The sequence below is a fragment of the Haloarcula sp. K1 genome (assembly GCF_001647155.1).
In the GTDB taxonomy this organism is placed as follows: Archaea; Halobacteriota; Halobacteria; order Halobacteriales; family Haloarculaceae; genus Haloarcula; species Haloarcula hispanica.
Map to the genome: position 1 here is coordinate 327,582 of NZ_LRHL01000023.1, position 55,816 is coordinate 383,397.

Genomic DNA, 55,816 nt, shown 5'->3' on the forward strand with positions numbered 1-55,816 from the left:
AGTTGGCCGAGGAGCTCGATCTTGACGAAGCGGACATCCTCGCTGTCGAGCAGGGGCGCGCGACGCAGGCGAACGTCGGTGGGTCGACGATCAAGGCGCTCGAACAGTACCTCGACATCGACCTCGTCGAGTCCAACTGACCCCGAATATTTTCGTGACTCCGCTGTAACGGTCGGTATGGATCTCTCCGCTGCACAGCGAGCCATCCGAGACACCGTTCGAGAGTTCGCGGTCGAGGACATCCGTCCGAAAGCCGCCGATGCCGACCGCGAGCAGTCCTTTCCCGAAGAGTGCTGGGACGGGCTCGCGGATATCGACATCACTGGGCTGACGACACCGGCCGAATACGGCGGCTTCGACGCCGACAAGCCGACGTACGCGCTGGTCAACGAGGAACTCGCGTACGGGTCGCTCGCGGTCGCGACGGCGCTGTCGGTCCACTGTCTCGCGACCTCGTGTATCGCACAGTTCGGCTCCAAAGCAGTGCAGGACGACTGGCTCCCCGACATGGCCGACGGCCGCCCGGTCGGCGCGTTCGCGCTCTCGGAGCCACAGGCCGGGTCGAACCCGCGGGAGATGTCGACCACCGCCCGGCGCGACGGCGACGAGTACGTCATCGACGGCGAGAAGCAGTGGATTACCAACGGCAAGCGGTCGGGCGTCGTCATCGTCTTCGCGAAGACCGACCCCGACGACCCGGACTCGATAACGCAGTTTCTGGTGCCGAAAGACACAGAGGGGCTCACTGTCGGCGAGAAAGAGGACAAACTCGGCCTCCGCGCGAGCGACACGACTCCGCTCCAGTTCGACGGCGTCCGCGTGCCCGAGCGCTACCAACTGACCGAGGAGGGCAAGGGACTGGCCGCGGCGCTGTCGATTCTGACGACCGGTCGGGTCGCCATCGCCGCGCAGGCCGTCGGACTCGCACAGTCCGCGCTCGACGAGGCCCTCGACTACGCGCAGGAGCGCGAGCAGTTCGACCAGCCGATCAGCGAGTTCCAGACGATTCAGCACAAGCTCGCGGACATGGCGACGAACGTGCAGGCGGCGCGGCTGTTGACGTGGGACGCCGCAAAGCAACTGGAACGCGGCGAGCGAGCGAGAGCGGCGGCGAGCATGGCGAAGTACTTCGCGAGCGAGACGGCGGTGGACGTAGCCAACGAGGCGATTCAGATCCACGGCGGCTACGGCTACACGACGGACTACCCCGTCGAGCGCTTCTACCGCGATGCGAAGGTGACGACCATCTATGAGGGGACCAGCGAAATCCAGCAGAACATTATCGCACAGGACTTGCTGGAGTAGGCTCGACGGGGCGAAGCGGTTTTGCGGGCGTCGGCCCTATCGCTTGGTGTGACACACGACGCCGTCATCTACGACCTCGACGGGACGCTCGTCAGGCTGGCCGTCGACTGGGCTACGGTGACCAGCGACGTCGCGACGGTCCTGCGGGAACGAAACGTCGACCCCGAGAACCGCGACCTCTGGGAGATGCTGACGCTGTCATCCGAGACCGACCACCGTGACGCCGTCGAGGCGGCGATCACCGACCACGAGCGGACCGGGGCGCACGAGTCGGAGCGACTGACCCTCGCCGACGGCCTCCCACACAGCGTCCCCGTCGGCGTGTGCTCGCTCAACGCCGAGGAGGCGTGTCGGGCCGCGCTGGATGTCCATGGCCTCGACAGTCACGTTGGGCCGGTCGTCGGCCGTGACACCGTCGAGTCACCGAAACCTGACCCGGAGGGTCTGCTGGCGATTGCCGAAGAAATCGGGGTCGACCCCGGCGCGGCCGTGTTCGTCGGCGATTCAGAGAGCGACGCGACGGCCGCCCGGCGGGCCGGGATGGCATTCGAGTGGGCGAGCGAGTTCGATCAAGCCCGGTATCGCGCGTAGAGGTAGACGCAGACGGCCGTCAGGAACCAGATGAGCGCGCCGACGCGGACCGCGAACATCGCCCGCGCGGTCCAGGTCTGGAGCGTGACCGCGGTCGACGCGAGCACAACGAGCGGCGAGCCGACCAATATCGTCGTCACGAACGTGACCTGCATCACCCACCCGAAGTCCACGCCGTCCGGGTCCGTCTTCTCGACTGTTGGCACGACCTGTGGTACAGCTAGGTGCGGCAAGCACCTTGCGGTTTCCTGCGCGAACTGCGCAACCCGAACAGGTAAGGCGCAGGCGCGCCCCCGCTCGGATATGCCAACTGTCCGGGATCTGCAGGCGATGGCTGGTGAGGAGCCGATCACGATGCTGACAGCGTACGACGCCGTGACCGCGAGCATCGTTGACGACACCGGCGTGGACGTCATTCTCGTCGGCGACAGCATGGGGAACGCCGTCCTCGGCCACGACGACACGCTCCCGGTCACGCTCGACGAGATGGCCTCACGGGTCGGCGCGGTCGCACGCGGTGCGGACGACGCGCTGGTCGTCGCCGATATGCCGTTTCTCTCCTTCGGCACGGACGAGAGCGAGAGCATCCAGAACTGCGGGCGGATGCTGAAAGAAGAGGGCGCAAACGCGGTCAAGCTCGAATCAGGGCCACATACGGTCGAACTGACCGAGCGGCTGACGGAGCTGGGCATCCCGACGATGGCCCACCTCGGACTCACGCCACAGAGCGTGAACCAGACCGGCTACACGAGGCAGGCGACCGGCCGCGAGGAGGCAGAGGAAATCCTCGACCTCGCGCGGGAACACGAGGCCGCCGGCGCGTTCGCGCTGGTGCTCGAACACATCCCGGCCAACCTCGCCGCCCAGGTCACCGAGGCCGTCGACATCCCGACTATCGGCATCGGAGCCGGCGGCGACTGTGACGGGCAAGTGCTCGTGTTCACCGATGTGGTCGGCCTCTCCGAGTCCAGCCCGCCTTTCGCCGAGCAGTTCGGCGACGTTCGCGGCGAAGTCGCCGACGCTGTCGACGAGTACATCGACGCCGTCGAATCCGGCGAGTTCCCGGCTGAGTCCCACAGCCACACCGAGGGCGAACTCGACGACCTGTACTGACGCTTTTCACGCCTACTCAGCAGTCCGCTAGTCGGCCGAAGCCGTCTGATTCTCCATCCAGGCGTCGTAGGCGGACTGATTCTTGACGACGACGGTGGCGTTCATCTTGCTGTGGCCGGACCCGCACATCTCAGCGCAGTACAGCCGGTACTCGCCGGGTTCGGTCGCGTGCGTTCGGGCCGTTATCGTCCGGCTGGGGAAGACGTCCTGTTTGACGCCTAGTTGCGGGATGTAGATGGCGTGGATCACGTCCGTCGTCCGCAGCCTGAACGTGACGTTCCTGTCCGCTGGAAGGACCAGCCGTTCCTCCGTCGTGACGTTCGCTTCGGCGTAGGAGAACTCCCATCCCCACTGGTAGGCAAGCACGTCTATCTCCGTATCCTCCGCGAAGGCGTCGCCTCCGCCGGCGGATGCCTCGGCCGCTGCAGGCGTGATGTAGGGGTTAGCCATCACCACGAACGCCGAGATCCCGACAAAGACAAGTATTGCGCCCGTCGCGGCCGTCCAGGTCACCTCTAGCGCCGGGTCGTCGACCGTCGGTTGCGGGTCGTCGTTGTTCCGGAACCGGTAGATCACGTACACGAGCGTGAGTTCGACGAACAACGTCAACGGCAGAGCGACGTACAGGAGCTGTTCGTTGAGGTCGTCGATAGCCGCCCTGTTGACCGACTGCGCTGTGGCCGGGGCAGCAAGTAGCGAGAGCCCGACCACGACAAGGCCCGCCTGAATCACGCGTCGTCGGAGACGCATTGTCACACTGTACCAATCGCCGTGTCAAATAACTTGCCCAAGGTGATGACAGCTGACCGGTGACCCGTACTGGTGTCGGGTTCCCAGCGTAGTTTTATGAATGTGGGCGTGTCAATTATTGGTAACGTGTAGCATGACGAGACGAGCAATCGTTCCGGGACGGCACGTTACACACAGATGCTAAACAGGGCTATCGTTGAGGGAACTGCCCTGGCCGTGCTGGCGCTGTCGGTGCTTCTTCTGTGGCTCCGGGAGCGGCAGAAAGCACGACCGGAGAGCGACGGCGGCTACACGACCCGAGAGGAGATCGAATTCGAAATCGGTCGACTCCAGTCTGAAGTGTCCCGCTGGCTGACGACGACGGACCACCGGGACATCGGTCTGCTCTACATCGCTTTCGGCACCGCCGCCGGTCTGTGGGGTGGCGTCGACGCGATGATGCTCCGGACGGAACTGCTGACGCCGCCGGCGGACATCTGGACGCCGGAGACGTACAACGCGCTGTTTACAACGCACGGGCTGACGATGCTGATATTCTTCGTCCTGCCCGTGTTCTTCGGCATCGGGAACTACGTCCTGCCGCTCCTCATCGGAGCCGACGACATGGCGTTCCCGCGGGTCAACGCTATCGGGTTCTGGCTCCTGCCGCCGGCACTCATTATGGTCCGGATGGGACTCATGATCCAGGTCCTCGGCCAGGTTCTGAATCTGGTGCTCCCGGCGAACGCTATCCGGTTTTTCCTCACGATGCGCGAAGTGAGCATCGGCTGGACACTGTACGCACCACTGTCCGTGCAACAGCCCAATCCGCAGATAGACCTGCTGTTGCTCGGGTTGCACCTGAGCGGCATCGCCACGACGGTCGGTGCTATCAACTTCATCACCACAATCGTCTACGAACGTGGCGAGGGCGTCACCTGGGCGAACCTCGACATCTTCTCGTGGAACATGCTCGTCACGAGCGGGATTGCACTGTTCGCGTTCCCACTGCTGGGGAGCGCGCTCGTGATGCTCCTGCTAGACCGGAACCTCGCGACGACGTTCTTTGCGACGGAAGGCGGTGGTGCTATCCTCTGGCAACACCTGTTCTGGTTCTGGGGCCACCCGGAGGTGTACATCCTCTTCCTCCCGGCGACGGGGCTGATGAGCCTTATCTTGCCGAAGTTCGTCGGCCGGAAACTCTTCGGCTACCAGTTCATCGTCTACTCGACGCTGGGGCTGGGCGTCCTCTCCTTCGGCGTCTGGGCGCATCATATGTTCACGACGAGCGCGGACCCGCGGGTCAAGCTGTCGTTCATGGCGGTTTCCATCGCTATCGCCGTTCCGAGCGCGATCAAGGTGTTCAACTGGATCACGACGATGTGGGAAGGGAACATCCGCCTGACTGCGCCGTTTATCCTCTGTGCTGGCGGGATAGGGACGTTCATCATCGGTGGCGTCACCGGCGTGTTCCTCGCAGTTATCCCGATCGACATCCTCTATCACGGCACCTACTACGTCGTCGGCCACTTCCATCTCATCGTCGTCGGCATCATCCCGTTCCTGATGATCGCCGCGAGCTACTACTGGTACCCGCTCATCACTGGTCGGTGGTACGACACGCGGATGGCGAGATTCCAGGCGCTGCTGATCGTCTTCGGCTCGTTCGTGACGTTCATGACGTTGCTGGTCATCGGCGGGCTTGGGCTGCCGCGACGACAGGCCATCTACCCGCCGGAGTACCAGTTCGCCCAGCAAATCGCGACCGTGGGCGGCTACATCATCGGCCTGAGCGCCCTGCTGTGGCTGTACAACATGCTCGTCTCTTACTGGCGGGGGACGCCCGTGTCGACGACGGACCCGTGGGGCCTGAAGGCGACGAGCCAGTTCACCCGCGAGTGGCAGTGGTTCGAACAGCACATGATGAACAAGTACGATATGGAGCCGACCGAGCCCGAGACGACACGGCGCTCCTACGCCCCTGAAGCCGAGCCGACCGGACTGGCCGGCGGCGTCGGTACCGTCGCCGAGACCGTCTCACGAAACGCCTGGATGGCCGCGGCTGGCGGGTTTGTCGGCACAGTCCTGATGAGCGGCGGGCTCATCACAGCGATACTCATCGGCGTCCTCGACCCGGTTTCCTTCAGTGAAATCGCCGAACTGGTCGGGCTGCCCGCGAGCCCGGCTATCGGGGCCGTGCTCTTCCTCGTCGGTGGGACCGTCACCTGGCCGCTCCTGTTCCTTGCCTTCTCCGACTACCTCCCCGGTCGGCTGCTGTTCGAGACCGGGCTGGTGTTCGCGACGCTGATATCTAGCGGGTTCGCCATCGCGTTCTACACCGGCCAGAGCGGGCTTGCCTTTGTCGGCTATCTCGCATTCGTCCTCGTCTCCCACTGGGCGTATGGCATCGGGCTGACCGTGACCTTCCAGTACCTCAAGTCGGACGAGACGCTTCGGACCCGGACCGACGGGGGCGGCTGACAGATGAGCGACGGCGCTGATTCGTTCGTCTTTCAGTATCTCGCGCCCTTCGTCGGCGTCTTGCTCATCGCGGTCGGTATCGCCGGAGCCGTGCCCGGCGGCTACGCGATTATCGAGCCGGACCTGGAGAACTGCGGGAACCCGACCATCGGTGTCGAATCACCCGAAGCAACGGCGGAGCGGTTCGGCGGGGACGAGCCGGGACCGCGGCTTCCGCAGTTGGCCTTCGACGACCTCTCCTCGGACGAACAGACGGCGTTCCTGACGGCCGTAGACGACCCGGTCGGTGAGGAGCAGGTCGTGGGTGACGTGCCCAACGCCGACGCCTTCCGCCGCGGGGCTCTCGTCACCTACGAGGGCGAGCAGTACTACGTGACCCTCGTCGCCGAGAACACCTGCTTTGCGGCCGCGCCGCTACAGTTCCCGCTGGGGGTGTTCGCCATCGCGCTCGGGTTCCTCGGCGTCCTGGCCCCGCCGCTGTACCGGCGGCTGGTGCGGTTGGAACAGCGGGCCGGCCGGTCAGAGTAGCGGTCCCTCGCTCGGTGTTCGCTCAGAGCGCAGCGCCGACGTACAGCACGACGACGAGGAACACCCACACGAGGTCGACGAAGTGCCAGTACAGCGACGTGGTCCGGATGGCGGTGTCGCGTTCGGGTGCGTAATGGCCCCGGAGCGCACGAGCGAAGGCGATAGCGAGCAGGAGCACGCCGAGGGCGACGTGGAGGCCGTGGAGGCCGGTCAGGCCGTAGAACGCGCTCCCGAACGCGCCGGAGCCGATGCTAAATCCATCGACGGCGGCGAACTCGTAGTACTCGTACACCTGCCCGGCGAGGAAGACGACGCCGAGCGCGAGCGTCACCCCGAGCAGGCCGAGGAACCGCTGTCGGTTCCCGCGTTCCAGCGCCTCGTGGCCGTAGTGGAGCGTTACGCTGCTTGCCAGCAGCAGCGCCGTGTTGATGACCACCAGCGAGCCAAGCAACGGCGGGAGGTGGGCCGGCGGCCACGACCCGGTCCGGATGAAGGCGTAGTAGACGAAGCCCGCCGAGAACGTCGCCACGTCTGAGACGAGAAACAGAATCATCGTCGTGGCGTACAGGTCGGAATCGCTGTCCCTGCGGTTCCGGACGTAATCGGCGATGAACGCCTCGTTGGCCCACCCGGCGAGTCCGGCCAGCAAGCCAACCGCACCAGCGCCGCCGAGTACAACTGGGACCACGGACGGGACCAGATCGAGCCCGACAAACACCAATCCGACGCCCAGGTACAGCGACGCAGCACCGATTGCAGCTATTAGGGGCCACCGACTCCGGTGTTCGTGGCCATTGTCGGCGGCGTGTTCAGTTGCCGTTTCCGTCGATCCAGCCATGTGAATGCGTAGCAGTGGGTCCGGTAAAACGGTACCCCCGCGATCTGTGTGTCGGTTGCGGGATCCACCCGAATCTTTATCAGGTCGTCAACCGACAGCGAGAATGTGGTTTACGAGACGGGCAACCAAACGGTAGACGACGCTGTCGCACGCGTGCTGGACGGCGAACGCCTCGACCGACGGGACGGACTGGCTCTCATCGCACAGCCGGTCGACGACCTGGCGGCCGGGGCCGACTACGTGCGCACGCAACTGGGTGACGACATCGTCGACGCGTGTTCGATCGTAAACGCCAAAGCCGGGAACTGCGCGGAGGACTGTGGCTTCTGCGCCCAGTCGGTCCACTTCGACACCGGCATCGACAACTACGGCTTTCTCGGCCCCGAGAAGATACTGGAGGCCGCAAAGCGCGCCGAACGCGACGGTGCACAGCGGTTCGGTATCGTCGTCGCCGAGAAGGGCGTCTCGAAGGAGAACCGCCCCGAGGAGTGGGAGGAAGTCCTCGAAGCCATCCGCCTCGTCCGCGACGAGACGGACGTGGAGGTCGACGCGAGCCTCGGCATTCTGACCGAGGAGGAGGCCGCGATTCTGGCTGATGAAGGACTCAACCACTACAATCACAATATCGAGACCTCTCCCCGGTATTTCCCGGAGGTCGTCCAGACCCACACCTTCGAGAAGCGGGTCGAGACGCTCCGGGTCGCCAAGGACGCCGGTATGGACCTCTGTGCCGGTGTCATCCTGGGGATGGGCGAGTCCCCGACCGATAGAGTCGACGCGGCGATGGCCCTGCAGGACATCGGCATCTCCTCGCTCCCGGTCAACATCCTGAATCCGGTCGCTGGGACCCCCATGGCCGAACAGGGGCTGCCCGATATCACGACCGAGGAGGTCGTCAAGACCATCGCGGTGTACCGCCTGCTCCACCCCGAGTCCCGGGTGCGCCTCACCGGCGGACGCGAGGTCAATCTCGACACAGATGGACAGGTGGCCGCGCTGGAGGCCGGTGCTGACGGCATCCTCACTGGTGATTATCTCACTACCGAGGGACAGACGGCGGCCGACGACCTCGAAATCATGGCGGAGGCCGGGCTTGAACCAAACACCGAAGCAAACGAGTTCGACCCCGAGGCGGTCAAAGAACGCGCGGCCGACGAGACGGAAACCGAGACGGCGGCAGGGACAGCACAGACCAAATCAGAGCTCAAATCCGACGACTGACAATGGACGACATACACTTTGCAGTGCTTGGAACCGGTGGTATCGGACGGCGGACGCTCGAAGTCTCACAGCACAAGGACGGCCTCACCGCCGTCGCGGCCTGTGACCGCAACGGCGTGGCTCTCGACCACGATGGCCTCGACGTAGACGAACTGCTGGCGGCGACGGAAGGCAATATCGCGAGTGGGCCGGCGGAACACGCATCCGACTCGACCCCCGCGGCACCCACGGACGACTACGCCTCGGACGGCGGGGCGGCCGCAGTCGAGGGTGGCGGCGTCAAACAACATGGCGATCAGTCCGGTATCGTCGCCAGCGAACAGGGCGAACCCACGGAGACACCTATCGACGACATCATCGCCGAGAGCGACGCTATCGACGCCGTGCTGTTGGCGCTCCCGAACCTCGAACACGACTTCATCCCGCGCGTGGCTGAGCGCTTCGCCGAGGCCGACTACGAGGGCGTCATGATCGACGTGCTCAAACGCTCCCGAGTCATCGGCATGCTCGACGACCGCGAGGACCTGCTGAAAGAGTCCGGCATCACGTTCGTCTGCGGGGCCGGCGCGACCCCCGGCTTCCTCACCGGCGCGGCGGCACTTGCCGCCCAGTCCTTCGTCGAAGTCGAGGAGGTCGAGATCTGGTGGGGCGTCGGCCTCAAGTCCGGCTACGAGGACAACCGGGGGACGGTCCGGGAAGACATCGCCCATCTCGACGGCTACGACATCGAGACGGCCAGGGAGATGAGCGAAGCCGAAATCGAGGCACTCATCGACGAGCACGACGGCGTGCTGGAGTTCCACGACATGGAACACGCCGACGACGTGCTGCTGGAGCGGGCCGGCATCTGTGACGCCGAGGACGTCCACGTCGGCGGCGTCCTCGACGTTCGCTCCGACGAGAAACCGACCACCACGACGGTCAGCGTGACTGGCACGACATTCGACGGGGAGACGGGGACGAACACCTTCGAACTGGACGACGTGACCAGCATGGAGGCCAACGTTAACGGCCCGGCGCTTGGCTACCTGAAAGCCGGCGTCCGGAACAACCGCGCCGGGCACTACGGCGTGTTCGGCCCCGCCGATCTGATGCCCGGCTTCTGAGACCGCCTGATTCCCCTTTTCATGACACACGGCTTCGATTTGAACGACCGACTCGAACAGCGTGACGCACAGAACCTCCGCCGGCATCTGGAAGTCGCCGAATCCGTCTCGGCTCGGACCCGCTTTACCGACGACCCGAAAGGCGAACCACCGGAGTTCGGCGACGAAGCCGTCGTCTTCGCCTCGAACAACTATCTCGGGCTGGCCGACGACAGCCGGGTCCAGCGAGCGGCGGAACTGGGCGCACGGACCGTCGGTACCGGCGCGGGGGCTTCGCGGCTGGTCACCGGCGACACGCAGGTCCACCGGGCGCTGGAACGCGACCTCGCAGCCTCGAAAGGAACCGAGCGAGCGCTGGTGTTTTCCTCCGGCTACGCGGCCAATATTGGAACAATCGACGCGCTGGCCCCGGATGTCGTCTTTTCGGACGAGCTGAACCACGCCTCGATTATCGACGGCTGTCGCGTCGGAGCCAGCGAAACAGTGGTGTACGACCACTGCGACTCCGACGATTTGCGGGCGAAAATGGGCGCGCGAGCGGCCGATGTCGGCGGAGACGAACAGTGGCTCGTCGTCACAGACTCCGTGTTCTCGATGGACGGAGACATCGCGCCGCTATCGGCCATCTGTGACGCCGTCGACGAGTACGGCGCGTGGCTGATGGTCGACGAAGCACACGCGACCGGGCTGTTCGGCGACACCGGCGGCGGTGTCGTCCAGCGCGAGGGGCTGAGCGACCGCGTCGACGTGCAGTTGGGTACGCTCTCGAAGGCATTGGCGAGCCAGGGCGGCTATATCGCTGGCGACGAGGTGCTTATCGAGTATCTGCTGAACGCCGCGCGGTCGTTCGTCTTCTCGACCGGGCTATCTCCACCGAACGCCGCGGCGGCCCGCGAAGCGCTGCGAATCGCTCGCGAGACCGACCGCGCGGCGGAACTCTGGGACACTGTGGCCACGCTCCGGGACGGACTGGAGACGATGGGCTACGAGGTGCTCGGCGAGACGCATATCCTCCCAGTCGTCGTCGGTGACCGCGGGGACGCGCTGGAACTGGCCGACAGACTCCGCGACCACGGTATCGTCGCGCCTGCGATCCGACCGCCGACAGTGCCCGAGGGCACCTCTCGTATCCGGGTCGCGCCGATGGCGACACACACCGCCGACGACATCGCGCAGTGTCTCGACGCCTTCCGAACCGCCGGTACAGAGGTGGGCGTGCTATGAGCGATACGAGCGAGGATTCGGGCCTTGACCGCGGGACTGGCCGCATCGCGGAGGACGGCGTGTTTGTCGTCGGCACCGACACCGGCGTCGGCAAGACGGTCGTGACTGCCGGGCTGACGGGCTGGCTACGGGACGCGGGTACGGAGGCAGTCGCCGTCAAGCCCTGCCAGACCGGATATCCGCCGGACGACGACGCGGCGTTCGTCGAGTCCGTCTGCGGTGCGACCGAGGCCGCGGTCTGTCTGAAGCGGTTGTCGCCACCGCTGGCACCGGAAGTGGCCGCAAGAGAAGCAGATGACGATGTCACGCTTTCTTACGAGTCGATCCGCGACGGAGTCGCCGATGTCGTGGCAGGAAGCGAGACGGCTGTCGTCGAGGGTATCGGTGGCCTGCGCGTCCCACTCGCGGACGGTCGGGAGATCATCGACCTCGTTTCGGATATCGGGCTTCCCGCGCTGGTCGTCGCCCGCTCGGGCCTCGGGACGCTCAATCACACGGCGTTGACGGTCCGAGCGCTCCGCCAGAGAGATGTGCCAGTCGTCGGTGTCGTTCTCAACGAGTACGAAGGCGCGACGACCGCAGAGCGGACGAATCCGTCGGTCATCGAACGGATGACCGGGTGCTCCGTCTGGCCCGTTCCGCCGCTGGACGTCGAGTCGTCAGACAGCGTGATTTCGGGGATCAGCACAGATCTCCCGCGGTCGGTGGTACGGCCAGCTATCGACCAGTAGCTGTCCATACGTGGCCGAGCAAAGGGGATAGAACGGGGGCAAACCCCCGTCGTGTGACACTACGGAGCCGGTAAGGCTCCATCTGATACTTGACTACCAACCACTAAAATAGTAAGGCACGTTTCATGTGGAGGTTTCGCCCTAGCGCGGGGCCATGTTCCGTTAGGAACGGACTAACGCCCAGCCGAAACGACGGTACTACAGATCGATTGACAGCAGCGCCTCGATATCGACACCGTCGTCCAGTAGCGACTGCATACGGTCGACTGTTGCCTCGTTGCGTGTCTGGCCGGTCCGGAGCACCTCCTCGACCCTGTCTATCGTCGTCCGCGTGTCCGATTGGACTGACAGCACTGGGACGTTTTTCTCGGCCGCCTGTCCGATGACCGCACTGGGGGGCTGGAACCCACCCGTGAGGAGTAGCGCCTTGATACCGGACGCTTCGAGAGCAGCGGTCTGGACCTCCGAGCGGTCGCCGCCGGTGACGACGACGGCATCGCGCGTCCGCCGGAAGCGTTCGAGTGCGCTGCTCCCGCTCATCGCGCCGACGCTGAACCGCTCGACGTGGACGTCGGTGTTGGCATCGCCAGTGAGGATGTCCGCGCCGAGGTTCCGGGCGAGGTCGGCAACGGTGACGCCGGCGAGCGAGCGGTCACGCGGCAGAATGCCGTGGACTGGAATCCCCTCGCCTTCGAGGAACGGAACCACGTCGTCGGCGAGTTCGTCCACCGTCGCGTCGGTGACGCCGTTGAACAGGACGCCGTCGAGTCGATCACCGATCGCCCGGGCCGCGGACAAAATCTCGTCCGTATCACTGGGCGTGTCGTAGCCGGTGACTAACAGCACGCGGGCGTCGAGCAGTTCCGCGATATCGATGTCCGTGAGGTCGACGATACTGCCGGTCGTCAGGTCGCTACTCCCCTCGACGAGGAGCAGGTCGGTCCCGTCAGAACACGTCTCGATGCCCTCTTGCAGTCGCTTGCGGAGGTCATCCGGGTCCTCACGCCCGCGGATGGCTTCCTGGATGAACGTCGGCGAGTAGACGATGGGTTCCATGTCGTGGAGGTCGGTCTCCAGATCGAGCAGTTCGCGGGCGAGCATCGGGTCCTCGTCCCGCGTCTTGCCGACCGCGCTCCGCAGGCGCGTCCCCTTGGGCTTCATGTAGCCGACGTCGTAGCCCGCGTCGTGGGCACGCGTCGCTAGCGCGAGCGTGATAGCCGTCTTGCCGATACCTTCCTCCAGTGACGTGACGAGTAGCGTGTTCGTGTCGGTCATAGTTTCTCCTGGTCGAGGGTGAGTCGCAGGTCGACCGCCTGCACCCCGTCGGGCGTCGCGACGAGGGGGTTGATGTCCAGTTCGACGATAGCGGGGAAGTCAGTGACGAGTTGCGAGAGCCGCTGGATGGTTTCGACGAGCGTCGCTTCGTCGACGGGGTCGCGGCCCCTCGCACCGCGCAACAGCGGTGCGGAGTCGATGTCGTCGAGCATCCCTCTTGCCTCGGTCTCGCTGACGGGGGCGACACTGACAGTGTTGTCTTCGAGCACCTCGACGAAAATCCCGCCGAGGCCGAACAACAGCAGCGGCCCGAACTGCGGGTCGCGGTTCATCCCGAGGATCGTCTCGACGCCGTTGTCGAGGTCGACCATCTCCTGTACCTGAACGCCGAGAATTGTCGCATCCTCCTGGTAGTTGCGCGCTCTGACGACGAGGTCCTCGTAGGTGTCCCGGACATCTTCGACGGGGACACCGACCTCGACACCGCCGATGTCTGACTTGTGCAGGATGTCCGGGCTGACGATTTTCATCACCACGTCGTCGCCGATTTCCTCGGCGATAGCCTCCGCTTCGACGGGCGAGGAGACGACATCGCCCTGCGGTGTCGGAATCCCGTACGCGTCGAGCAGTTCCATCGCTTCCACGCCGAGCCGGTTCGACCCGCGCCGGGCACCGGATTCGAGTATCTCGCGGGCCCGCTCGCGGTCCACGTCGAACGTCGTCGGCTCCTCGTACTCGGTCGCCCTGATCTCCCGATAGCGTCTGAGGGCGTCCAGACTCCCGACGGCGCGGGCCGGATCGAAGTAGTTCGGCACGCCGGCTTCGCTCAGGACGTTCGCACCGGCGTCGACGGACTTCCCACCCATCAGCGTCGCCGCGACGGGTTTTTCGAACCGCTCTTGCTGTTCGACGACGCGTTCCGAGAGTTCCTCGAAGGAAAGCACTGCGGTCGGACAGGCGACGACGACGGCCATCGAAACGTTGTCGTCCGCAAGGACTGTTTCGAGGGCTGTCTCGAAGCGCTCGGCGGGAGCATCGCCGATAATGTCGACCGGGTTGTAGATGTTGGCCTCATCAGGCATCTCTTCGCGGAGTCGGGAGAACGTCTTGTCACCGAACTGCGCGAGTTGCAGGTCCGAGTCACCGACGGCGTCGGTCGTCATCACGCCGGGACCGCCGGCGTTTGTGACGATGGCGATTTCGTCCCCGTCCGGGAGCGGCTGGCCGGCGAGAATCTGGGCGTAGTCGAACAGTTCCTGTACGGATTCGACGCGGAGCGTTCCGGCCTTGTCGAGGCCGGCCTCGTAGGCCCGCTCCGACCCGGCCATCGCACCGGTGTGGGAGGCCGCCGCGCTCGCACCCGCGTCCGTGCGGCCGGACTTGACCAGAACAATCGGCGTGTCCTGTGTCACTTCACGGGCTGTCTGTACGAACGACGACCCGTCGTTGATGTCCTCCAGATAGCCCAGAATGACGTCGGTATCGGGGTCGTCGCCCCACTCGGCGACGAAATCGCTCTCGTCTAGCACCGCTTTGTTCCCGAGTGAGACGATGTCTTTGAAGCCGACATCGCGCTCGGCGGCCCAGTCCAGCACGGCGGTGATGAACGCGCCCGACTGGCTCATAAAGGAGATGTCGCCATCGCTGGCCATCTCATTGCCGAAGGTGGCATTGAGCCCAACAGGGGTCGACATTACGCCGAGGCTGTTCGGGCCGACCAGATTCAGGTCGTATTTGCGGGCCGCCTCGCGGAGCCGCTGCTCGCGTTCGGCCCCATCACTGCCGGTCTCACCGAAGCCAGCGGTGATGACGACCACGTTTTCGATACCCGCTTCCCCGGCGTTCTCGATAACGTCGACCGCCACCGTCGGCGGCACGACGACGACAGCCACGTCGACCGACCCGGGGTCTTCCAGGCCGGCGAGGTTGTCGTAACACGGCAATCCAAGCACTGTCTCTTTGTTCGGGTTTACGGCCACGACCTCCCCTGCAAACGAATCGAGCAGGTTCGTGGTGACCGCGTGACCGACGGACCCCTCCGAATCGGTCGCCCCGACCACTGCGACACGTTCCGGCGCAAACAACGTCGATAATCGTCCCATGCCTCTACCTGGTGGTTACAGGGGGGCCCGAATATAGGTGTGGGGAACTCCCAGCGAGCGGGAATCTAGACGATTCATTACCGCGATTTCGGTGTGACGGTGTTTTTGTTCGTCACCCCCGTAGCGGCGTCCGATGACTGACGCAGCGCTCTTAGCACCGTTCGACGACGAAGTGGTCCGTGGAGTCGCAAGAGCAAACAGCGTCGACGAGGAACAGTTGCGAACCGCGCTGGCTGACCACCAGCAAACGATGCGTGACAATCCCGGTGTCGAGGACCTCGTTTACGAGTGGCGAAAGCGATTCGACGACGCAGTGCTACGTCGCACGCCCGAGACGTTCTTTATGGCGGTCAGAGAAACTGTCTGGGAAGAGTACGGCGCACATCTCGGTCTGGACGACTACCTCCTCGCCGCAGTCGTCGCGGTCCATCAGGAGCAAGTCCTCCGTGAAACAGCGGTCGACAGCAGCGGTATCGACGAGGACGCCGTTGCACTCGTCGTTTCCCGGCCGTTGTCGGAGTAGTCCTATCCCTTTTGTTTCAAGCGCAGAGTGCTGACTCGAGCGAGGGTTGGTATCAGCGGATAATATTTCTGTTCAGGTAACCAGCCATTCTATCTTAGAACATATTTTTTGGGTTCCCGAAAACATATTTTCACAAAACAATCTTTAAGTGGCTTCCCCCTGTACAATAAGATGACTATGGCAACACAAGAGCACGTCCGACGCGAGTTCGGGGAAGTCGAAGAGAACGAACTCCGCCTCGACAAGGAGAAGTCCGAGCAAGTAATCAACGCGCTGAATCAGGACTTGGCGGACACGTACACGCTGTACCATCAGGTCAAGAAGCACCACTGGAACGTCGAGGGTGCAGAGTTCCGCGACCTCCACCTGTTCCTCGGCGACGCCGCCGGCAACGCCGAAGAGGCAGCCGACGAACTCGCGGAGCGGGCTCAGGCCCTCGGTGGCACGCCCGTCGCTGGCGGCAAGGCACAGGAAGAGCACGCGTCGGTAGAACCGGAAGGGCAGGACGTGTACGACATCCGGACGTCGCTCGAAAACGACCTCGAGATGTACGGCGACATCATCGAGTCGCTCCGTGATCACATCGACCTCGCGGAGAACCTCGGTGACCACGCGACGGCGCAGATCCTCCGGGAAATCATCGTGCAGACCGAGGAAGACGCACACCACATCGAGCACTACCTCGAAGACGACACGCTCGTCTTGGACTAACGTCGGCCCACCGCCTTCTGCCGAATTTTCTGTTACTGGTAGCGTCGCTACCCAGTTCAGATCGTGGAGAGACCCGCCTGTGAAGAAAGTAACTCAGGAGTCAGAGGAAAGAGAAACGCGGCGCGGACGAACGGACTACCGTCGAAGGTCGACGGTGACGTCGGTCGAAATCCAACCGTCTCGGTTCCCGTCTTCGGTAAACACGGTTCTGTCAGCACCGCTGTCCAGTGCTGCAACGTCCGGGCGGTCCTCGGAGGTCTCGACATCGTCCGTCTGTGATGGCATTACCTGAGTTAGGCACCCCTAAAGCTAAAAGGATTTTGGTTGGCCTAATCATCTGTGGCTGCCAGCCCCCACACCGGGGGCAGAGACGACACGAAACCGGCCGGCCACACGGCGCGGCCTTTAGTACCCGAGGCGACAAGAGAGAGGTATGAGCTCGGACGACGACCTTTCCGCCCTGATTACGGACCTCGTTACGACGCTGCAGGAGCTAGAGACGGAGGTCGAGCCTACGACCGACAGCGGCCTGCCGCGGCCGCCGACACCGAGCGAACTCCTCCGGTTCACCAGCGACGTGACCATTCCTGCGGTCATTCTGGTGTTGAAGACCAACATCGAGGCGCTGAAGATACTCCGTCGAGCCCTCCGGATGGCCGAAGGGCGGCCGACATCGACCGGGTCCGCCTCGGATGAGGTGCGACAGCGTGCGAGTGATCTGAGTCGGGCCACGCTCTCTCGCCTCGACGGTGCGTTGACCGACCTCCAGCAGGCTGTCGAAGGGACACCGGAAGATGAAGAGGCCCGCGAGCTTATTCAGGAAGCCCAACAATTGCGTGGCCAGATCCAGGATAGATTAGCCAATGAACCAGGGGTGAGCGAGGAGGTCGACTCCGACCAGGTTACTGACGTCCCAGTGGACGTAGACGCCGAACTACGGTCGATAAAGGACGATATCGAAGGTCCAGACAGGGACGACACCGGTCCCGAAGACGGAGAGGGGAGCGACGAGGAGTAAAGAACTTCAGCGTAGTGTGAGATTTTCACTCCTGGAAACATAATGATTTATTATGTCACAGAGCTAGGTACGAATACCGATGTCCAGCTCTACTGCTCCGGGCAGTCGTCGGGCGACCCTGTTCGTCCGGTCTGACCTCCCAGCGCTGTCACAGAAACGCTGTACCGCTATCGAACGTGAGCTACAGGAGCTGGTGTGCCGTGGCGTACTCGACGACGTCGACACAGTCGAGTGGGAGAAGCGCGTGCCGCTGCAGGGCTCCGGTAACGGACCTGAGCGGGACCTGTACAACGAGTTTGCGGAGTGGGCCCGCGAGGCTGGTGTCTGCCTCGCGCCGTTTTTCGACACCCGGCTCTGTTACAGTTCGACGACGGGCGAGAAGCGCCGCGAACTCGTCATGCCGGCCGTCTGCCTCGCAGTCTACGAGAGCGGTGACCTCGTACAGGTTGCCCCCTTCGCCGACAGAGGCCGAACTGAGTCCGTCGAAGAGTGTATCGCCGAGCTGGCTGAGACGGGGGCCCTTCCCGACACCTATTCGACAACGGTTTCGACCGTATAGCGCACTCACGTTCTGTTCGCGGCTTCTACGTCGTCTTCGGCGGCGCCGACGGGTACAGCATGCTCAGCGACGCAACTGTCCTCGTCTCGTCGAACGAGGACGCACTCCTCTCCGACCTCGTCAGCAACACTATCGAGGAACAGGGGACGATTTCGCCGACGACAGACGGTCGGATTATCCGACAGGGTGAGGAGAGCTGATCAGACCGGGTCCCAGCGGTAGCCGTCCCAGTCCTGACTCTCGGGCACTTTGATGCCCGCGTCGGGGTCGCGGAGTTCCTCGACGTAGACGGGTTCGACCGTGTCACCTGTTTCGACCTCGTCCGTGGTCACCTGCCCGAGCGCGCGGACGAACTCGTCGCTCGCATCGGAGACGTCCGTTATGTCGAACTCAACGATAGCCAGCGTGTTTGGCTCGCGGACGCCCGGCGGCGTCGCCGTCGAGTGGGTCCAAGTGACCACTTCGCCGGTCCGGTCCGCGAGGTCGAACGTCGCGTCCTGTGGTTCGCCACACTCCGGACACAGCGGATGGGTGGGGTACGAGACGTGACCGTTTGCGCACATGCCTGCTTCCAGCGTCATTCTGCGGCCTCCATGATGGTGGTGATGACACAGTTGCCAAAGCCGCCGACGTTACACGCCAGTGCGGTGTCGGCGTCGACCTGTCGCGGCCCGGCCTCGCCGACGAGCTGTTCGTAGATTTCGACGCCCTGCGCGACACCGCTTGCCCCCAGCGGATGGCCCTTGGACTTGAGCCCCCCGGAGGTGTTGATCGGCAGGTCGCCGTCCTTGGCAGTGGTACCGTCCATCGCCAGCTCCCAGGCCGTCCCTTGCTCGGCGACGCCGATACCCTCTAGCTGGAGGAACTCCAGAATGGTGAACATGTCGTGTAGTTCCGCCACATCGAGGTCCTCGGGACCGAGGCCGGCCATCTCGTAGGCCTCCTTGCTCGACTCGACGACCCCGCCCATGACCGTCGGGTCGTCGCGCTCGTGGACGACGTGGGTGTCGGTCGCCCCACCGATGCCGGAGACGAGGGCGTACTCGTCGGTTATCTCTTTGGCGCGCTCCTCTGTGGTGAACATGAGCGCGGCACTGCCGTCCGTGATCGGACAGAAGTCATACAGACGCAGCGGGTCCGCGATGATGGGTGACTCGAGCGCTTTCTCCATCGTGATCTCCGTCTGGAACTGCGCCTTGGGGTTGTCCACGCCGTTTCGATGGTTCTTGACCGCGACCCGGGCGAGCGACTCCCGAGGGGCGTCGAACCGCTCCAGATAGTGCCGGGCGGTCATCCCGGCAAAGGACGGGAGCGTCACGCCGTGCTTGTACTCGTCGGGGTGGGTAATCGAGGCGATGATGTCGGTCGCCTGGCCCGTCGTCTTGTGAGTCATTTTCTCCCCGCCGACTAACAGCGTCATATCGCTGGCCCCGCTGGCGACGGACTGCCAGGCCTCGTAGATGCCTGCTCCGCCCGAGGAAGAGGTCTGGTCGACCCGTTCGCTGTAGGCCGGAAGCACTCCCAGGTCGTGGGCCAGCAGATTCATGATTCCCGTCTGCCCTTCGAACTCGCCACTGGCCATGTTCGAGACGTACAGGTGCTCTACGTCGTTGGGCGCAACGCCGGCGTCCGTGAGGCATTCCTCGCCCGCCTGCGAGAGCAACTCGCGGATCCAGGCGTCGCGTTGCCCGAATTTCGTCATTGACGCGCCGATTACTGCGACTCCCATACCTGTGCCGTCACAGGGGTCTCGTGTATGTATTACGGTCCGACCTATAGATCGAGTGGAATGTTTACGCAGTCGTCGTGACGACCGACAGCCCTTCGGCGGGTTGGTCACCGGCCAGTGAGACGAGCAGGCGCCAGCCGTCCGGGGTTCGCTCGGCTTCGGCCATCTGTGGCGTGATACTCGTCCGGCGCAGCAGTTCGACGGCAATCGGCAACACTGGGCAGCGGAGGTCCGACAGCGTCGGGCGATAGTTCTGTAATGTAATATATCTGGAACAGCGGCCGGGACCGACCGCGGCGGGTTCGATTGCTGTCTCGTCGACCAGCCCCGCTGTTTCGAGGTCGGCGACGGCGTCCCGGACCGGCTCAGGCCCGCTTGGCTTCCTCGGTAACTGGCCGGCGGCTTCGCGGAGGGTGTCCGCCTGTACTTCCGGGTCGAGATTGTCGGCGATCGCCGTGGCCATACTTTCGAGCATCGCCAGACAGAGGCGCTCGCGGTTCTCCGTCTCCTCGGCCGCTTCGAGGTAGCTGTCGATGACTGCCTGCTCGACGGAGCGATGACGGCCTGACAACACCTCGAACAGCGACCCGGCGACCGTGTGACAGTACTCCGGGAGCGATGACGGGCCAGTCCTGACGGCGTCGGTCCCCCACGGCGCTTCACAGACGATGAGGCCGTGGACGGTGACACGGGGGTCGTAGCGGCGGAGGGCACTCCGGTAGGCGGTCGCGACGCTGGCCGCTTCGGCAGCCGTCTCGCGGTCCGGGAACTGCATTCCCGACACCGGGAACGGCGGCGTTCCTGTCCGGGCGCTGACGACGCGATACGGCCCGACAGCCACGCTGAGTTCCGAGAGCCTGTCACGGATGTCCGCGAGTGTTCGTCCGACCATGGTGCCCTACAGCTCTCCGGCGACGATATCGGCGACACGCTGACGGTCGAACAGGTTCCGGTCCACGTCGTACACCTGCGACGCGGCCCGTTCCGTGAGGACCAGGTTCGTTATCGGCCCCTGGTACAGCGGGCCACCGCGATACACGTTCCCGTTCTGTACCGCTGTCAGTTCGCTTCCGCTCTGGTCCGATTTGAGGAAGCTGACGACCGTGTCCTCGAACTCCGAGCGCGTTTTGTTCTCCTGTCCGCGCAGGAGCAGGTACTCCGGATCGATGTCGAGCAGGGTCTCGAAGTCGACCTTGCTGCGGTCTGCGTGGAAGTCCCTGACATCGGTCTTCGCGAAGGCATCGCGTACCCCGAGGTCTCGCCACTGTTTGAAGCTGGTCCCGTCCTCGATGAGGTACGGTGAGAAGCTGGTGGGCTCGTCGCTGCCGGCCCATACGATAGCTACCTCGGGCCGTTCGGACTCCGAGTCCGGCACGAGGTCTTCCAGGCTCGTCTGGAATTCTTCGTGGAGAGTCCGGAACGCCTCGAACCGGTCGGTCCGCTGGAACGCCTGGGACAGTTTCTCGAAAGCTTCGTACAGCGTGTAGTAGGTGTAGTCGTGCCACTCGTAGCCGGTCGAGAAGATGCTGTTCCCGAAGAAGGGACCGACCTGGGTTTCGATTTCGTCGATATCCGACTGTTCCCAGGACCCGCGGCTCTGCAAGAAGTTCGGGTCCATGACGTGGATGTCGGCGTCTATCTCGTAGAACTGCTCTTTCCCGACACCGCTGTCCCCCCACAGCTTCTGGATCGAACTCCCGTCGACGCTGACGCCCGGGATCTCGTCGTAGTACTGAGTGTGGTATCGGGAGGGGAGCCAGACGCCCTCTGGTGCGTCGAGGCCGAGCGCGATCCCCATGTCGGCCCAGCTCCCGTTGTTCGCGACCCAGCCCTCCGGAACTGCCTCGAACGTGACCTCGCCCACCGGTTCCATCGCGACGGAGTAGCCCGACTCCGTCGGTTCCGTGGTCGCTGTCGCGGTCGTCGTACCGGAATCCGTCGCGTCATCAGTCGCGCCGTCACCACCGCTCCCGGCCTCGGACTGACCCGAGCAGCCGGCGACGGCACCTGCCAGGCCGACACCGGTCGCAACGATGTACTCTCGTCGGTTCATATCTTTTTAGGCTTGCCTAAATGGTTTAAATCTTCCCATATTTAGGTAGCCCAAAAACGCCATGAATCGACAAACAGCACCATAGCCCCCGACAGTGAGAATCCACACAAAGTATATCCGTGTGTGCTAACCACACACGAAATATGCAGGAGGCCTGGCTCCAACTACAATGTCCGGCGTGTTCAGTTGCCTGGGAAGAGCAAGTGTCCGACCTCCCGGCCCCGGAGACACAGTTCGTCTGTGACGACTGCGGGGCCGAACGGGCGCTGTCGGAGTTCATGCGGACCACCCGCGACCTCGAAGTGCTGCAGGAGTTTACGGACTCTTAGTATCGCGCTCGCGCCGCCGCCTTCCACTCCTCGCCCCGCTTGACGTCGTTCGGGGGGCGGCGCTTGCCCACGCTCGCCAGCCGTCCGGCCAGCGTCCACTCGTCCACGTACTCGACGGTCGAGCGCTGCGATGACGCTTTAGCAGCGCGCCGGCGGTCGGTCAGGTGAGCGCTGATCGCAGCGGCGATAGCCGCTGCTTCTGCCTGTGACGCGTCCGCCGGTATCGACAGCGACAGGTCCTCGGGGCCCTCGATATCGGTAAGCGGCGGCGTCTCCGCGTCCGACTGCGGTGTGTTGCGAGTCGCCATATTACAGCGGGATATTGCCGTGGTCTTTCGGCGGCGTGTCCTCGCGCTTGCGCTGCAGGAGGTCGAGGTCCTGAATGAGGCGCTTGCGCGTCTCTTTCGGTTCGATGACGTCGTCAAGATAGCCCCGTTTCGCCGGCCCGTACGGATTGGCAAACTCGTCGCGGAACTCGTCCATCAGTTCCTGACGCTTGGCATCCGGGTCGTCGGCGTCTGCGATTTCGTTCCGGTAGAGGATGTTGACCGCGCCCCGTGGACCGAGGACCGCCATCTCCGACCCCGGCCAGGCGTAGTTCACGTCGCTGCCGAGGAACTTCGAGGACATGACGATGTACGCACCGCCGTAGGCCTTCCGCACGACGACCGACAGCAGGGGCACCGTCGCCTCTGCGTAGGCGTAGATTAGCTTCGCGCCCCGCCGGATGATGCCGTTGTGCTCCTGGTCGGTGCCGGGCATGAACCCGGGCACGTCGACGAGCGTGAGGATGGGGATATTAAACGAGTCACAGAAGCGGACGAAACGGGCCGCTTTCTCCGCCGCGTCGATGTCGAGTGTCCCCGCGCTCACGCGTGGCTGATTGGCGACGACGCCGACCGACTGGCCGTCCATCCGCGAGAAGCCCACGACGACGTTGCGCGCCCAGTTGCCGTGAACCTCGAAGAAGGAGTCCTCGTCGACGATGGCGTCGATGACTTTCGTCATGTCGTAGGGCTTGCGCGGGGCCGACGGGACGATATCAGTCACGCCGGGAATTTCCCGGTCGGGGTCGTCCCACGGCTTGACCCGCGGCGGGTCCTCCATGTTGTTCGCCGGCAGGTACGACAGGAGGCGGCGGATGTTTTCGAGCGCTTCCTCCTCTGACGGGTACGAGAAGTGAGCGACGCCGGACTTGGTAGAGTGAGAGCCCGCACCGCCGAGTTCCTCCTTCGACACCTGTTCGCCGGTCACCGTCTCGATGACGTCCGGCCCGGTGATGAACATGTGGCTGGTGTCCTGCACCATGAAGGTAAAGTCAGTCAGTGCCGGACTGTAGGTGGCTCCACCGGCACACGGCCCCATGATGGCTGAAATCTGCGGGATGAGCCCACTAGCCTTGGTGTTACGCTCGAAAATCTTGGCGAAACCCACCAGCGAGTCGACACCTTCCTGAATGCGCGCGCCGCCGGAGTCGTTGAGGCCGATGACCGGGACGCCGTTTTCGATGGCCCGGTCCATCACCTTGCAGATCTTGTCGGCGACGACCTCGCCGACCGAGCCGCCGAGGACGGTGAAGTCGTGGGCGAACAGGAACACCTTCCGACCGTCGACCTCGCCGTAGCCGGTGACGACCGCGTCGCCGGCGAAGCGCTTCTCCTCCATGCCGAAGTTCGTCGACCGGTGCTCGACGAACGGATCGACTTCGTTGAACGTGCCGTCGTCGACGAGGAAGTCGATGCGCTCGCGGGCGGTCATCTTGCCCTTCTCGTGCTGGGATTCGATACGGGCCTCGCCACCACCGAGTTCGGCTTCGGCTCGTTTCTGTCGCAACTCCTCGACCGCGTCGTCGGGCGCGGTCTCGTCTTCTGGTTCTTCCTGCTGACTCATGCTACCACTCCATCCCGCCGTTGACGCCAAGTACCTGTCCAGTCATATAACTCGATTCTTCGCTCGCGACGAACCTGACGATGCCGGCGATGTCTTCGACGCGTGCGAACCGGTCGAGCGGAATCTCCCGCAAAATCTTCTCTTGAACGCGTTCGGGCACCTCCTCTAACATATCGGTCTTGACAAAGCCCGGCGCGACGCAGTTCGCGGTCGAGCCCGTGTGTGCTAGTTCGAGCGCTAGGGTCCGCGTAAAGCCGAACAGTCCGGACTTCGTCGTCGCGTAGTTGGCCTGTCCGATGTTTCCCTGCTGGCCGACGACGCTAGAGATATTTATCAGTCGGCCGTGCTCGGCGTCGCGGATGTCGTCGTAGAACGCCTTCGTCCCGTTGAACACGCCGCCCAGGTTGACGTCGATAACCGTCTCCCAGTCTTCACGGGTCATGTTCTCGAATTTCTTGTCGATGGTGATACCAGCGTTGTTGACGAGCACGTCCGTGGGACCGAACTCGTCGGCCACCCTCTCACGCATCGCCCGGACTTCATCGAGTTTCGCCACGTCGGCCTGCGCCGCGATAGCATTGCCACCGCTTTCGCGGATATCCTCGACGACGGCACGGGCTTCCGCTTCCGAGGACCGGTAATTTACGACGACGTTGGCCCCGTGAGCACCGAGGTCTTTGGCGATTCCGCGGCCGATACCGCGCGAGGACCCGGTGACGACACAGGTCTGATTATCCAGGTTCATTTGTGGTTGATCGGAGCCCTGTTGCTTCGTACGCTCATCACCTAATCTGGCAAAGCACAGCCAGATAATAGTTCTCCTAATACAACATTAAACGTCAGATTTAGAATATAATGATGTTCCGGTTTCGGGACACATGATGTCTGGAAAACAGATCTACGAGGGCAGCAAAGTGAGAACGCCAAATCTTTTAGGATGGCCTAAAGAGGTAGGGCCAGTACATGACAGCCGACATCTGCGTGATGGTGCCGACGATTCGAAACCACGAATGCATGCGTTCGTACTTCCAGAACGCCCGGAACCACGGGTTCGACCTGGACCGACTGTTCGTCGTGCTCATCACCGAGGACTTCTGTGACACCGACGCGATGGAACAGATGCTCGACGAAGAAGGCGTCGACGGGGCCGTCTACGACGGGACTGCTCGCGAAACCTGGTTTGAGAACCACGGCGCGAGCGAGTATTCGCACCTTATCCCCGAAGCGAGCCACGCGCAGACGTCGTTTGGCCTCCTCTACATGTGGGCCAACGACTACGAGTACGGTGTGTTTATCGACGATGACACGCTGCCACACGAGGACGCAGACTTCTTCGGGACCCACATGTCGAACCTGTCCTTCGAGGGCGAGATAGAGACGGTCAGCTCCGACGAGCAGTGGGTCAACGTGCTCTACCAGAACGAGGACGAGCACGGTCTCTACCCGCGCGGCTACCCCTACGCCGCGATGGACGAGGAAGTTTCGACGGAAGCGACGCAGGTCGACGATGTGGTCGCCTCTCAAGGCCTCTGGACGAACGTACCGGACCTCGACGCCGTTCGTATCCTGATGGACGGCGACCTCCAGGGACAGGCCCAGACCCGGACGAGCGAGGCGGACTTCGGCGAGGACTTCGTCGCCGCCAAGGGCCAGTACCTCACCGTCTGCTCGATGAACCTCGCGTTCCGCCGGGAAGTGATTCCGGCGTTCTACCAGCTCCCGATGGACGACAACGAGTGGGACGTGGGCCGCTTCGACGACATCTGGTCGGGCGTGTTCCTCAAGCGGGCCTGTGACGTGCTCGGCAAGCAGATCTACAACGGCGACCCCCTCTGTGAGCACAACAAAGCGCCCCGCTCGACGTTCTCGGACCTGACCAACGAGGTCCACGGGCTCGAACTCAACGAGCACGTCTGGGAGATCGTTGACGAGGCCGGCGCGGACGCCGACTCCTACGCCGAAGTGTTCGACGCAATCGGGACAGCGATGGCCGACGGCGATTTCAGCGACTGGGAAAACGGTGCCTTCCTTAACTACTGCGGGGAGTTCATGCTCGACTGGCTGGAATGTCTCGACGAACTGGACGCCGCCGCGACGGAACAGGTCCCCGCGACCGCCGACGACTAGAAAGGCCTAAGTTGTTTAGGCAACCCTAAATCAAACAATGAGTGATTCTAACGATCTGACTGGACGTAACGCGACGCAGTCTCGACGGCGCTTCCTCGCTCTCGGCGGCGCGACTGCCGCAACAGCGCTTGCCGGCTGTTCCGGCATTCTCGGTGGTGGCGATGGCGGTGAGGGTGGAAGCAACGGTGGAACTGATACCGGCGTCGGGCAGATTTCCCTTTCGGACTTCCGTGGGTCCGGCCCACTGGTGGAACAGCGGGACGCTCCCGGCGGCACCTCCATCGAGGAGTTGCCGGACCTCAGCGGCGAACTGACGCTGTATCTCGGCGGTGGCGAGGGTGGACTGTATCTCGACCTCATCAACCTGCTCGAACAGCTGTATCCGGACTTCACGGCGAACCACCGGCTCGAAGCCTCCAGCGACCTCGCGAACACGATTATCGAGGAAAACGAGGCCGGCGCGAGTCCCGCCGACGTGTTCATGTCCATCGACGCCGGTTCGCTCGGTGCCGTGGCCAACGCCGGTGCGACCGCGAGTCTCCCCGAAGAGGCCCTTTCGACGGTCCCCGAAGCCTACCAGGACAGCGAGGGCCGCTGGGTTGGCATCGCCGGTCGCGCCCGGGCGATCCCGTACAACACGAACCAGATCTCCGAATCCGACATCCCATCGACAGTTCAGGAGTTCCCCGAGACGGCTGCGCTGGAAAACAGCATGGGCTGGGCACCGAGCTACGGCGCGTTCCAGTCCTTTGTCACCGCAATGCGGCTCATCCGCGGCGACGACGAGACGATGTCGTGGCTCCAGGCGATGCAGGACCACGGTATCACTACCTACGACGACGAGTTCCGCGTTTCCAACGCCTGCGCCGACGGTGAACTCACCGCCGGCTTCGCCAACCACTACTACACGCTTCGGGTCCAGTCCGCCCGCGACGACTCGCCCATCGGCCTCGCGTTCACCGAGGGCGACGCCGGCGCGCTCGTCAACGTCTCGGGGCTGGAAATCATCGACGGAACCGACAACGCGGACCTGGCGTCGAACTTCGTCCGGCACGTTCTCTCGGCGGAGGCCCAGGAGTTCTTCGCCACCCGGACGTTCGCGTATCCGATGATTCCGGGCGTCGCGCCGGTCGGCGACCTGCCGCGCATCGACGACCTGAACCCACCGGACATCAACCTGACCGAACTGGCCGACGTGGCCGGAACCGTGGACTTACTTCGGGACGCTGGCGTCCTCTAATATGGGCACAAAAGACCGGTACGAGCGGCTTCGGGAGCAGGCGACGACGTCGGAACGAGACTCGTCGCCGCACACGCTGCTCGCAGTGGTCTCGCTGGCGATCTCGCTGCTGTTACTGGCACCGCTGGTTTGGATCTTTCTCAGGGCAGGTGAAATCGAGTTCGCGCGTGCGGTCGAATTGCTGACAAGCGACACGACCGTCTCGGTGACGCTGAACACGCTGGCGCTGGTGACTGGTGTCACTGTCGCATCGATTCTCATCGGCGTCCCGCTGGCGATTCTCACCGCCCAGACCGATCTGCCGTTCAAACGGTTCTGGACGATCACGTCCGCGTTGCCACTGGTCGTTCCGAGCTACATCGGGGCCTTCGCGTTCGTCTCGGCCTTTGGCCCCCGTGGCGTCCTCGCGGACCTGCTCTCGCCGCTCGGTATCGAGCAAATCCCGACAATATACGGCCTGCACGGCGCAATACTCGTCCTGACACTGTTTACCTACCCGTACGTATTCTTGACTACGCGCGCGTCGCTGCTGTCGTTCGACGGGACCGTCGTCGAGGCCGCCCGGACGCTGAATCACACTCGTTGGGAGGCGTTCCGCCGCGTCACGCTACCACAGATCGCACCAGGCATCGCCGCCGGCGCGCTGCTGGTGGCACTGTACGCGCTCTCTGACTTCGGAACGCCGGCGATTATGCAGTACGACGTGTTCACGCGGATGATCTACAACGAGTTCGGCGCGCGCCGACTGGACTACGCCTCCGTGCTCTCGATGCTGTTGCTCGTGATGGCGCTCGGCATCCTCGCCGTCGAATCGCGGCTCAGCGCGGGCCGGGACGGTGCCTACGTCAGCAGCGGTTCGCGCCGGCCCGGTCTCATCAGGCTCGGGTACTGGAAGGCCCCGGCACTGCTGTTTTGCGGTGCCATCGCGTCCCTGTGTCTGGTGCTTCCCATCGGTATCCTGCTCCAGTGGCTCCTCCGTTCCGGCATGGGCTACAGCGGCGGTGGCTTCGCGTTCGAGGCGTCCTATGCCTGGAACTCGGTCGGTCTGGCCGCCGCCGCGGCCGCTATCTGCGTCGTGGCGGCGCTCCCGATTGCGTACCTCGCCGCGCGGGGCACGTCGGGTATTTCGTCACTTCCCGAGCGGGCCACGTACGTCGGCTACGCGGTCCCCGGTGTCGTTCTCGGCCTCGCGCTGGTGTACCTTGGGCTCCGGTACGTCCCCTTCCTGTACCAGAGCGTCATCCTGCTGGTGTTCGCCTACGTGATTCGGTTCCTCCCGCAGGCCGTCGGGACGACCGAATCCTCGATTCTCCAAGTCGATCCGCAGTACATCGAGGCGGCGCGGTCGCTGGGCTACCACCCGCTCTCGGCGTTCCGGAAGGTCGTCTTGCCGCTCGTCGCGCCGGGTATCGCCGCCGGGGCCGCGCTGGTGTTCCTGACGACCATGAAGGAATTGCCGGCAACGCTGATGTTACGCCCGACGGGCTTCGAAACCTTCGTCACGTACATCTGGCTCGTCCAGGGTGCCGGCTACTACGGACAGGCGGCGGTCCCGGCCCTCGTGCTCGTTGGCCTTTCCGGACTCTCCATGCTGGTCATTCTTCGACGGGAGGACACAAGCTAATGTCTCGACAAACACGCACACAGCAAACATCGGACTTCGACGACGTGGACGCAGCAGTAGCGAACCCGAACCGGACCGTCCTGGAACTGGACGACGTTTCCAAGGACTACGGTCACGAAGTCGCCGTCGAGAACCTCTCGCTCGACGTGAAAGACGGCGAACTGCTGACGTTGCTTGGTCCCTCGGGCTGTGGCAAGACGACGACGCTCCGGATGATTGCCGGGCTGGAACGCCCCTCCGACGGGCAAATCTCTATCGCCGACGAAGTCATCGCCGACGGCACCTCGTTCCGGAAGCCCGAGGAGCGCAACGTCGGTATCGTCTTCCAGGACTACGCCCTGTTCCCGCATCTCACCGTCGCCGAGAACATCGCGTTCGGCCTGACCGAGATGGAGGAAGACGCTGTCGGAGAGCGGGTCGACGAACTGCTCGAACTGGTCGACCTGTCGGCCCATCACGACAAGATGCCGAGCCAGCTTTCCGGCGGCCAGCAGCAACGCGTCGCGCTCGCGCGCTCGCTGGCCCCGGAGCCTGACGTCCTCCTGCTCGACGAGCCGTTCTCGAACCTGGACGTGCGCCTGCGCGTCGAGATGCGCGAGGAGGTCCGCAAGATCCTCAAGCGGGCCGGCGTCACCGCCATCTCCGTGACCCACGACCAGGAGGAGGCGCTGTCGATCAGCGACCGCGTCGCCATCATGAACGACGGGACCATCGCTCAGATCGGCGACCCCGCTGAAGTGTTCGAGAACCCCGAGAGCCGCTTCGTCGCGAGCTTCCTCGGCCAGGCGAGTTTCCTCTCGGCCCGGGTGACTAACGACCAAATCGAGACAGGGCTGGGCTCGTTCGACGTGGACCTGCTGAACGGGCCAGTTGCGGCGTACAACGGCGCAATGGTGGACGTGCTCGTCCGGCCCGATGACCTGCAGGCGATGCCGACGAACGAGTCCAAAGCCGACGGCTACGTCGTCCATCGCCAGTACAACGGCCCCTCGTTCGTCTACCGGGTCGAGCTCCACAGCGGCGACGTCGTCCACTGCATGCACAACCACGTCGAGACGTTCGAACCGGGCCAGCCCGTCGAGGTCGACTTGGTCGCGGACCACGACCTGGCCTGGTACCCGACGGAATGAATCGACTGCGCCGGCCGGGGGTACAGGCGGGGCTGGTGGCGCTGCTGGGCGGGATCACCGTTTTCACGCTTGCCCACGTCGTTTTTCCGCACCACACCACCAACCATGACGAGGGCGTCTACCTCCAGCAGGCCGCGATGTTGCTGGAGGGGCAACTGTTCATTTACCCCCCGGTCGAGGAGTCGTTCCGGCCGTGGTTTTTCGTCGCCGACGGCGAGCGGCTGTATCCGAAATACGCGCCGGTTCCGGCGGCGATGTTCGCCGTCGGGAAACTACTCGGCGGCTACCGCATTGCGCTCGGCCTGATTTCGACCGGCGTGCTGGCGCTGACCTACCACACCGTCCGTGAGGCATTCGACGCTCGAACCGGCGTGGTAGCGACCGTCCTCATGCTCGGATCGCCGCTGTTCCTCGTCGAGGCGTCGGTGTTCCTCTCGTACGTGCCGACGACGCTCTGGAACCTCGGCTTCGCCGCGGCGTATCTCCACGCCGACCGGACGGGGAGCCGGAAGACGGCGGCGTGTGCTGGGCTCGCGATCGGCATCGCCTTTTTCGCACGGCCGTACACGGCGGTGTTGTTTGCGACGCCGTTCATCGCCCACGCGCTGTGGTCGCTCCGGACGCGCGACCCGGCGCGGTTCACGCGACTGTCGCTGACTGCCATCGGCGGGCTCACCGGCGTTGCCGCGACGCTTGCATACAACCGCGTCGTCACCGGCTCCGCGCTGTTGTTCCCCTACGAGGTGTTCGCCCCGCAGGACGGCCCGGGCTTCGGCTACCGAGAGATTCTGGGCTACTCGCGCGAGTTCACGCCAGCGATGTCGCTGGACGCGAACGCCGAACTCCTCTGGAAGCTCGTCACCCAGTGGGTCGTCGCCGGGCCGCTGGGAACGCTCGCTGCAGCCGTCGGACTCGGGGCTGCCGTGCGCCGCGGGATAGATGGTCGACAGGCGGCGCTGGCCGGCGTCCTCCTGACGGTCCCGCTCGGCAACGGCTACTTCTGGGGCACCGTGAACATGCTCGGGGACCTCTCGGACCCGACCGACGGTCTGGTCGCCTTCCTGGGGCCGTTCTACCACGTCGACATGCTCGTCCCGCTGACGGCCTTCGGTGCCGTCGGGGTCGTTGCGGTCGCTCGATGGACGAGCCGACTCGTCACCGACCAAGTCAGCGCCGACCGCGTCCGTCCGGTTCTGCTCACGATAGCGCTCTGTAGTGCGGCGCTGGGCGGCGGCGCAGCCGTCACAGCGGCGGCCGACCCGGTCTCGGACAACTACGCGGTGACCCAGCAGCTAGAGCAGGCCTACGAACCATTCGAGCAGCGTGACCTCGACAATAGCCTCGTCCTGCTTCCCACGCCCTATGGCGACTGGCTCAACCACCCGTTCCAGTCGGTTCGCAACGACCCCGGCTTCGACGGCGACACCGTCTACGCGATGCAACACCGCCAGTTCGAGGTGCTCGACGCCTATCCCGAGCGGGACTACTACCGCTACGTGTTCCGCGGCGAGTGGGTCCCGTATCTGGGGCTGCCCGTCGAGCCGCGACTCCAGCCGGTGTCGGTCGCGGAGGGCGAGACGGTCCAAACGGACGTGTCGGCGTCGGTTCCGGAGCAGGCCGCGCTGGTCTCGATCCGGCTCGCAAGCGAGGGTGAGAACGACTACGCGACAGTTACCGGAACGGACCGGCTGGATCTGCAGCTCTCGACCGACCGGAATCGGACGCGACTCACCGGCGACGGAATCGACGACCAGGTCAGCGTCCCGACGCCGGAAGACGGGACGGTCACGCTGATTATGTTCGTCGACTACGGCACCGGCGCGGGGTTCGAGTACCGCGCGGAACTCCCGGTCGAGCAGACAGACGAGAGCGTCCGGGCGCTGACGCCGCGGCTCGAAGTCTGTCGGGACCAGCGCCGCTGCGGCGGCGAAGCGGCCTACGTCCCGGGCACGCATCGCGATGGCATCAGCATGAACGCGACCACGACAAGCGAGAATACGTGAGACTCACCGATGACTGACTACGAACTCACCAGACGCGACGCACTGAAAGCACTCGGCGCGGCGGGTGTCACCGTCGCCGGCGGCGCGGCGGCGCTCGCCTGGGACAGGTCGACAAGCGACGATGCTGACGAGTCAGCCGAGGCCGACGCCGCCAGTTCCGAATCGAGCTTCGGGGACCACGAACGCGAGACGTACCGTGCCGTCGCCGCTATCGTCTATCCGAGCGAGGTGACGGGCGTCGCTGGATTCGTCGACAGCTACGTCGCCGGACGGGTCGAGGCAGACCCCGAGCGAGCCGAGGACATGGCGGAAGCAGTCGCGGATCTGGACGCGTACACCCGAGAGTGGGAAGACAGCAACTTCGTGGCGGTCGATGCTGCGACGAAAGAAGATACGCTTCGGGGAATGGGGGTCAAGGCCTCTGATCCGGACCCACATGGCGACCCGAGGCACCGCGTCCGCTACTACCTCGTCAACGACCTCCTGTTCGCGCTGTACAGTTCGCCGACCGGCGGTAAGCTCGTCGGCATCGAGAATCCACAGGGCCACCCCGGCGGAACGGGTAGCTATCAGCAGCCACCGAACGACCGATAAGCCGGGTCCCGTCGTCGACTGCTTCGGCGGTGTTACCGGAACCGTTCTTCGAGCGCAACGCGGACGATAGATTTCGCGATGGCGGCCCCGCCGGAGAACGGGTCGAGCTTCGTCTCGCCTTTCCGCTCGTCGTACGCGATGGGGCGCTCACGCACGTCGTAGCCACGCATCAGCGGCCGCATGAGCAGTTCGGCCGAGAGTCCGGTGTTCTCGGTCCAGACGATCTTCTGGAGGACCTCGCGGCGGTACGCGCGCATTCCAGTCGTCGTGTCGTGGACGCGCTTGCCCATGAGCACGCTCGCGAGTAGCGCGAACAGTTCGTTCCCCAGTTTGTTCATCGCCGGCATCTGTTCGGCCCCGTAGTACAGTCGGTCACCGCTGACGACGTCGGCCCCGTCGTTTATTTCCGCGAGGAAATCGGGCAGGCGTTCCATCGGATACGTGTCGTCGCAGTCCGTCGTGACGACGACCGGCCGGTCCGGTGTCAGCACGGCTTCGCGGACTGCCACGCCGTACCCCTGCGGTTCCTGTTGGATGACTGTAGCGCCGTGCTCGCGGGCGATCTCCGGTGTCCGGTCGCTGGACCCGTCGACACAGACGACTTCGGCGCGCCCGTCAGTCACTGCAGCGATGTCATCGAGCACGGTGCCGATTGCTTCTTCCTCGTTGTACGTGCCCATAACGACCGCGAGGTCGTCGAAGGTGTAGCCGGCCGGTTCGTCGCTCCGTGAACCCTGAATAGCCATTGCTCATCCGTCAGAACCCACGGTTCTTGAATGTTTAGGTTTGCCAAAATCAGCGGTCGGCGAGATACGTTTCTATCGGGGTTGCATCCGTCCAGAGGTGCGCGAACAGGTCCCGTGCCCACGAAATAGCGCTGTCCGTTTCGGAGACGATTTTCGCCGACGGCCAGGCTCCGTCGAGTTCTGGGAGCGTCAGGATCATCCAGTCGTCGGCGACGGCAAGTGCGTACGGGACCTCCGTGACACGAACGGTCGTCTCCTCGTATCGATTCAGATTCATATCGAGCGAGACGGACTCCTTGCCGAGTATCTCGTCGATGACAGCACAGCTTACCACCAGTCTCGAGTCGGGGCTATCTGGCATCGCTTCCTCGTACTCTGGGTGGTAGACGGGCGAGACCACGTCGCAGTTCTGGACGCTCTCGACGCGAGTGACGACTTCGCGGACCGGGCGGTTGATATCGGTCTGCGTGCCACGGATGACCGTGTACTCGTCGAGTTCTGGGAGGCGACACCGGAACGGCTGTGGTAGAACTGACGTATCGTGGGACTCCCAGTACTGCGGGGCCACGGCGAAGAGTTCCTCGAGGCGTTGCTGGCGGTGAATCGTATCCGCGACGAGGCGGCCGGTGCCGGTGAGTCGCCATCCGTCATCCATCGAGGTGACCAGACCGCGGCCTTCGAGGTTCGAGAGCGCATCGTATATCGCGGACTCGCTCGCAGTGACCGCTGACAGCAGTTCGTTGGTGGCCTTGGCTCCGGGACACAGCGAGCCGATGATGTCCGTCCGGACGGACGACGTTCGGACGTACTGAATAACTGATTCTACGCCCATACTGTCCCCATATACTGTAGCTCATATTTTTCGCACATATCAGTTTCCATTTGTAATGGAATTCTCTCCGGAAGCTGTACTATTCTCTCGGGCATTGGATATTATTGCAGCCAATGTGTCCATCTTTTTTACCGCTCGTGACATAGACACAGTTGCTGTCCACGTAAGACCACGTCCCCGCTGAACGCAATGGAGCACGTTGGTCTTGTGGAACTGCCACGTTCGGGCCAGGCGATATCGTGCCTCTGACATACCTCGCCAGCCCGAAGGGTCATGCAATCACCGTGGGTTGCCCGCCCACGGTGCTCATTGTCTCCGCTGTCGTCTCGTCCAGCCGCGTCTGTTTACTTCGGACTCCGTCCGCCGGTTCCGTATCGACCGTCTGTAGTCAGGCGGTCACCGTGAGAAACAGCTACAGCCGACAGTGTCAGTTCTCGGGCGGTTCGTCCGTTCCGATCCGGATCTCGTACGCCTCCATATCCTCGAACGCAGCGACTTGTCCACCGACTTCTACCGGCCCCTCGGCCGTCTCGACGACCAGCGTCGCGACCTCGCGGTTCGAACTGAACGACGCCTGGTCCACCTTGCCCTCGACGACCCGGTGGTCGCCCGTTTCCACGTCCCGCCCCTCGATAGTCGCGTAGAACTCCCCGTCCAATGTCATCAAGTCAGAGATACAGCGCCTGATCGTCCCGTAGCGGCGCGGGAACGGCAGCCCGTCCCCGTCGCTGGCAATCGTTTCGGCCGTTGTCCACAGCACCGTGTTGAGGAACCCGGACACCAGAAACCCGAGTTCCGACCGATTGAATATGACGCCGTATCTGTCTGTGTCGCCGCGGACGCTCTCGCGGGTGGCGTACATCGAGTAGTTCCCATCGGCGACGGCGACGACCGGTGTCGTGATACCGCGGCGGGCCTTCACCGTGGTCGCGATGGACTCGTAATCGAACCGCGCTGGGTCGGGAGCGTCCACACCCGGTGAAATGAGAATTTCAATAGCGATGCCGGACTGCTTCCGGGCCGCGAGTCTGTCTTCGAACCGCTCTAGCAGGGCCGGGGTCAGCGACAGCGTCAGTTCGTACTCGGCCGTCTCGATGATGTCTTCGAGGTACCGGAGTATCGTCGGCCGGGATTTGACGAGCGAGACGGCTTCCGGCTCCCGTGCGGGGGCCGTGTAGCGCGAAGACAGGTCGTCGACGAGGTCATCAAGCGAGTCTTGAATCCCCTCGAAGGCTTCCCGAGGATCGATAGCCAGGACCTTCATCGGCCGGGACTCCTTGAGTTCGACGAGCCCGACGTCGCTGAGGCTCCGGACCGTATCGTACACCCGCGGCTGTGGAATGTCCGTGTTCTCCGAGATCTCCGACGCTGTCAGCTCACCGTGTTGCAACACGGCCAGGTAGGCTGAAATCTCGTACTCGCCGAGATTGAACCGCGCAATTACCTGTTCGAGCGATGCTTCCAAGTCGTCACTAGACATAGTGGAGCGTTTGCGAGTCGAGTACTAAGAACTTCGGCACTCTATTCAGCAGCCAGTTTCAGAACCAGTCATGTGACTCTGTGCTACTGTTGGTTGTCCCGTCACAGCGGCTGCCTACTCCTGTGACTCCGATCGTTCGAGTCGCCACGGCGAAAAAACTGCGTGCTGTCGCTGGGTTATTAGTAGGCGCCGGAAATCTGGGAGACGACGTCCGCGGGCGCAGCACCGGAGTTCAGCGATGAGATAGCGGATTCGAGCGAGGACTTGACTGCCGGCGGTGCGGCCAGACCGTGCGCGACGGACGGCGGCTGGGCCTCGCTGTTCTGGAAGTCCTCTATCTGGTCCTTGGAGAAGTCGTTGAACGGGTCGGTGTTGACGTCGGTCCGCGGCGGAATCGACCCCTTCTTCGGGTTGAAGATCTCCTGTGCCTCCGTCGTCCCGACGAACTGGCACCACAGCGTGGTCGCTTCCGGGGACGGGTTGTTGACCGGATACGGGAACGAGTCCATGTTGAGAGCATAGTAGCCGTCGGTTCCCGGGAATGTCACATGGTCCCACTCCTCGCCGTACGTCAGGTCGTTCGTGAGGTACGTTCCGGCCGCCCAGTCACCCTGGTGGAGGAACGCCGCTTCGCCGTTGATGACCTGATTGTTGGCCTCGGTCCAGGAAATCGAACCAGCGTCGCTCGGGATGTAGTCGAGATAGGACTGCGTCGTCTCGACTGCCGACTCGAGCGCGTCGCTGTTGGCGTCGACCTCACCGTCGACGAAGATAGCGCTGTAGGTCTCGGCGTCCGTTTCGCCGAGGAGGACAGTCGCGAACATCTGGAAGCTGGACCACGGCGACCCGGTCTGGTGTGCCATTCCGGTGTAGCCGGCATCGTTGACCGTCGCCATCGCGTCGACGAGGTCAGACGGCGTTTCGAGGGAGGCCGGATCGACCCCGGCGTCCTCGACGACCTCGACGTTGTAGAAGAGGTTGTTGATCCGGTGGATGTTGAGCGGCACCGTCACGTAGTTCCCAGCGGGCTGGGCCGCGTCCTTGACGCCCTGAAGGTAGGCGTCCTCCATGCTGTTCTCTGACCACACGGAGTCGCCGATATCCTTCAGCAGGTTCGCATCGGTGAAGGGGAGCAGATTGTTTCCGGGCCAGGCTTGCCACGTACTCGGGTGGTTGCCGTTCTGCACCCGTGTCCGGATGTTCGCCTGCAGGTTCTCACCCGCACCGCCGGCGATGAGGTTCTCGTCGAACGGGACGTCCGGGTGTTGCTCCTTGAACGCATCCATTACGGACTGAATCGCTTCCAGTCCGTCGCCCTCGCCCCACCAGTGGGCGACTTCAAGTGTGCTGTACTGTGTCCCGCTGTCAGTACTGCCGCCGTCGCTGCTGCCGTCACCACTGCTGCCGTCACTACCGTCGCCGCTGCTGCCATCGCCGCTGCTGCCGTCACCGCCGTCACTCCCACCGCAGCCAGCCAGCGAGGCCGCACCTGCTGCACCAGCAATCCGAAGAGCGTTACGCCGCGTCAACCGTCTGTTTGAATTGTCATCAGCCATGGTTGCACCAATACCTCATAATTCCTTATTGAAGATTCGCACTTAATACTTCTGTATAGCGAAAATCAGCATTTGACATTCGGGTCGGTCCCGATAAATCATCTATATCCCACGATTCTTCGGGTTTGAGTGGAGAAAGAAATTAATCGAATGCGAGTAAATACCTCACAATCTTACATCTACTATCTTACATATACCGACATATCCCCGTCTAAATGGGGGGTGTTCAGGCCAAACTGCCGTGAAAAAGCTCGGGCGCGGTTCGGCCCGAGGGTTACAGCGAATCGAACTCGACGACTGCCTTTATCTGGTCGTCCCCATCTTCGAAGGCCGCCTCGACGTGTTCCGGGTCGGTAACCGTCGTGACTAAATCATCGAGCAGCCACGCCGGAAGTTCCTGTAAGGTCTCGACGGCGTCCTCGAAGTGCGAGACGTGTGAGTTGACCGTGCCGATGAGACACTTGTTGTGCAGGACGATCTCGTTGTGTAGCGAACCACCGTCGACTTCGAACTCCCACGGCTCCGGGATGCCGAGCAACACGCCGACCCCGTTCTGGTCGAGCGCCTTGACTGTCTGGAACGCGTGCGGGGCGAACCCGGTCGCCTCGTAGATATAGTCCATCGCCTCGTAGGCCTCCGGGAGTTCGTCCACCGGCGTTTCGCGGGAATCGACGTACGTGCTGCCGATCTCGTCGATGATGTCGACCGTCGGGTCGGGACGGTTCCGCCGACCGACACAGTAGGTCCGGTCGTACTCCTGGTCGAGCATCCACAGCGTCAGCAGGCCGAGCGAGCCGTTGCCCAGCACGCAGGCGGATTCCGGTCGCCAGTCGAACGGTTCCCGCGTCGCGTAGGCGTGCTCGTTGGCCTTCTCGGTGATCGAGAGCGGCTCGACGAGGAAGCCGTGCTCCGCGACTGACTCGGGGACCGGGACGAGGAAATCCGCCGGCGAGGTGAAGTACTCCGCCATGAAGCCGTGGTCACCGACGATGCCGCGTTCCGTGTACTCGCCGTCCGGAGCCATATCAGGCTCACCTCGGCGGAAGTAGTCGTTCGTCTCACCGTTCGGTTTCCGTCGGACGGTCGGCGCGACGACCTGCCCCGCCTCGAGCCCCGTGCCATTGGGCTCTTCGACGACGCCGACCGCCTCGTGTCCGAGAACCATGTGGTCCGCCCCGTCGGGGAACCCGCCGTGGGACCCGTTCAGGACTTCGTGGTCTGTGCCGTCAACACCAACGCGGAGCGTCCGGACGAGTGCCTCGCCCGGGTCAGGCGACGGTCGCTCCCGCTCTAAGAGCTGTGGGCCGTCGTCGTCCCGCGTAACACCAATCACTTTCATGCCAGGCAGAGAGTGAGAACACTGGGGATTAAGTCTTTCTTCAGGGTTCTGCCTCACCGACACTGACGGCCGTGCCAGTCTCGCTGGAGCGGTAGATTCCGTCCATCACACGCTGGACGCGAAGCGCCTGTTCAACGGTGTTCGTCGACGGCGGCGTCCCGTCTCTGACTGCGGAGACGAACCGCGCCTGTTCCCGGTGCTGTGGGTCCGACCGTTGCGTCTCGATGTCGGTCGTCCGGTGGTGCATCCGGCCGGTGTCGGCGGTTTCGAACAGCGTCAGCGACTGGTCCGCGAGGTCGAGTTTCGCGCCCGCCCCGGTCCCGCGGACGTAGTACTCCTGGCTGTCCGGCCGGTTCGTCGCCCACGCGACCTCCAGAGAGATCGTTGTCCCGTCTCCACAGCGGATGAAGGCGCTCGCCGAATCGTCGACGCTGAACTCGGCCGCACCGTGGTCCTCGCCCCACATCTCGACGTACGCGTACTCCTCGTCGACGCCGAACTGAGCGCGGGTGTCGCCCGACACCTCGACGACCTCGGGATGGTCGGCGACGTGCAGCGCCAGGTCGATAGCGTGCGCGCCGATATCGATGAGCGACCCGCCGCCAGCCACGTCGTTGCGCGTGAACCACGACCCCCGGCCGGGGACGCCGCGACGCCTGATGTAGTTCGCTTCGATGTGAGACACCTCGCCAATATCGCCTGCATCGCGGTAGCCCACAAGCGTCTGGACCGGGTCGGCGAACCGGTTGTGGAAGCCGACCATGCAGAACCCGTCGGCCGCGTCGGCGGCCGCGGCGATCCGCTCGGCGCTTTCGAGCGTGTGGGCCAGCGGCTTCTCGACGAGCACGTCTAGCCCTGCCTCAAGGGCTGCGACGACGTACTGTTCGTGAAACTTGTTCGGCGTCGTCACCAGCACGGCATCTACCGTCTCGAACATCGCCGCGGCTTCCTCGTACACCGCCGCGTCGTACGTCTCGGCGAACCGGCGGCGCGCGTCGGCATCGACATCGACGCCCGCCGCTATCGAGACCGGCTGGTCGAGCTGTCGGAGGTTGGTACAGTGGATGGCCGCGATGTTCCCCAGTCCGATGATTCCTATCCGAACGGTCTCAGTCATGTCTCTCGAAGTCTGCACCCGGTGTCGGGTTAATACAACTGCTTTTCACGCTCTTCGCGTTCCTCTTCCTGTTCCTGCTTTGCCTTCTCACGGCGTCGACCGCGCCGATACTGGATGATGCCGGGGACGATTTTGTTCTTCAGGTCCAGGATAAACGACACGATACCGTACGCCCAGAAGAAAAACAGCACGAGCATCCCGCTCCAGTACAGCATCGCGAGGTGGCTGCTCATATCAGTCGTCTGACTCTACTTCGCTACTGGATGCAGTGCCTTCGGCCTCGTACGGGATGAGGTCATGGACGATCGCGTCGCCGGTGGCCGAGTCGAACAGGTGGACGTTCCGTCGGTCGATGACGACCCCGATCTCGTCGTCCTCTTCGAGGTCCGAGTCGGGATCGATGCTCATCAGCAACTGGTCGTTCGTCGCCAGTTCCTGAGACATCGACGTTTCGCCGTCGCCCAGCAGCAGGTAGGCGAATATCTCGTCACCCATCGGTTCGAGAATGTCGGTCGTCGCCGTAATCATTCCCGACGGGTCGGGGACCTCTGACTTGAATTCGCCCGGGTAGATGTCCTCCGGGCGGATGCCGAGTGTCACGTCGTCACCGACTCCGACGCCTTCGATGGACGACGGATTGAATTCGAGGGAGAAGTTCGGCGTCTCAAGTGTGGTCTCGGTGACTGTCCCCTCGACGAAGTTCATCGACGGCGAGCCGATGAACCCGGCGACAAAGAGGTTGTCCGGCTCGTTGTAACAGGTCAGCGGCGGGTCGATCTGCTGGAGCTGCCCCGAATCGAGGACGGCGATGCGGTCGGATAGCGTCATCGCCTCCTCCTGGTCGTGGGTCACGTAGATGATCGTCGTGTCCAGTTCCTTGTGCAGGCGCTGAAGCTCCGTCCGCATATGGACCTTGAGCTTCGCGTCGAGGTTCGCCAGCGGCTCATCCATCAGGAACACGTCGGGCTCACGCACGATAGCGCGGGCGATGGCGACGCGCTGACGCTGTCCACCGGACATCTCTTCGGGCATCCGGTTGAGCATTCCCTCTAGCTGGACGATGTCCGCGGCCCGCTCGACGCGGCGGTCAATCTCGTCTTGCGGGTAGTCCCGCAGCCGCAGCCCGAAGGAGATGTTGTCGTACACGTCCATGTGCGGGAACAGCGCGATGTTCTGGAACACCATCGCGATGCCGCGGTCCTTCGGCGGGAGGTTCGTCACCTCGCGGTCGCCGATATATATCTCGCCCTCGGTCGGGATGGTGAGCCCGGCGATGGTCTCCATCGTCGTCGACTTCCCGCAGCCCGAGGGGCCGACGAAACAGATGAACTCGCCGTGGTCGATGTCAAGGTTCATGTCGTCGACCGCGGTGACCACGTCACCCTGGTCGTCGTAGCGCTTCGTTACGTGTTCGAGTCGTACTCTTGCCATTGTGTTACTCCTTGAGTGCGCCTGAGGTCAGTCCGCTGACGATGCGTTCCTGTGCGACAATCACGAGAATGACGACGGGGAGGACCCCGACGATACTCGCCGCCGCCATGAGGTTGAACTGCGTGGTGTACTGGGTCTGGTAGCTGAGAATCCCGCCGACGATAGGCGACCACTTGGCCGCCTCCGGCGAGGTCGCCATGATCGAGCTGAAGAAGTACTCGTTGTAGACGGCGATGAACGTCAGCACGGCCGCGGTCGCCACGCCCGGCGCAGACAGCGGCATGATGACCCGGAACAGCGCGCCCAGTCGCGTCGTTCCTTCGACCCGTGCGGCGTCCTCCAGCCCGTCGGGAATCTGGCCGTAGAACGTCGTCAGGATGAAGATAGACAGCGGCATGAACAGCGCGCTGAACGGCAGCACCATCGATCCCGGGGTGTTCAGCATCCGTGGCGGGGTAAACAGCGGGATGGACGTGAACGGTATCGTGATCGGGGCGTTGCCGGCAAAGGCTTGGAACAGCGGGATGACGAACGCGGCCGGCGGGAAGTAGCTGATCGCCAGGATACCGAGCATCAGCAGTGCGCGGCCGGGGAACCGAAGTCGGCCGAACACGTAGCCGGCGAGGCTGGCGACGAACAGGACGATGACCGTCGTCGTGACCGCCAGCGCGAAGCTGTTCAGCATGTACAGGTGGAACGGCACCTGTTCGAAGACCGTGACGAACGCGCCCGGGTTGAAGCCCTTCGGAACCGGCAGCGGGAACGTCCCGCTGACGCCAAAGAGGTTTACTGTCGGGAGGAAACTGCCCGAGAGCAGGTTCCCTTCGGGGGTCACCGCCAGCACGATGAGCCAGTAGAAGGGGAACAGCGTCGTCACCAGGAAAAACACCATCGCCGCGTAGAACAGCGCCCGGTACACTTTTTCCGGGTCCTGGATGGCGCTCTGGGTCCAGCGCTGTAGCGGTCCGTCGCTCGACTGCTCCTGGGTGTCGGTTGGCGTTGCCATGTTAGATCGCGTCCTCCCCTTGCCAGACGATGAGTCCCATTACGACCGTCCCGATGATGGCGGCCGTCACGAACGCGATGGCCGCGGACGTCCCCTCACGGGTGGTGAACGTCGCGACGACCATACACGACAGCGACGGCACGACGGTACAGCTCGACACCGTGTCGATGATGCCGTACACCCGCATCGCCTGCACCGACCGGAACAGCACGGCAACGCCGATAGTCGGCAGGATGAGCGGGAACGTGATGAGCTTGAACTGCTGCCACTTCGTCGCGCCGGCGACCTTCGCCACGTCGTACAGGCCCCGGTCGATGCTCTGCAGCCCCGCCAGAATGAGCAGGGCCATGAACGCCGACGTCTTCCAGATGTCGGCGACGATGATGATAAACGTCGCACTTGCCGTGTCGTTCAGCGTGTTCGTCGGCGCGAGCAGCCCGAGGTCGGCAAGCGGTGGCGTCAGGAACCCGACGTTCGAGTTGAACATCAGGAAGAAGATCATCCCCTGAATGACGATTGGGACGGCCCACGGGATGATGATAGCCGCGCGAATCCACCGCCGACCGTAGAAGTCCTGGTCGAGGATGAGCGCCTGTCCGAGGCCGATGAGCGTCTCGAACAGCACACTCACGACGGCGAAGATTATCGTGACGACCAGTGCGCTGTTCAGCAGTGCACTCGTGCCAAACCCTTCGGGAAGGAACGTCGTTCCGCCCGGCAGGTACCGGTTTTTCTCGCCGGTGAACAGCTCGACGTAGTTCCCAGCGCCGACGAAAGTCGTGCTCGAAAAGTCCGCCGAGAGCGCGAACAGCGACAGCTCGAAGGTCCGCAACAGCGGGTACAGCGCGACGATGCCCAGAAGGACGAACACGGGAATCAACAGCAGATACGCGTACTGCGTGTCGCTGAGGTTCTCCATCCAACGCATCACGCTGACGAGTGCCCCCGAGCGTCTGGATTCACGGCCGGTTTCTGTGCTCATTCGGTTACCTCCGTCCGTCGTTTGAATGTGTCATGGTAAATAATCACAGGGGTGGTTTTGTAACGGTTGCCCGTGGCTTCAGGTCTGCTCGGTCTCTTCCAGTGCGGACTCTAGCGTCGCCATCGCGTCGGCCGAGGAGGCTTCCTGCCCGACTGCGCGGTTCGCTTGCTGTGCGATTTTGCTGGACTGATCGCTCCAGACAGCCGTCACTGGGCGCGGCATCGTGTTGTTACCAGCGACCTGCAGCGTGTCCATGTACCGGCCAACGACGGGCACGTTCTGGGCCTCGCTGGAGTTGAACAGTTCAGGCCGCGGCGGCAGCCACCCCTGGACGGACAGCAGCGTGAGCTGGAAGTCCGGCTCCATGGCGGCGCGAATGACCTGTGTCACGGCGTCTAAGTCCTCGCTGTTGGGGTTGACCGTCATGTGCCAGCCACCGAGGGCGGCCGTGGTACCGCCCGTACCGGGCTGTGCCGCATCGCTCTCGGAGACGGCGTACGGAATCGGCATCGCGCCGAGGTTCTCGCCGAGCGCCGGGTCTTCGGTCTCCTCCGGGTTGCGGCCGCCGAGCGCCAGCGAGTAGGGCCAGTTCCGGTGGAAGACGGCGTTGCCGTTGACGAACGGCGCGCGAGCGTCTTCCTCCTTCCAGCCGAGGATTTCGGTCGGGGTGAAGCCGCCGCCGTAGCCCTCGAACTGCCCGTCGAACTCCTCGTCGTGGACGAACTTCCGCATCATGTTGAGGGAGTTGATGACTTCGGTGTTGTTGACCGTGATCGGCCGCTCGCCGATTGGGCCAAAGAGGTTGTCGCGGCCGCCGAAGTACGCGCCGCCCCACGAGGACATGACCTCGTTGAACGTACAGCAGGAGGTTCCCTCGTAGATATCCCACTGGGTCGTAAAGCCGAAGTCGACGTCGGCGTTGTCGTAGGTGTCCGCGGCGATGTTCGACCACTCCTCCCACGTCATCGGCTCGGTCGCCCAGTTGTTGCTTTCGGGACTGTAGCCGGCTTCCTCGACGAGGTCCTTGCGGTACTGCATCGTCGGGAAGTCCGGGAACACCGGGACACCGAACAGGTCACCGTTGCTCGGATTCCGGGCCGTGTCCGTAAACGCCGAGAAGTAGTTGTCTGACACGTCCGAGAGGAGTTCCTCCGGCAGCGTCTGCGAGAGGTTCTGGAGCTGTCCCCGCTGGATGAAGATGTTCGTCCAGCCGTTGTCCATCAGGAACATATCCGGGTTCGTCTCGCCGGCCGAGAGCAGTCGGTTGTAGTTCGACCGGGCCGCACCGGTGTCCTGGTCGCGCGGAACGAACTCTATCTCGATGTCGTCCGACAGGCCGTTGTCGTGCAGTGCCTGCTTGATTGCGTCGCCGTTGTTCTGGACGGCCACCGGGTCGAAGCCCCACTGGACCGTCGTCGTCTCGCCGCTGCTACCGTCGTCAGTCGAGCCACCGTCACTCCCGTCGCCGCCATCGCCACCACCAACGAAGTCCGCACAGCCTGCCAGTCCACCGACAACACCTGCTGCTCCGGCGGCACGGACAAACCGTCGCCGGGAGACGCCTGTCGAGTTCCGCTCGCCGCTTGTGCCATTGTCCGACATATCTATTCTGAGCTATCCCGGACACACCTTAAAGGTTGTCCATAATTAACCACAGGTGTTGTTAATTGTCGGCCTCAGCCCGGCAATCGTGATATATTATTGACTATTCGATATCGTATAAATCTTTCAGTATATATACGCAGGGATAGGTCAAACAGCTGTTTGCCACATAGAGGAGCTCAAACGCGCAAACTGAGGGAGAGTTTACTGATCCCGAAAAAACGGCGTCTGTGTCACTCGTACGTGACGTCCGTAATTGTAATCTCGGTCGCTTCGATTTCCTCGATGACGGCCCCCCAGCCACCGACCTCGTACGTCCCGTCGTCGGTGACCAGCGTCGCACTGATTCGACCGGCCAGTTGTGCCAGTGGGACGGGGTCCTTCCGACCGATGCTACTCCCGGTGTAGTCGATGTCGGTAACGCGCCCTGTCAGCTCGACCGACTCCTTCGTTTCCGTGTCGTACCCCTCAATGACGGCCTCGATAGTCGCATCTTCGTTCAGCAGCGGTTCGATATCCCGGACGGCGTGGCGGAGGTCGACGTACGTCGTCGGGGTTTCCGGCGTCCGCTCGGTGTACAGTGTGTCCCAGATCTCCCAGAGACAGGTCAGGAAGAACCAGTGGAAGACGTAGGTGTGGGTCCGGTCCTTGACGAGCACGCCGTACTCGTTGACTGAGTCGTGGTGAGGCGCAAAACACGTCCAGGTCCGGTCGACCAGCACGAAAAACGGGGCCGGGATCTCCCGGTTCCGAGCCTCCGTACAGGTCCCCTCGATGTCGGAAAGCGGCGGTACTTCCTCGCCAGGACCCGTACAGATGCTGAGTTTGATGTTCACGCCGCGGTCGTGGGCGGCAATGAGTTCCTCACGAACCGCGTAGAACTGCTCCGGGTCCACACCGACCTGAATCTGGTTTTCGGCCGCTTCGATGAGCTCCCGGGCTCGGCTGACGACCGTTTCGAACCGCTTGACGATACTGACCTCGTGGTCTGATATCTCGGGCTGGTTCCAGCGTTCCTCGATCGTCTCTGCCGCGTCGAGGTACTTGCTCGACCGGGACCGCAGGTCCTCAAGCACTACGTCCGGATTGCGGGCGCGGGCGGTCAGGCTATCCTGCTGGAACGTCTCGATATACCCCTTCGTCTCCAGGTCCCGGAGCACGTCGTAGATCCGCGGGTCCGGAACGTCACAGGAGTCAGCGATGTCGGTCGCCGATGCGGTCCCCAACCCCAGCAACGCCACGTAGGCCTCCGCCTGATACGGGGAGAGACCGGCATCTTCGAGGACATCGGTTAGTTCGCTGTCGTCCATGTGTGTACAGGGAAACTGAGTACGCAGTTAACGTGCATGGTTATCTATCGAGGTCCACAGGTCAGTCCTTGCCCTCGACCGGCCACTGTGGCTGTTTCGGAGCCTCGATTCGGGCGCACTCTTCAGCAGTCAGGCCAATGTCGAGCGCCTCGACGTTTTCCTCTAGGTGGTCCATCGTCCGCGGCCCGATAATCGGCGCGTCGACGACGTCCTGATGGCAGAGCCACGCCAGACTGACCTGTGCCGGCGTCGCGCCCTTCGCGTCGGCAATCGCCCGCACCTCGTCGAGGACCGCCCAGTTCTCGTCGCTGAACCGGTTTGCTGTGTACTCGTCCGTGCTTGCTCGGCCCTCGGAGAGGTCGTCGTCGCGTTCATACTTCCCGGCCAGGAAGCCGCCGGCCAGGGGAGACCACGGAATGACACCGACTCCTTCCATCTCGCACACCGGCAAGAGGTTCGCCTCCTCGTGGCGGTCGACGGCGTTGTACTCCGGCTGCATCGAGACGAACCGCTCGTACCCCTCGATGTCAGCCGTGTACAGCGCCTTCTGGAACCGCCAGTTGGCCATCGTGCTCGCGCCGATATAGCGGACCAGCCCCTCATCGACGAGATACGTCAGCGCGTCCAGCGTCTCCTCGATGGGCGTGTCGTCGTCCCACCGGTGGATCTGGTAGAGATCGAGATAGTCGACGCCGAGGCGGTCCAGGGTGGCGTGACACTGATCGATGATGTGTTTCTTCGAGAGTCCACTGCCGTTCGGGCCGTCGTGCATATCGAAGTATACTTTCGAGGCTATGACCAGTTCGCCGCGGCGAGCGGAGTCGATTGCACTGCCCAGAATCCGCTCGCTCTCCCCGTTCGAGTAGGCGTTGGCAGTATCGAAGAAGTTGATACCCATATCGAGCGCCCGTTCGAGTATCCGGCGGCTCTCAGCCTCGTCGTTCAGCATCCAGGGCTCCGCGCTCCCGAAGTTCATCGTTCCGAGACAGAGTTGGGACACGTCGAGCCCTGTCGACCCGAGCGTGGTGTATGTCACCGGCGAATCACTCATGCCACTTTGTACCACAGCTGTTGTTAAAGAATTTTGGGACTGCATACCGATGTCCGAACATGAGCCGGGAGTCCGCACCGAAGGAAACAGATCCGATGGACGCACTCAGAACGCTCAGCGACGAGTCGCACACCGGAGAGAACAGATGCTGGCCGTGTACTGTCCTGAATCTGGGGCTCGTTGGAATCGGTGTCATGTTCCTTCGCGCACGCAACCGCCCGCGGGCGAGCCTGCTGGTCGCCGTTGTCGGCGTCGCAGTGGTCTACCTTCGGGGGTATCTGGTTCCGTACACGCCCGAATTTGCCCCGCGGCTGGTGGCAGCGTCACCGGTCCCGGACGAGTGGTTCCACGGAAAGCCATCGCACAGAGAGTCATCCCGACAAGATGTGACTCGCCAGGAAAGCGAATCGCTGGCCGACGACGTGGGGATGGACGGCGAGACCGTTCTCCGGGAGCTATCGGCGGCCGGCATTATCGAAGTCGAAGGGGAGCGGCTGTTTCTCGCGACGGCCATCGACTCGGCGTGGCACGAGCGAATGGACGAACTGGCCGACCAGTCGCTCGATTCGCTTTCGACGGCGCTGCAGGCATCGCTCCCGCGAGTCGACTACACAGAACCGTACGCCGACGACGCGGAGTGGGTCGCACTCGGCTCCGACCACAAGCAGCTCCTTCCTCGACCGGTCGTCGTCGCCGAGCTCGCGGCGTACGAGGTCCTCGGCGAGCGTCTCGACGACGAGCGGCTCAGAATCGCCGGTGCGGAGGCCTTCCGGATGTTTCTCGACAGGTGTCCGGTCTGTGGCGCCGAACTGGTCGAGTCGTCGTCGGTGTCGTGTTGTGGCGGCCATCTGGGACCACGGCAGGACCCCGACGAGACGCTCGTCTGTCCGACCTGCGAGCAGCGCCTCTACACCTTTGAAGTGAGCGACAACTGAAACGAGGTACAGGAACGGCCGAATCGGTGTCTGGTCCGGGATTCGAGACGCTAGCCGGGTTCTGTTCGGAGAGACGATGGACGGGAACGGCGGGAGAGTCCCGCCTGACCGCTGGTGCGTGCGGTCCCGCGGACAACCATGCTCCGTGAGACGGTTGACGTCGGCCGGGTCGGAGTGGTGGGGAACATTGGTGACCCAACGGTGGTCCCACCTGGTCCCGAACGGCAGGGGGTGTGAAACCCAGCCGCTAGAAATATACAACTGATGTTGTAAATAAATTTTCGGTAAGTGAAGAACACTGCCTATTAAATCCTCGCACACGGAGATGGTGGTATGAAGAATATCGACGACCTCGTCGACAGCGCGTCCGACCTGGCACAGCGTGGCCTCTCTAAGGGCGAGATCGCTGACGAGCTTAACGTCTCCCGCGAGACGGCGAGTTGGCTTGTCGAACGTAGCGGCACCGGCACGGAACCGGAGACGAGCGACGACGGCGGTCCCCACGATATCCACGTCGACTGGTCCGCCGTCGGGCGGGACAGCAACCGGCTGTACCACGCGGGGGCGGCGATGGCGGACCTGCTCTCGAAGAAAGGCGACGACGTGGACCTCACCATCGGCATCGAGAAGGCCGGCGCACCGCTTGCGACGACTGTTGCCCGGGAACTGGAAACCGACCTCGGGACGTACGCCCCGACGAAACACCAGTGGGACGACGACGAGAGCGAGACCAGTGACGGTTCGTTCTCCCGGAACTTCGCGCAGATCCGGGACCGCGACTGCTACGTCGTCGACGACACTATCACGAGCGGCAAGACGATGGGCGAAACCATCGACGCGATCCACGAACAGGGCGGCAACCCCGTGGCCTGCGTCGTGCTGGCTGACAAGCGCGGCGTCGGCGACATCCGCGGCGTCCCGGTGTACTCCCTGCTGCAGGTCATCCGAGTCGGCAGCGACGGCGACTCGTAACAATCCTGACGGACTGAGCGGAGCGCGTGTTACGTCGAGCGGCCGTCGAAGCACCTGAATCAGTGTGGCCGCGCGAGAGACTATCCTTTTATTCGTGCCGTGCGTAATCCGCGGCATGACTGTACTGTCGTTCGACGAACAGGGCGTAGATGTCGTCTACGAGGGGACGGAGTTCCGCCTCGAAAAGGCCCTCATCGAGGACGCCATCCAGAAGTCGTATCCCGACGTGACCGATCACGAAGTGCTGCAGATGGTCGAGCCGGAACCCGCGCTGTCGGGAGAACCCCAGCGTATCGCCGAGATCGTGAACTGAAGCGGAGATAGTTCCTTTCTGGGCAATAGATCCTTCGTGGGAGATAACCTCGATTAAGAACCCATACCCCGTTTTTAGGCGTTTATGGCCCGAATATGCGCTAATTAAGCATCCGAGCAGTAGGCATTTAAGCCGTCAGCGCACACTGGGAGATAATGTCAGACCCACGTATCGCCGGGGCCAGCGTGACACATTTCGGGAAACACCCCGAGCGAACCGGCCGAGACCTGTTCGCCGAGGCCGGACTCGAAGCGCTATCGCAATCCGGAATCGACCCGGACGACGCTGAAGCCCTCTATTACGGCAACTTCATGGGAGAGCTCGCGGAACACCAGGGCCACCAGGGCCCGCTGATGGCCGAGGCCATCGGGCTGGACGTTCCGGCGACCCGCGTGGAAGCGGCCTGTGCATCCGCCGGGACAGCCGTTCGTGAAGCCGTCAAGACGATCCGGAACGGCGAGGCGGAGGTCGTCGTCGTCGGCGGCGCGGAACGGATGACCAACATCGGGACGGCAGCGGCGACAGACGCGCTCGCCATCGCCGCCGACGACCTCTACGAGGTCCGTGCCGGGATGACCTTCCCCGGGGCGTACGCGCTGATGGCCCGGTCGTACTTCGACCAGTACGGCGGCTCCCACGAGGACCTCGCTCACATCGCCGCCAAGAACCACGAGCACGCGCTGGTCAACGAGCACGCCCAGATTCAGCAGGAAATCACGATCGAGGACGCGATGGAGGCCCCGACGATTGCGGACCCGCTGGGCCTCTATGACTCCTGTCCGATTACTGACGGGGCCGCGGCTGCCGTCCTGACGACGGAGGCCTACGCTGAGGAACACGACCTGGACGCCCCAGTCGCCATCACCGGCACCGGACAGGGCGGCGACAATCTCGCACTGCAGGACCGCCCGCATCTGGCACAGACCCCCGCCGCCGACAAGGCCGCCGAAGAGGCCTATGGGGACGCCGGCGTCGGTCCAGACGACGTCGACTTCGCCGAAGTCCACGACTGTTTCACTATCGCGGAAGTACTCGCAATCGAATCGCTGGGCTTCTACGAGCGCGGTGAGGGCATCGCCGCGGCGCGCAACGGGGAGACGACCCGTGACGGCGACCTCCCGATAAACCTCTCTGGCGGGCTGAAAGCCAAAGGTCACCCGGTCGGCGCGACCGGTGTCGCCCAGTTGGCGACCGTTGCCTGGCTCCTCGACGGGTCGCACCCGCGGGCCGACGCCGTCCCGGACAGCACTGTCGGCGTCGCGCACAACGCGGGCGGTACAGTCGCGTCTACGACCGTCCACGTCATGGAGGTGCAAGAATGACCGAATCCGCACGAGACGGCGAGTACGACGAGTGGCTCGACAGCATCGAATCGGACGACGGTTATTACCTCGAATGTTCGAACGGCCACGGCTGGCTGCCGCCCCGGCGGGTGTGCCCGCGCTGTCACGACCAGGAACTCTCGGCGGTCGATCTGCCAGAATCCGGCGAAATCGCGAGCCACACGACGATTACCGTCCCGACGCCACAGTTCGAGGACGACGCGCCCTACGTCACCGCCATCGCCGACTTCGGCCCGGTTTCGGTTACGGGACTCGTCCGCGGCGTGGACCCTGACGACGTCGCTATCGGCGACGTGGTCGGCATCGATGTCGGCGAGCGCGTGACGACCGGCGAGAGAGCCGTCGTGTTCCGGCCGCGCTAACTCAGTTCTCGACCGTTACCGACGTCACTCTGTCGCGGACCACGTCGACGAACTCACCGGGGTGTTCGACGTGGGGCAAGAGCAGCGAATCACCGAACACGACGAGCATCGCATCCGCCTGTTCGGCCAGGTCACGACCCTTCGACAGCGGTGTGATGTCGGCATCCTCACCCCAGACCAGCGTCACGGGCACGTCGAGGCTTGCCAGTACTTCGCCGAGGTCGTCCTCCGGGTCGAGGAAGCCGGAGACGAACGACGCCGGCGCGAACCGCGCACCGGGCTGGTGGCCGCTCTGCCACTCGTAGTCGACCACTGCGTCGGTGAGGTTGTCCATATCGTAGTACCCGTGGTCAGCGTGGAAGTGGCGGATGGAGGGCTTCGAGACGGTGAGGTTGTAGATTGCCTCGCCGACGACGGGCGCGCGCAACAGCGATCGGAGCCAGACGGTGCGGTTCCCCATCGAAGTGTCTGTCGGGCAGATGAGGACAAGTTCCTTCACCTCAACCTCCTGTGCCGCGCTGGCGGCGTATGCCCCTGTCAGAGACGACGCGACGACGGTCGCGTCGGTGGTGTTGTCCTCGATGAAATCGCGGACGAAGGCTGTGTACAGCGAGGCCGAGTACAGCAGCGGCGGGCGGTCTGTGTGCCCGAAACCCGGTAGGTCAGGCGCGATGACGTGGTACTCCTCCGCCAGCGTGTCGAACACCGTGTGGAACTCGTGACTGCTGGCAGCGGCGTTGATGCCGTGAAACAGCACGAGGTCCGGGTCCGACGGGTCGCCAGCCCCAGTGTACGCGATATCGAACCCGCGCCAGCGGTACGTCCCCTGTTCCCCCTCGAGCATCGGTTCGAACGCACCGGCCTGCGACTGCAGCACGCGGTTGGCAGCGGCTGTCGCACCGACCGCTCCGACGACCGCACCGAGCGCCTTGCGGAGTTTCATATTGATGACTTGGAGCCCCGAGTATGTTATACATGCTGGACGAGCGTCAGATGACTGTCGCTATCATCGCGGGCAACCGTAGCCGCGGACGCGACAGTCCCGAACTCAGTTCTCGTCGCGAGGCTCGTCGAGACACTCCCGGAGCGGCGCGAGAACCTCGTCGACGACGGTGTACGGGTCGGTGTGGCGCTCGATGACAGCGTCGACGTACTGTTCGATACCGCCGCGGCGGTCGAGTTCATCGACCAGTAGTTCGTTTGCGTCCTCCCGGAGCAGGGTTCGGATCTCGGCGGCGAATCGCTCCCGTGCCTGCCCCTCTCGTCGGCCGGTTCGGTCCAGATAGTCGCCGTGGTCGGCCAGCGCGTTCAGGAAGTCCTCGACGCCCTCGCCCCGGTTAGCCACCGTCTCCACGATTGGGGGGTCCCACGTCTCCGTGTCGCTCTCCTCGACGTCTGCCTCGGCGTCGTCGGCTGCGAGTTCAGTCGCGCCGTGATGGCCGGAGTTCGGTCGTCCGCTCTGTCCCTGAAGCATCTCCCGGAGCTGCTGGACAGTCCGGTCGGCTCCGTCGAGATCAGCCTTGTTGACGACGAACACGTCACCGATTTCGAGGATCCCGGCCTTGAGCATCTGCACGTCATCGCCGCTCCCCGGCGGCACGAGCACGGCGACGGTGTCGGCCGTGCGGACGATGTCGACCTCGTTTTGGCCTGCACCGACCGTCTCGACGATGATCTTGTCCTTGCCGAAGGCGTCCAGCGCAGTCACGGCGTCGGTCGTCGCCGTCGACAGCCCGCCCAGCGAGCCGCGAGCGGACATCGACCGGAAGAACATGTCCATGTCGCCGGCGTTCGAGGCCATTCGTATCCGGTCGCCGAGTACTGCGCCGCCGGAAAACGGCGAGGACGGGTCGATAGCGATGACACCGACAGTCTGGCCCCGCTCGCGGTAGGTCGCTGCGACCTTGTCGACCAGCGTGGACTTGCCCGCGCCGGGACTGCCGGTGACGCCGACCACGTCGGCTGTCCCGGTGTGCTTGTGGAGGTCGGAAATTATCTCCCGATACCCCGGCGAGCGGTTCTCTATCTTCGTGATGACCCTGGCGAGAGCGCTGTGCTTGCCCGCAAGCAGGTCAGCGACGAGGTCGCTCATCGCTCGGGCGCGTTCTGGTGGATGTAGTCGATCATCTCCTCCATCGACGCGCCCGGACCGAATATCTCGTCGACGCCCTGCCCGCGGAGTTCTTCCTGATCGTCGTCCGGAACGATGCCGCCGACGAGAATGAGACGGTCGTCGAACGCATCGTACTCCTTCAGTCCGTCGAGAATCTTTGGAACGAGCGTGTTGTGCGCCCCCGAGAGGATGGAGATGCCGACGACATCCACGTCCTCCTGCACGGCGGCCTGCACGACTTCGTCGGGTGCTCGGTGGAGTCCCGAGTATATCACTTCGAAGCCGGCGTCTCGGAGCGCCCGCGCGATGACGTGTGCGCCCCGGTCGTGACCGTCGAGTCCGACTTTCGCCACCAGACACCTGATGGTCCGTTCCGTCTGCTCCTGCTCGACACTCATGCCAGTACGTACCGCGCGGTGTGTTTTCATTCTTGCCCTATTCATCATGACTGATGTCGAGTACGGCTCCCCTCGGGGAACGAAGATTGAAACTGGGCATTCCGCACCGCGTGTGTGAGCCGGAACCAGTCCGGCCGTTCGGCCTGCAGTCGGCTGTGACCCTGGGAGGTCTGTATACCGTGCCCTGAGCGGTCAAAGAAGGGCGACAGGGAGGACTGAGACAATGCCAGAGAACGACAATTCTAAGTTCGCTGCTAGCGGCGTTTCCACCAGTGCGAACAGTCGCCGTCATCCCCGCGTACAACGAGTCGAGCACCATCGGGTCGGTGATTGACGGGACCAGCCAGCACGTCGACGAGGTCGTCGTCGTCGACGACGGCTCGTCTGACGACACCGCAGCCGTCGCCCGGAAGCACGGTGCACACGTCGTCACGCATGTGTTCAACACCGGTGTCGGCGGAGCCGTCAGGACGGGCTACCAGTACGCCATCCGCCACAACTACGACTTCGTCGTGCAGGTCGACGCCGACGGCCAGCACGACCCGGCGAAGATTCCGACCCTGCTTTCCCACGCCGAGGACGCGGACATGGTCATCGGCAGCCGCTACCTGAACGAGAGCATCGACGACTACCCGCTCATCAGGCGGCTGGGAATCACCTTCTTCACGACCGTCGTACGGAAGCTCGGCGGCATCGACATCACCGATGTGACGAGCGGCTTCCGCGTCTACCGCGTGTCGGCGCTACAGGACATCCTCCACCGCTCGGACAACCACTGGGCGGTCGAACAGACGCTCGACGCGGCCCAGCGCGGCCAGCGGATCGAAGAAGTATCGATAGAGATGCCGATCCGGGACGAGGGCGAGTCGCAGTTCAGCCTCGACACGCTCGTACTCTACCCGCTACGCATGACTGACACGGTGTTTCGCGTCCTCCTCTTTCGATAATCATGGTCTTTGGATTCGACTACTCACTGGTCAACCTCCTGTCGCTGGTCGTCGGCCTGGCCTTCCTCGCGAACGGGTACATCATCGTCAGAAGCGAACGCGAATCGCTGGAGCTGTTCGTGATGTCGCTGCTGCTCGGCGCGGGGCTCATCGTCGTCGCCATCGTCCCAAACGTGTTCGAGGTCGTGGCGCGGCTGCTGGGCCTGGAGTGGAAAGCCCGGGCCATCCTCGTCATCTCGAACCTGACGCTGTTCGTGGCGGTGACGTACCTGCTCAACCGCATCGGGCACATGTACGACCGGCTGTCGCGGCTGAACGAGGAGCTGAGCCTCCTCCGGAGCGAACTGGAGGAACACCAGCTACAGACCGAGGACAAGCAGGATGAGTAACCGCGCGGTGCTGTCGATAGATTTCGAGCTGTTCACCCAGACGCCGGCGTACCGGAGCGCGTCGGGGACGACGGACCGCGACGGCGTCGGTCTCGACGGCGGCCGGTTTTTCAGGGAGATATTGGCGGAGTACGACGCGACTGCCACCGCGTTCGTGGTGTCATCAGTCGCCCAGTCCCACCCCGACGCCGTCCGGGCACTTGCGGATGCGGGACTGGAAGTCGCGTCGCACACGCACACCCACCAGTTGCTCTCGGACCTCGACAGCGACGGGCGACGGGCGGAACTGGCCGAGTCGAAGGACGTGCTGGAGCGGGTCACCGGCGAGCAGGTCTCCGGGTTCCGCGCGCCCGCCTTCGACATCACTGACGACCACTTCCACCTGCTGGCCGACATCGGATACACGTACGACTCTAGCGTCGTCTCAAGCCGGTCGATTCCGGGGTGGTACGGCGGCGAGTACGACATCCACAGACCGGTTCCGGCGTCGGCGGTGCACCCGGACGCGCCGGACAGTATCACCGAGTTCCCGGCGAGCGTCATGCCGGGGCTGCAGTTGCCCCTCACCGGGACCTGGCTCCGGTTTTTCGGCCCGCGGTACACGATTCTGGGCATGAGGCTACTGGCCCGCCGGGGCATCACGCCGATGCTGTACGTCCACCCGTGGGAACTGGTGGACCTGCCGGCCGTAGAGGGGGTGCCGACGCGAGTGTACGTCAGGACCGGTGACTGGATGCGACGGGCCGTCGAGCGGATCTTACAGCAGGACTTCGAGTTCACGACCGTACAGGCGGTGCTGGCGGATGGCGAAACGGTCG

General features: G+C 63.6%; 59 protein-coding genes (2 of these 59 only partly in view). 30 read left to right on the plus strand and 29 right to left on the minus strand.

All coding sequences use genetic code 11. The annotated features are described in order from the left end of the window. The 3 genes in view from AV929_RS09155 to AV929_RS09165 are tightly spaced (at most 48 nt apart) and all read left to right on the plus strand, a layout consistent with a single transcriptional unit that may run on beyond the window. Positions 1-140 carry the 3' end of a multiprotein-bridging factor 1 family protein gene (locus AV929_RS09155; RefSeq protein WP_064288051.1) on the plus strand. Its footprint begins 364 nt before the window's first position, so only the last 140 of its 504 coding nucleotides appear in the window; its start codon lies beyond the left edge, outside the window; its stop codon occupies positions 138-140. A 37-nt stretch (positions 141-177) separates the two neighbouring features. Next, positions 178-1,305: an acyl-CoA dehydrogenase family protein gene (locus AV929_RS09160; RefSeq protein ID WP_064288052.1), complete on the plus strand. Its 1,128-nt coding sequence runs from the start codon at positions 178-180 to the stop codon at positions 1,303-1,305. 48 nt (positions 1,306-1,353) lie between these two features. After that, on the plus strand, positions 1,354-1,896 hold the full coding sequence (locus tag AV929_RS09165) for an HAD family hydrolase (RefSeq protein WP_064288053.1): 543 nt from the start codon (positions 1,354-1,356) through the stop codon (positions 1,894-1,896). On the opposite strand, the gene AV929_RS09170 is transcribed toward AV929_RS09165, so the two are convergent. Beyond that, entirely contained in the window at positions 1,875-2,102 is a 228-nt protein-coding gene (locus AV929_RS09170) for a DUF5822 domain-containing protein (protein ID WP_005534398.1), read from the minus strand. The two genes, AV929_RS09165 and AV929_RS09170, sit on opposite strands and share 22 nt — an antisense overlap. 97 nt (positions 2,103-2,199) lie before the next feature. On the opposite strand from AV929_RS09170, the gene panB reads away from it, so the two are divergent. Next, positions 2,200-3,009 (plus strand): 3-methyl-2-oxobutanoate hydroxymethyltransferase, encoded by an 810-nt coding sequence (panB, locus tag AV929_RS09175; protein ID WP_014040346.1) that lies wholly within the window; start codon positions 2,200-2,202, stop codon positions 3,007-3,009. Positions 3,010-3,036: 27 nt separating this feature from the next. Here panB and coxB read toward each other — a convergent pair whose 3' ends face one another. Further along, a complete protein-coding gene (gene coxB, locus AV929_RS09180; RefSeq protein ID WP_014040347.1) occupies positions 3,037-3,759 on the minus strand; it encodes a cytochrome c oxidase subunit II in 723 nt (240 codons plus the stop codon). A 177-nt stretch (positions 3,760-3,936) separates the two neighbouring features. On the opposite strand from coxB, the gene AV929_RS09185 reads away from it, so the two are divergent. Together AV929_RS09185 and AV929_RS09190 are read left to right on the plus strand one after the other, a co-directional pair. Beyond that, entirely contained in the window at positions 3,937-6,219 is a 2,283-nt protein-coding gene (locus AV929_RS09185; protein WP_064288054.1) for a DUF6789 family protein, read from the plus strand. 3 nt (positions 6,220-6,222) lie between these two features. Further along, positions 6,223-6,747: a hypothetical protein gene (locus AV929_RS09190; RefSeq protein WP_014040349.1), complete on the plus strand. Its 525-nt coding sequence runs from the start codon at positions 6,223-6,225 to the stop codon at positions 6,745-6,747. 22 nt (positions 6,748-6,769) lie between these two features. On the opposite strand, the gene AV929_RS09195 is transcribed toward AV929_RS09190, so the two are convergent. After that, positions 6,770-7,585 carry a heme-copper oxidase subunit III gene (locus tag AV929_RS09195; RefSeq protein WP_064288055.1) on the minus strand — a complete coding sequence of 272 codons (816 nt, stop codon included), beginning with the start codon at positions 7,583-7,585 and terminating at the stop codon, positions 6,770-6,772. A 105-nt stretch (positions 7,586-7,690) separates the two neighbouring features. Between AV929_RS09195 and bioB the strand changes: the two genes are divergently transcribed. Genes bioB through bioD form a run of 4 tightly spaced genes read left to right on the plus strand, consistent with a single transcriptional unit; the run spans position 7,691 to position 11,867 of the window. Next, entirely contained in the window at positions 7,691-8,806 is a 1,116-nt protein-coding gene (bioB, locus tag AV929_RS09200; protein WP_064288056.1) for a biotin synthase BioB, read from the plus strand. A 2-nt stretch (positions 8,807-8,808) separates the two neighbouring features. Further along, complete coding sequence (locus tag AV929_RS09205) at positions 8,809-9,912, plus strand: hypothetical protein (RefSeq protein WP_064288057.1); 1,104 nt, start codon at positions 8,809-8,811, stop codon at positions 9,910-9,912. Between the two features lie 21 nt (positions 9,913-9,933). Continuing rightward, complete coding sequence (locus AV929_RS09210; protein ID WP_064288058.1) at positions 9,934-11,136, plus strand: 8-amino-7-oxononanoate synthase; 1,203 nt, start codon at positions 9,934-9,936, stop codon at positions 11,134-11,136. Continuing rightward, positions 11,133-11,867, plus strand: coding sequence for a dethiobiotin synthase (gene bioD / locus AV929_RS09215; RefSeq protein ID WP_014040354.1), 735 nt, complete (start codon positions 11,133-11,135; stop codon positions 11,865-11,867). The genes AV929_RS09210 and bioD overlap by 4 nt, the downstream gene beginning before the upstream one ends. Before the next feature lie 198 nt (positions 11,868-12,065). Here bioD and AV929_RS09220 read toward each other — a convergent pair whose 3' ends face one another. Then, positions 12,066-13,142, minus strand: a complete 1,077-nt coding sequence (locus AV929_RS09220; RefSeq protein WP_014040355.1) for a phosphotransacetylase family protein — start codon at positions 13,140-13,142, stop codon at positions 12,066-12,068. Then, positions 13,139-15,244 (minus strand): acetate--CoA ligase alpha subunit, encoded by a 2,106-nt coding sequence (gene acs, locus AV929_RS09225; protein WP_064288059.1) that lies wholly within the window; start codon positions 15,242-15,244, stop codon positions 13,139-13,141. Before acs ends, AV929_RS09220 begins: the two co-directional genes overlap by 4 nt. Positions 15,245-15,377: 133 nt before the next feature. On the opposite strand from acs, the gene AV929_RS09230 reads away from it, so the two are divergent. Both AV929_RS09230 and dpsA read left to right on the plus strand, forming a co-directional pair. Then, the gene (locus AV929_RS09230) at positions 15,378-15,767 is read left to right on the plus strand and encodes a hypothetical protein (protein ID WP_014040357.1); all 390 of its coding nucleotides are present in this window, start codon (positions 15,378-15,380) and stop codon (positions 15,765-15,767) included. 177 nt (positions 15,768-15,944) lie between these two features. After that, on the plus strand, positions 15,945-16,478 hold the full coding sequence (dpsA, locus tag AV929_RS09235; RefSeq protein ID WP_008309164.1) for a DNA starvation/stationary phase protection protein DpsA: 534 nt from the start codon (positions 15,945-15,947) through the stop codon (positions 16,476-16,478). 135 nt (positions 16,479-16,613) lie between these two features. On the opposite strand, the gene AV929_RS22305 is transcribed toward dpsA, so the two are convergent. After that, on the minus strand, positions 16,614-16,763 hold the full coding sequence (locus AV929_RS22305) for a hypothetical protein (RefSeq protein WP_004961340.1): 150 nt from the start codon (positions 16,761-16,763) through the stop codon (positions 16,614-16,616). Between the two features lie 148 nt (positions 16,764-16,911). Between AV929_RS22305 and AV929_RS09240 the strand changes: the two genes are divergently transcribed. The 3 genes from AV929_RS09240 (at position 16,912) to AV929_RS21390 (ending at position 18,255) form a co-directional block, all read left to right on the plus strand. Beyond that, positions 16,912-17,496: a hypothetical protein gene (locus AV929_RS09240; RefSeq protein ID WP_014040359.1), complete on the plus strand. Its 585-nt coding sequence runs from the start codon at positions 16,912-16,914 to the stop codon at positions 17,494-17,496. Positions 17,497-17,575: 79 nt separating this feature from the next. Then, positions 17,576-18,055, plus strand: coding sequence for an HTH domain-containing protein (locus tag AV929_RS09245; protein ID WP_064288060.1), 480 nt, complete (start codon positions 17,576-17,578; stop codon positions 18,053-18,055). 59 nt (positions 18,056-18,114) lie between these two features. Then, positions 18,115-18,255, plus strand: a complete 141-nt coding sequence (locus AV929_RS21390; RefSeq protein WP_014040361.1) for a hypothetical protein — start codon at positions 18,115-18,117, stop codon at positions 18,253-18,255. On the opposite strand, the gene AV929_RS09250 is transcribed toward AV929_RS21390, so the two are convergent. The 4 genes from AV929_RS09250 to AV929_RS09265 form a co-directional block, all read right to left on the minus strand. Further along, positions 18,256-18,636, minus strand: coding sequence for a Zn-ribbon domain-containing OB-fold protein (locus AV929_RS09250; protein WP_023843261.1), 381 nt, complete (start codon positions 18,634-18,636; stop codon positions 18,256-18,258). Continuing rightward, a complete protein-coding gene (locus AV929_RS09255; RefSeq protein WP_064288061.1) occupies positions 18,633-19,784 on the minus strand; it encodes a 3-ketoacyl-CoA thiolase in 1,152 nt (383 codons plus the stop codon). Before AV929_RS09255 ends, AV929_RS09250 begins: the two co-directional genes overlap by 4 nt. Positions 19,785-19,848: 64 nt before the next feature. Further along, positions 19,849-20,676 (minus strand): hypothetical protein, encoded by an 828-nt coding sequence (locus AV929_RS09260; RefSeq protein ID WP_014040364.1) that lies wholly within the window; start codon positions 20,674-20,676, stop codon positions 19,849-19,851. A gap of 6 nt (positions 20,677-20,682) precedes the next feature. Continuing rightward, a complete protein-coding gene (locus tag AV929_RS09265) occupies positions 20,683-21,837 on the minus strand; it encodes an ABC transporter substrate-binding protein (protein WP_014040365.1) in 1,155 nt (384 codons plus the stop codon). Positions 21,838-21,980: 143 nt separating this feature from the next. Here AV929_RS09265 and AV929_RS09270 point away from each other — a divergent pair, with 143 nt between their 5' ends. Continuing rightward, entirely contained in the window at positions 21,981-22,166 is a 186-nt protein-coding gene (locus AV929_RS09270) for a hypothetical protein (RefSeq protein WP_008309156.1), read from the plus strand. Here the strand turns inward: AV929_RS09270 and AV929_RS09275 are convergent. From AV929_RS09275 to AV929_RS09285, 3 genes are read right to left on the minus strand one after another with little or no spacing between them, the layout of a single operon-like run. After that, entirely contained in the window at positions 22,163-22,474 is a 312-nt protein-coding gene (locus AV929_RS09275) for a hypothetical protein (protein ID WP_050007214.1), read from the minus strand. The genes AV929_RS09270 and AV929_RS09275 overlap by 4 nt on opposite strands. A gap of 1 nt (position 22,475) precedes the next feature. Then, positions 22,476-24,056 carry an acyl-CoA carboxylase subunit beta gene (locus AV929_RS09280; RefSeq protein WP_064288062.1) on the minus strand — a complete coding sequence of 527 codons (1,581 nt, stop codon included), beginning with the start codon at positions 24,054-24,056 and terminating at the stop codon, positions 22,476-22,478. Between the two features lies 1 nt (position 24,057). Continuing rightward, positions 24,058-24,801: a beta-ketoacyl-ACP reductase gene (locus AV929_RS09285; RefSeq protein WP_014040367.1), complete on the minus strand. Its 744-nt coding sequence runs from the start codon at positions 24,799-24,801 to the stop codon at positions 24,058-24,060. Between the two features lie 218 nt (positions 24,802-25,019). On the opposite strand from AV929_RS09285, the gene AV929_RS09290 reads away from it, so the two are divergent. Genes AV929_RS09290 through AV929_RS09315 form a run of 6 tightly spaced genes read left to right on the plus strand, consistent with a single transcriptional unit; the run spans position 25,020 to position 32,774 of the window. Continuing rightward, positions 25,020-26,183, plus strand: a complete 1,164-nt coding sequence (locus AV929_RS09290; protein ID WP_014040368.1) for a hypothetical protein — start codon at positions 25,020-25,022, stop codon at positions 26,181-26,183. 37 nt (positions 26,184-26,220) lie between these two features. Next, positions 26,221-27,423 (plus strand): extracellular solute-binding protein, encoded by a 1,203-nt coding sequence (locus AV929_RS09295; RefSeq protein ID WP_225308105.1) that lies wholly within the window; start codon positions 26,221-26,223, stop codon positions 27,421-27,423. A 1-nt stretch (position 27,424) separates the two neighbouring features. Further along, complete coding sequence (locus AV929_RS09300; protein ID WP_064288063.1) at positions 27,425-29,047, plus strand: iron ABC transporter permease; 1,623 nt, start codon at positions 27,425-27,427, stop codon at positions 29,045-29,047. Beyond that, complete coding sequence (locus tag AV929_RS09305; RefSeq protein ID WP_014040371.1) at positions 29,047-30,177, plus strand: ABC transporter ATP-binding protein; 1,131 nt, start codon at positions 29,047-29,049, stop codon at positions 30,175-30,177. The genes AV929_RS09300 and AV929_RS09305 overlap by 1 nt, the downstream gene beginning before the upstream one ends. Continuing rightward, positions 30,174-32,180: a glycosyltransferase family 39 protein gene (locus AV929_RS09310; protein ID WP_023843262.1), complete on the plus strand. Its 2,007-nt coding sequence runs from the start codon at positions 30,174-30,176 to the stop codon at positions 32,178-32,180. Before AV929_RS09305 ends, AV929_RS09310 begins: the two co-directional genes overlap by 4 nt. Before the next feature lie 9 nt (positions 32,181-32,189). Beyond that, entirely contained in the window at positions 32,190-32,774 is a 585-nt protein-coding gene (locus AV929_RS09315) for a gluconate 2-dehydrogenase subunit 3 family protein (protein ID WP_064288064.1), read from the plus strand. A 32-nt stretch (positions 32,775-32,806) separates the two neighbouring features. Here the strand turns inward: AV929_RS09315 and AV929_RS09320 are convergent, their stop codons facing one another. The 13 genes from AV929_RS09320 to AV929_RS09380 form a co-directional block, all read right to left on the minus strand. Next, entirely contained in the window at positions 32,807-33,520 is a 714-nt protein-coding gene (locus tag AV929_RS09320) for a dolichyl-phosphate hexose transferase (RefSeq protein ID WP_014040374.1), read from the minus strand. Between the two features lie 49 nt (positions 33,521-33,569). Continuing rightward, positions 33,570-34,352, minus strand: a complete 783-nt coding sequence (locus AV929_RS09325; RefSeq protein WP_064288065.1) for a winged helix-turn-helix domain-containing protein — start codon at positions 34,350-34,352, stop codon at positions 33,570-33,572. Between the two features lie 427 nt (positions 34,353-34,779). Continuing rightward, the gene (trmB, locus tag AV929_RS09330) at positions 34,780-35,832 is read right to left on the minus strand and encodes an HTH-type sugar sensing transcriptional regulator TrmB (RefSeq protein WP_014040376.1); all 1,053 of its coding nucleotides are present in this window, start codon (positions 35,830-35,832) and stop codon (positions 34,780-34,782) included. Between the two features lie 179 nt (positions 35,833-36,011). After that, positions 36,012-37,388, minus strand: coding sequence for an ABC transporter substrate-binding protein (locus AV929_RS09335; protein ID WP_064288066.1), 1,377 nt, complete (start codon positions 37,386-37,388; stop codon positions 36,012-36,014). Positions 37,389-37,662: 274 nt separating this feature from the next. After that, complete coding sequence (locus tag AV929_RS09340) at positions 37,663-38,727, minus strand: glucose 1-dehydrogenase (protein ID WP_064288067.1); 1,065 nt, start codon at positions 38,725-38,727, stop codon at positions 37,663-37,665. Between the two features lie 40 nt (positions 38,728-38,767). Continuing rightward, a complete protein-coding gene (locus AV929_RS09345) occupies positions 38,768-39,844 on the minus strand; it encodes a Gfo/Idh/MocA family protein (RefSeq protein WP_064288068.1) in 1,077 nt (358 codons plus the stop codon). Between the two features lie 29 nt (positions 39,845-39,873). Continuing rightward, entirely contained in the window at positions 39,874-40,077 is a 204-nt protein-coding gene (locus AV929_RS09350; protein WP_014040380.1) for a hypothetical protein, read from the minus strand. Between the two features lies 1 nt (position 40,078). Further along, on the minus strand, positions 40,079-41,275 hold the full coding sequence (locus tag AV929_RS09355) for an ABC transporter ATP-binding protein (RefSeq protein WP_014040381.1): 1,197 nt from the start codon (positions 41,273-41,275) through the stop codon (positions 40,079-40,081). A 4-nt stretch (positions 41,276-41,279) separates the two neighbouring features. Further along, positions 41,280-42,281 carry a carbohydrate ABC transporter permease gene (locus AV929_RS09360; RefSeq protein ID WP_050038078.1) on the minus strand — a complete coding sequence of 334 codons (1,002 nt, stop codon included), beginning with the start codon at positions 42,279-42,281 and terminating at the stop codon, positions 41,280-41,282. 1 nt (position 42,282) lies between these two features. Continuing rightward, positions 42,283-43,263: a carbohydrate ABC transporter permease gene (locus tag AV929_RS09365; protein ID WP_064288069.1), complete on the minus strand. Its 981-nt coding sequence runs from the start codon at positions 43,261-43,263 to the stop codon at positions 42,283-42,285. 78 nt (positions 43,264-43,341) lie between these two features. Continuing rightward, entirely contained in the window at positions 43,342-44,865 is a 1,524-nt protein-coding gene (locus tag AV929_RS09370; RefSeq protein WP_064288070.1) for an extracellular solute-binding protein, read from the minus strand. Positions 44,866-45,098: 233 nt separating this feature from the next. Continuing rightward, positions 45,099-46,175 (minus strand): TrmB family transcriptional regulator, encoded by a 1,077-nt coding sequence (locus AV929_RS09375; RefSeq protein ID WP_014040385.1) that lies wholly within the window; start codon positions 46,173-46,175, stop codon positions 45,099-45,101. A 61-nt stretch (positions 46,176-46,236) separates the two neighbouring features. Then, a complete protein-coding gene (locus AV929_RS09380) occupies positions 46,237-47,226 on the minus strand; it encodes an aldo/keto reductase (RefSeq protein WP_064288071.1) in 990 nt (329 codons plus the stop codon). Between the two features lie 59 nt (positions 47,227-47,285). Here AV929_RS09380 and AV929_RS09385 point away from each other — a divergent pair, with 59 nt between their 5' ends. The 5 genes from AV929_RS09385 to AV929_RS09405 all read left to right on the plus strand — a co-directional run bounded on the left by AV929_RS09385 (position 47,286) and on the right by AV929_RS09405 (position 51,151). Beyond that, the gene (locus tag AV929_RS09385) at positions 47,286-48,161 is read left to right on the plus strand and encodes a hypothetical protein (protein ID WP_064288072.1); all 876 of its coding nucleotides are present in this window, start codon (positions 47,286-47,288) and stop codon (positions 48,159-48,161) included. A 333-nt stretch (positions 48,162-48,494) separates the two neighbouring features. Beyond that, on the plus strand, positions 48,495-49,133 hold the full coding sequence (gfcR, locus tag AV929_RS09390) for a transcriptional regulator GfcR (protein ID WP_014040388.1): 639 nt from the start codon (positions 48,495-48,497) through the stop codon (positions 49,131-49,133). Between the two features lie 115 nt (positions 49,134-49,248). Further along, entirely contained in the window at positions 49,249-49,446 is a 198-nt protein-coding gene (locus tag AV929_RS09395) for a DUF5800 family protein (protein ID WP_008309112.1), read from the plus strand. Positions 49,447-49,601: 155 nt separating this feature from the next. After that, complete coding sequence (locus tag AV929_RS09400) at positions 49,602-50,768, plus strand: thiolase domain-containing protein (RefSeq protein ID WP_064288073.1); 1,167 nt, start codon at positions 49,602-49,604, stop codon at positions 50,766-50,768. Next, complete coding sequence (locus AV929_RS09405; RefSeq protein ID WP_064288074.1) at positions 50,765-51,151, plus strand: Zn-ribbon domain-containing OB-fold protein; 387 nt, start codon at positions 50,765-50,767, stop codon at positions 51,149-51,151. Before AV929_RS09400 ends, AV929_RS09405 begins: the two co-directional genes overlap by 4 nt. A 1-nt stretch (position 51,152) precedes the next feature. On the opposite strand, the gene AV929_RS09410 is transcribed toward AV929_RS09405, so the two are convergent. From AV929_RS09410 to AV929_RS09420, 3 genes are all read right to left on the minus strand, one after another. Continuing rightward, positions 51,153-52,094, minus strand: a complete 942-nt coding sequence (locus AV929_RS09410) for an alpha/beta fold hydrolase (protein ID WP_064288075.1) — start codon at positions 52,092-52,094, stop codon at positions 51,153-51,155. 105 nt (positions 52,095-52,199) lie between these two features. After that, complete coding sequence (gene meaB, locus AV929_RS09415) at positions 52,200-53,243, minus strand: methylmalonyl Co-A mutase-associated GTPase MeaB (protein ID WP_064288076.1); 1,044 nt, start codon at positions 53,241-53,243, stop codon at positions 52,200-52,202. Beyond that, positions 53,240-53,662, minus strand: coding sequence for a cobalamin B12-binding domain-containing protein (locus tag AV929_RS09420; protein ID WP_064288077.1), 423 nt, complete (start codon positions 53,660-53,662; stop codon positions 53,240-53,242). Before AV929_RS09420 ends, meaB begins: the two co-directional genes overlap by 4 nt. A gap of 272 nt (positions 53,663-53,934) precedes the next feature. Here AV929_RS09420 and AV929_RS09425 point away from each other — a divergent pair, with 272 nt between their 5' ends. The 3 genes in view from AV929_RS09425 to AV929_RS09435 are tightly spaced (at most 2 nt apart) and all read left to right on the plus strand, a layout consistent with a single transcriptional unit that may run on beyond the window. After that, positions 53,935-54,609, plus strand: a complete 675-nt coding sequence (locus AV929_RS09425) for a glycosyltransferase family 2 protein (protein WP_064288078.1) — start codon at positions 53,935-53,937, stop codon at positions 54,607-54,609. Positions 54,610-54,611: 2 nt separating this feature from the next. Beyond that, the gene (locus AV929_RS09430; protein ID WP_050038083.1) at positions 54,612-54,998 is read left to right on the plus strand and encodes a DUF2304 domain-containing protein; all 387 of its coding nucleotides are present in this window, start codon (positions 54,612-54,614) and stop codon (positions 54,996-54,998) included. Next, on the plus strand, positions 54,991-55,816 hold the 5' portion of the coding sequence (locus tag AV929_RS09435) for a polysaccharide deacetylase family protein (protein ID WP_064288079.1). The gene runs 32 nt beyond the window's last position; only the first 826 of its 858 coding nucleotides appear in the window; the start codon lies at positions 54,991-54,993; its stop codon lies off the right edge, out of view. Before AV929_RS09430 ends, AV929_RS09435 begins: the two co-directional genes overlap by 8 nt.

Coding starts and splice junctions, on each gene's coding strand:
- AV929_RS09160 (WP_064288052.1), top strand. CDS start 178: ATGGATCTCTCCGCTGCACAGCGAGCCATCCGAGACACCGTTCGAGAG.
- panB (WP_014040346.1), top strand. CDS start 2,200: ATGCCAACTGTCCGGGATCTGCAGGCGATGGCTGGTGAGGAGCCGATC.
- coxB (WP_014040347.1), bottom strand. CDS start 3,759: ATGCGTCTCCGACGACGCGTGATTCAGGCGGGCCTTGTCGTGGTCGGG.
- AV929_RS09185 (WP_064288054.1), top strand. CDS start 3,937: ATGCTAAACAGGGCTATCGTTGAGGGAACTGCCCTGGCCGTGCTGGCG.
- AV929_RS09190 (WP_014040349.1), top strand. CDS start 6,223: ATGAGCGACGGCGCTGATTCGTTCGTCTTTCAGTATCTCGCGCCCTTC.
- AV929_RS09195 (WP_064288055.1), bottom strand. CDS start 7,585: ATGGCTGGATCGACGGAAACGGCAACTGAACACGCCGCCGACAATGGC.
- AV929_RS09205 (WP_064288057.1), top strand. CDS start 8,809: ATGGACGACATACACTTTGCAGTGCTTGGAACCGGTGGTATCGGACGG.
- AV929_RS09210 (WP_064288058.1), top strand. CDS start 9,934: ATGACACACGGCTTCGATTTGAACGACCGACTCGAACAGCGTGACGCA.
- bioD (WP_014040354.1), top strand. CDS start 11,133: ATGAGCGATACGAGCGAGGATTCGGGCCTTGACCGCGGGACTGGCCGC.
- AV929_RS09220 (WP_014040355.1), bottom strand. CDS start 13,142: ATGACCGACACGAACACGCTACTCGTCACGTCACTGGAGGAAGGTATC.
- acs (WP_064288059.1), bottom strand. CDS start 15,244: ATGGGACGATTATCGACGTTGTTTGCGCCGGAACGTGTCGCAGTGGTC.
- AV929_RS09230 (WP_014040357.1), top strand. CDS start 15,378: ATGACTGACGCAGCGCTCTTAGCACCGTTCGACGACGAAGTGGTCCGT.
- dpsA (WP_008309164.1), top strand. CDS start 15,945: ATGGCAACACAAGAGCACGTCCGACGCGAGTTCGGGGAAGTCGAAGAG.
- AV929_RS22305 (WP_004961340.1), bottom strand. CDS start 16,763: ATGCCATCACAGACGGACGATGTCGAGACCTCCGAGGACCGCCCGGAC.
- AV929_RS09240 (WP_014040359.1), top strand. CDS start 16,912: ATGAGCTCGGACGACGACCTTTCCGCCCTGATTACGGACCTCGTTACG.
- AV929_RS09245 (WP_064288060.1), top strand. CDS start 17,576: ATGTCCAGCTCTACTGCTCCGGGCAGTCGTCGGGCGACCCTGTTCGTC.
- AV929_RS21390 (WP_014040361.1), top strand. CDS start 18,115: ATGCTCAGCGACGCAACTGTCCTCGTCTCGTCGAACGAGGACGCACTC.
- AV929_RS09250 (WP_023843261.1), bottom strand. CDS start 18,636: ATGACGCTGGAAGCAGGCATGTGCGCAAACGGTCACGTCTCGTACCCC.
- AV929_RS09255 (WP_064288061.1), bottom strand. CDS start 19,784: ATGGGAGTCGCAGTAATCGGCGCGTCAATGACGAAATTCGGGCAACGC.
- AV929_RS09260 (WP_014040364.1), bottom strand. CDS start 20,676: ATGGTCGGACGAACACTCGCGGACATCCGTGACAGGCTCTCGGAACTC.
- AV929_RS09265 (WP_014040365.1), bottom strand. CDS start 21,837: ATGAACCGACGAGAGTACATCGTTGCGACCGGTGTCGGCCTGGCAGGT.
- AV929_RS09270 (WP_008309156.1), top strand. CDS start 21,981: ATGCAGGAGGCCTGGCTCCAACTACAATGTCCGGCGTGTTCAGTTGCC.
- AV929_RS09275 (WP_050007214.1), bottom strand. CDS start 22,474: ATGGCGACTCGCAACACACCGCAGTCGGACGCGGAGACGCCGCCGCTT.
- AV929_RS09280 (WP_064288062.1), bottom strand. CDS start 24,056: ATGAGTCAGCAGGAAGAACCAGAAGACGAGACCGCGCCCGACGACGCG.
- AV929_RS09285 (WP_014040367.1), bottom strand. CDS start 24,801: ATGAACCTGGATAATCAGACCTGTGTCGTCACCGGGTCCTCGCGCGGT.
- AV929_RS09290 (WP_014040368.1), top strand. CDS start 25,020: ATGACAGCCGACATCTGCGTGATGGTGCCGACGATTCGAAACCACGAA.
- AV929_RS09295 (WP_225308105.1), top strand. CDS start 26,221: ATGAGTGATTCTAACGATCTGACTGGACGTAACGCGACGCAGTCTCGA.
- AV929_RS09300 (WP_064288063.1), top strand. CDS start 27,425: ATGGGCACAAAAGACCGGTACGAGCGGCTTCGGGAGCAGGCGACGACG.
- AV929_RS09305 (WP_014040371.1), top strand. CDS start 29,047: ATGTCTCGACAAACACGCACACAGCAAACATCGGACTTCGACGACGTG.
- AV929_RS09310 (WP_023843262.1), top strand. CDS start 30,174: ATGAATCGACTGCGCCGGCCGGGGGTACAGGCGGGGCTGGTGGCGCTG.
- AV929_RS09315 (WP_064288064.1), top strand. CDS start 32,190: ATGACTGACTACGAACTCACCAGACGCGACGCACTGAAAGCACTCGGC.
- AV929_RS09320 (WP_014040374.1), bottom strand. CDS start 33,520: ATGGCTATTCAGGGTTCACGGAGCGACGAACCGGCCGGCTACACCTTC.
- AV929_RS09325 (WP_064288065.1), bottom strand. CDS start 34,352: ATGGGCGTAGAATCAGTTATTCAGTACGTCCGAACGTCGTCCGTCCGG.
- trmB (WP_014040376.1), bottom strand. CDS start 35,832: ATGTCTAGTGACGACTTGGAAGCATCGCTCGAACAGGTAATTGCGCGG.
- AV929_RS09335 (WP_064288066.1), bottom strand. CDS start 37,388: ATGGCTGATGACAATTCAAACAGACGGTTGACGCGGCGTAACGCTCTT.
- AV929_RS09340 (WP_064288067.1), bottom strand. CDS start 38,727: ATGAAAGTGATTGGTGTTACGCGGGACGACGACGGCCCACAGCTCTTA.
- AV929_RS09345 (WP_064288068.1), bottom strand. CDS start 39,844: ATGACTGAGACCGTTCGGATAGGAATCATCGGACTGGGGAACATCGCG.
- AV929_RS09350 (WP_014040380.1), bottom strand. CDS start 40,077: ATGAGCAGCCACCTCGCGATGCTGTACTGGAGCGGGATGCTCGTGCTG.
- AV929_RS09355 (WP_014040381.1), bottom strand. CDS start 41,275: ATGGCAAGAGTACGACTCGAACACGTAACGAAGCGCTACGACGACCAG.
- AV929_RS09360 (WP_050038078.1), bottom strand. CDS start 42,281: ATGGCAACGCCAACCGACACCCAGGAGCAGTCGAGCGACGGACCGCTA.
- AV929_RS09365 (WP_064288069.1), bottom strand. CDS start 43,263: ATGAGCACAGAAACCGGCCGTGAATCCAGACGCTCGGGGGCACTCGTC.
- AV929_RS09370 (WP_064288070.1), bottom strand. CDS start 44,865: ATGTCGGACAATGGCACAAGCGGCGAGCGGAACTCGACAGGCGTCTCC.
- AV929_RS09375 (WP_014040385.1), bottom strand. CDS start 46,175: ATGGACGACAGCGAACTAACCGATGTCCTCGAAGATGCCGGTCTCTCC.
- AV929_RS09380 (WP_064288071.1), bottom strand. CDS start 47,226: ATGAGTGATTCGCCGGTGACATACACCACGCTCGGGTCGACAGGGCTC.
- AV929_RS09385 (WP_064288072.1), top strand. CDS start 47,286: ATGAGCCGGGAGTCCGCACCGAAGGAAACAGATCCGATGGACGCACTC.
- gfcR (WP_014040388.1), top strand. CDS start 48,495: ATGAAGAATATCGACGACCTCGTCGACAGCGCGTCCGACCTGGCACAG.
- AV929_RS09395 (WP_008309112.1), top strand. CDS start 49,249: ATGACTGTACTGTCGTTCGACGAACAGGGCGTAGATGTCGTCTACGAG.
- AV929_RS09400 (WP_064288073.1), top strand. CDS start 49,602: ATGTCAGACCCACGTATCGCCGGGGCCAGCGTGACACATTTCGGGAAA.
- AV929_RS09405 (WP_064288074.1), top strand. CDS start 50,765: ATGACCGAATCCGCACGAGACGGCGAGTACGACGAGTGGCTCGACAGC.
- AV929_RS09410 (WP_064288075.1), bottom strand. CDS start 52,094: ATGAAACTCCGCAAGGCGCTCGGTGCGGTCGTCGGAGCGGTCGGTGCG.
- meaB (WP_064288076.1), bottom strand. CDS start 53,243: ATGAGCGACCTCGTCGCTGACCTGCTTGCGGGCAAGCACAGCGCTCTC.
- AV929_RS09420 (WP_064288077.1), bottom strand. CDS start 53,662: ATGAGTGTCGAGCAGGAGCAGACGGAACGGACCATCAGGTGTCTGGTG.
- AV929_RS09430 (WP_050038083.1), top strand. CDS start 54,612: ATGGTCTTTGGATTCGACTACTCACTGGTCAACCTCCTGTCGCTGGTC.